Origin of the sequence: Streptomyces flaveolus, from assembly GCF_044765825.1 — a bacterium.
GTDB classification, from domain to species: Bacteria; Actinomycetota; Actinomycetes; order Streptomycetales; family Streptomycetaceae; genus Streptomyces; species Streptomyces flaveolus.
This window is the reverse complement of record NZ_JBIWKU010000012.1, coordinates 57,672-115,342: the sequence shown is the minus strand read 5'-3', so window position 1 is coordinate 115,342 and position 57,671 is coordinate 57,672. Positions and strand designations below refer to the sequence as shown.

Genomic DNA, 57,671 nt, shown 5'->3' with positions numbered 1-57,671 from the left:
GCTCGGCCAGGAGTCCGGCTACTGCGACGTGCAGCCCATCGGCGCCGTCACCGTCGGCCTGGAGGGCGCGAAGCTCGCCGAGCTGGGGGCCATGCACGAGTCCGCGGCCGGCGTCACCGTCTTCTCCGACGACGGCAAGTGCGTCCACGACGCCGTGATCATGCGCCGCGCCCTGGAGTACGTGAAGGCCTTCAACGGCGTCGTCGCCCAGCACGCCCAGGAGCCCCGGCTCACCGAGGGCGCCCAGATGAACGAGGGCGTCGTCTCCGCCGAGCTGGGCCTCGGCGGCTGGCCCGCCGTCGCCGAGGAGTCGATCATCGCCCGGGACGTGCTGCTCGCCGAGCACGTCGGCTCCCGCGTCCACATCTGCCACCTGTCGACCGCGGGCAGCGTCGAGATCGTCCGCTGGGCCAAGTCCCGCGGCATCGACGTCACCGCCGAGGTCACCCCGCACCACCTGCTCCTCACCGACGAGCTGGTGCGGTCGTACAACCCCGTCTACAAGGTCAACCCGCCGCTGCGCACCGAGCGGGACGTGCACGCCCTGCGCGAGGCCCTGGCGGACGGCACGATCGACATCGTCGCCACCGACCACGCCCCGCACCCGCACGAGGACAAGGACTGCGAGTGGGCCGCCGCCGCCATGGGCATGGTCGGCCTGGAGACCGCGCTGTCGGTGGTCCAGGAGACCATGGTGGACACGGGCCTGCTCGACTGGGCCGGCGTCGCCGACCGGATGTCCGTCAAGCCCGCGCAGATCGGACAGGCCGCCGGACACGGACGACCCGTCTCGGCTGGTGAGCCCGCCAACCTCACCCTCGTCGACACGGCATACCGTGGCCGGGTGGACCCCGCGGGCTTCGCCTCGCGCAGCCGCAACACTCCGTACGAGGGACGTGAGCTGCCGGGCCGTGTGACGCACACCTGGCTGCGGGGCAAGGCCACGCTCGTCGACGGGAAGCTCACGTGACACCTGTAATCCTGCTGGCCGCCGGGAAGGAATCGGCGGAAGTGACCGACTGGGCCGCCCGCGTCGGCTGGGTCGTCGGCCTCGGCCTGTTCGTCGCGCTCGTGTACTGGCTGATGCGCGAGGGCTGGAAGTGGCGCAGCACCCTCCAGGGCGACCTGCCCGAGCTGCCCACCGTGCCGGACGAGCCGGGTCCGGCGAAACTGACGATGAGCGGCCGCTACCACGGCTCCACCACCGCCGGTCAGTGGCTCGACCGCATCGTGGCGCACGGCCTGGGCACCCGGAGCCGGGCCGAGCTCACGCTGACGGACGCGGGACTGGACGTCGTACGCCCCGGCGCCACCGACTTCTTCGTCCCCGTCGCCGCACTGCGCGAGGCCCGGCTGGACAAGGGCATCGCCGGCAAGGTGCTCACGGAGGGCGGTCTGCTGATCGTCACCTGGGCACACGGCGACAAACTGATCGACTCCGGTTTCCGCTCCGACCACGCGGCCGAGCACAACGAGTGGGTCGAAACCCTGAACGACATGATCAACAAGACGGAAACGGAAGGCGCACGATGACGACCTCCACCAGGGGAGTTGACAGGACTCCCGCCGTACTCGTCCTGGAGGACGGCCGGATGTTCCGCGGCCGCGCCTACGGGGCCGTGGGGGCGACCTTCGGCGAAGCCGTGTTCTCCACCGGAATGACCGGCTACCAGGAGACCCTCACCGACCCGTCGTACCACCGCCAGGTCGTCGTGATGACTGCCCCGCACGTCGGGAACACGGGCGTCAACGACGAGGACATGGAGTCCAAGAGGATCTGGGTCTCCGGGTACGTCGTCCGTGACCCCGCCCGCGTGCCCTCCAGCTGGCGCTCGACGCGCACGCTGGACGAGGAGCTCGCCGCCCAGGGCATCGTCGGCATCTCCGGCATCGACACCCGCGCCCTCACCCGCCACCTGCGCGAGCGCGGCGCCATGCGCGTCGGCATCTTCTCCGGCAACGCGCTGCCCGACGAGGGCACCATGCTCGCCGAGGTCCGCCAGGCCCCCGAGATGAGCGGCGCGGACCTCTCCGCCGAGGTCGCCACCACCGAGGCGTACGTCGTCCCGGCGATCGGTGACAAGAAGTTCACCGTCGCCGCCGTCGACCTCGGCATCAAGGGCATGACCCCGCACCGCATGGCCGAGCGCGGCATCGAGGTGCACGTCCTGCCCGCCACGGCCACCGTCGAGGACGTCTACGCCGTCAACCCGGACGGCGTGTTCTTCTCCAACGGCCCCGGCGACCCGTCCACCGCCGACCACCCGGTCTCGGTCATGCAGGGCGTCCTGGAGCGCGGCACCCCGCTGTTCGGCATCTGCTTCGGCAACCAGATCCTGGGCCGCGCCCTCGGCTTCGGCACCTTCAAGCTGAAGTACGGACACCGCGGCATCAACCAGCCGGTGCAGGACCGTACGACCGGCAAGGTCGAGGTCACCGCGCACAACCACGGCTTCGCCGTCGACGCCCCGCTCGACAAGGTCTCCGACACCCCCTACGGCCGCGCCGAGGTCTCCCACGTCTGCCTCAACGACAACGTGGTGGAGGGCCTCCAGCTTCTCGACAAGCCGGCCTTCAGCGTCCAGTACCACCCCGAAGCGGCAGCCGGCCCGCACGACGCCGCGTACCTGTTCGACCGCTTCGTTTCCCTGATGGAGGGCCAGCGTGCCTAAGCGCACCGATATCCAGTCCGTCCTGGTCATCGGCTCCGGCCCGATCGTCATCGGCCAGGCCGCCGAGTTCGACTACTCCGGCACCCAGGCATGCCGCGTGCTCAAGGCCGAGGGCCTGCGCGTCATCCTGGTGAACTCCAACCCGGCGACGATCATGACCGACCCGGAGATCGCCGACGCCACCTACGTCGAGCCGATCACCCCCGAGTTCGTCGAGAAGATCATCGCCAAGGAGCGGCCCGACGCGCTGCTGCCCACCCTGGGCGGCCAGACGGCCCTCAACACCGCGATCTCCATGCACGAGCAGGGTGTGCTGGAGAAGTACGGCGTCGAGCTGATCGGCGCCAACGTCGAGGCCATCAACAAGGGCGAGGACCGCGACCTGTTCAAGGACGTCGTCGAGGAGGTCCGCAAGAAGATCGGCCACGGCGAGTCCGCCCGGTCCGTGATCTGCCACTCCATGGACGACGTCCTCGCGGGCGTCGACACGCTCGGCGGCTACCCCGTCGTCGTCCGCCCCTCCTTCACCATGGGCGGCGCCGGCTCCGGCTTCGCGCACGACGAGGAGGAGCTGCGCCGCATCGCCGGCCAGGGCCTCACCCTCTCGCCGACCACCGAGGTGCTCCTGGAGGAGTCCATCCTCGGCTGGAAGGAGTACGAGCTGGAGCTGATGCGCGACAAGAACGACAACGTCGTGGTCGTCTGCTCCATCGAGAACTTCGACCCGATGGGCGTGCACACCGGCGACTCGATCACCGTGGCGCCCGCGATGACGCTGACCGACCGCGAGTACCAGATCCTGCGCGACGTCGGCATCGCGATCATCCGCGAGGTCGGCGTCGACACCGGCGGCTGCAACATCCAGTTCGCGGTGAACCCGGCCGACGGCCGCGTCATCGTCATCGAGATGAACCCGCGCGTGTCCCGCTCCTCGGCGCTCGCCTCCAAGGCGACCGGCTTCCCGATCGCCAAGATCGCGGCCAAGCTGGCCGTGGGCTACACCCTCGACGAGATCCCGAACGACATCACGCAGGAGACCCCGGCCTCCTTCGAGCCGACGCTCGACTACGTGGTCGTGAAGGCCCCGCGGTTCGCCTTCGAGAAGTTCCCGAGCGCCGACTCCACCCTCACGACCACCATGAAGTCGGTCGGCGAGGCCATGGCCATCGGCCGCAACTTCACCGAGGCCTTCCAGAAGGCGCTGCGCTCCCTGGAGAAGAAGGGCAGCCAGTTCACCTTCGTCGGCGAGCCCGGCGACAAGAAGGCGCTCCTCGAAGAGGCCGTCCGGCCCACCGACGGCCGGATCAACGCCGTCATGCAGGCCATCCGCGCCGGCGCCACGCCCGAGGAGGTCTTCGAGTACACGAAGATCGACCCCTGGTTCGTCGACCAGCTCTTCCTCATCAAGGAGATCGCCGACGAGCTCGCCGAGGCGCCCGAGCTGACCCCCGGCCTGCTCGGCGAGGCCAAGCGGCACGGCTTCTCCGACCAGCAGATCGGCGAGATCCGCGGTCTGCGCGAGGACGTCGTCCGCGAGGTCCGGCACGCCCTCGGCATCCGCCCGGTCTACAAGACGGTCGACACCTGCGCCGCCGAGTTCGCCGCGAAGACGCCGTACTTCTACTCCTCCTACGACGAGGAGACCGAGGTCGCGCCGCGCGAGAAGCCCGCGGTGATCATCCTGGGCTCCGGCCCGAACCGCATCGGCCAGGGCATCGAGTTCGACTACTCCTGCGTCCACGCCTCCTTCGCGCTGAGCGACGCCGGGTACGAGACCGTGATGGTCAACTGCAACCCGGAGACCGTCTCCACCGACTACGACACCTCCGACCGGCTCTACTTCGAGCCGCTCACCCTGGAGGACGTCCTGGAGATCGTCCACGCGGAGGCGCAGGCCGGCCCGATCGCGGGCGTCATCGTCCAGCTCGGCGGCCAGACCCCGCTCGGCCTCTCCCAGGCGCTCAAGGACAACGGCGTGCCGGTCGTCGGCACCTCGCCGGAGGCCATCCACGCCGCCGAGGACCGCGGCGCCTTCGGCCAGGTCCTGGCGCAGGCCGGGCTGCCCGCCCCGAAGCACGGCACCGCCACCACCTTCGCCGGGGCCAAGGCCATCGCCGACGAGATCGGCTACCCGGTCCTCGTCCGCCCGTCCTACGTGCTCGGCGGACGCGGCATGGAGATCGTCTACGACGAGACCCGCCTCGAGGCGTACATCGCCGAGTCGACCGAGATCAGCCCGTCCCGCCCGGTCCTGGTCGACCGCTTCCTGGACGACGCGATCGAGATCGACGTGGACGCCCTGTACGACGGCGAGGAGCTGTACCTCGGCGGCGTCATGGAGCACATCGAGGAGGCCGGCATCCACTCCGGCGACTCGGCGTGCGCCCTGCCCCCGATCACGCTCGGCGGCTTCGACATCAAGCGGCTGCGCGCCTCCACCGAGGGCATCGCCAAGGGCGTCGGCGTGCGCGGCCTGATCAACATCCAGTTCGCGCTGGCCGGGGACATCCTCTACGTCCTGGAGGCCAACCCGCGCGCCTCGCGCACCGTCCCCTTCACCTCGAAGGCGACCGCGGTGCCGCTGGCCAAGGCCGCCGCCCGCATCTCGCTGGGCGCCACCATCGCCGAGCTGCGCGCCGAGGGCCTGCTGCCGGCCAACGGCGACGGCGGCGAGCTGCCGCTGGACGCGCCGATCTCCGTCAAGGAGGCCGTGATGCCGTGGTCCCGCTTCCGGGACATCCACGGCCGCGGCGTCGACACGGTCCTCGGCCCGGAGATGCGCTCCACCGGCGAGGTCATGGGCATCGACTCCGTCTTCGGCACGGCGTACGCCAAGTCGCAGGCCGGCGCGTACGGGCCGCTGCCGACCAAGGGACGGGCGTTCATCTCGGTCGCCAACCGCGACAAGCGCTCGATGATCTTCCCGGCGCGTGAGCTGGTCGCCCACGGCTTCGAGCTGATGGCCACCTCCGGCACCGCCGAGGTCCTGCGCCGCAACGGCATCAACGCCACGGTGGTCCGCAAGCAGTCCGAGGGCACCGGCCCGAACGGCGAGAAGACCATCGTCCAGCTCATCCACGACGGCGAGGTCGACCTCATCGTCAACACCCCGTACGGCACCGGCGGCCGCCTCGACGGCTACGACATCCGTACGGCGGCCGTGGCGCGGTCCGTGCCGTGCCTGACGACGGTCCAGGCGCTCGCCGCGGCGGTGCAGGGCATCGACGCCCTCAACCGCGGCGACGTGGGAGTGCGCTCACTGCAGGAACACGCGGAGTTCCTGACCGCGGCCCGCGACTAGCAGCCCGAGGGGGGACACCGGAGACGGTGTCCCCCTCTTCATGAGCCCCCTCATGAAGCCCTGACGAGGACACATGTACAAGATCTTCTTCAAGCTCTTCTTCGCCCGCCTGGACCCGGAGCAGGCCCATCACCTGGCCTTCCGCTGGATCCGTCTCGCCGCCCGCGTCCCCGTGCTGCGCACCTTCGTCGCCGCCGCGCTCGCGCCCCGCCACAAGGAGCTGCGCACCGAGGCGCTGGGCCTGCGGATGCACGGCCCCTTCGGGCTCGCCGCCGGCTTCGACAAGAACGCGGTCGCCATCGACGGCATGGCGATGCTCGGCTTCGACCACGTCGAGATCGGCACCGTCACGGGGGAGCCGCAGCCCGGCAACCCCAAGAAGCGGCTGTTCCGCCTGGTGGAGGACCGGGCGCTGATCAACCGCATGGGCTTCAACAACGACGGTTCGCGGGCCGTGGCGGCCCGTCTGGCCTCCCGCAACCCCGTCTTCCGGACCGTCGTCGGCGTCAACATCGGCAAGACCAAGGTCGTCCCGGAGGAGGAGGCCGTCGCCGACTACGTGAAGTCGGCCGAGCGGCTGGCGCCGTACGCCGACTACCTGGTGGTGAACGTCTCCTCCCCGAACACGCCCGGCCTGCGCAACCTCCAGGCGACCGAGGCGCTGCGTCCCCTGCTGAGCGCCGTCCGCGAGGCCGCCGACCGCGCGGTGCCCAGCCGGCGCGTGCCCCTGCTGGTCAAGATCGCTCCGGACCTCGCGGACGAGGACGTCGACGCGGTCGCCGACCTGGCCGTCGAACTCGGGCTGGACGGCATCATCGCCACGAACACCACCATCGCGCGCGAGGGACTCGGCCTGCGGTCGACGCCCTCCCTGGTCAAGGAGACCGGCGGCCTCTCGGGCGCCCCCCTCAAGGCCCGCTCCCTGGAGGTGCTGCGCCGCCTGTACGCGCGCGTGGGCGACCGGATCACCCTGGTGGGTGTCGGCGGCATCGAGACCGCGGAGGACGCCTGGCAGCGCATCCTGGCCGGGGCCACGCTGGTCCAGGGCTACAGCGCGTTCATCTACGAGGGGCCCTTCTGGGGCCGCGCGATCCACAAGGGGCTCGCCGCCCGTCTGCGGCAGAGCCCGTACGCCACGCTCGCCGACGCGGTCGGTGCTGATGTGAGGAAATCCCAATGACCGGCATGACCGTAATCGAGCCCTTCGGCGCCCGGCTGCGCCGCGCGATGGACGAACGCGGCCCGCTGTGCGTCGGCATCGACCCGCACGCCTCCCTGCTCGCCGAGTGGGGCCTGAACGACGACGTGGCGGGCCTGGAGCGCTTCAGCCGAACCGTCGTCGAGGCGGTGGCCGAGCGGGCAGCCGTTCTCAAGCCGCAGAGCGCGTTCTTCGAGCGCTTCGGCTCGCGCGGCGTCGCCGTCCTGGAGAAGTCGGTCCAGGAGGCCCGGGCGGCCGGCGCGCTGGTCGTCATGGACGCCAAGCGCGGCGACATCGGCTCGACCATGACCGCGTACGCGGAGTCCTTCCTGCACAAGGACGCCCCGCTGTTCTCGGACGCGCTGACGGTCTCCCCGTACCTCGGCTACGGCTCGCTGAAGCCCGCGGTCGACCTGGCGCGGGAGAACGGCGTGGGTCTGTTCGTGCTGGCGCTGACCTCCAACCCGGAGGGCGGCGAGGTCCAGCACGCGATGCGCGCCGACGGACGGAACGTCGGAGCCACCGTGCTGGCGCACCTGGCGGCCGAGAACGCGGGGGAGCAGCCCCTCGGCTCCTTCGGTGCGGTGGTGGGCGCCACCCTGGGCGACCTCTCCTCGTACGACCTGGGCATCAACGGTCCGCTGCTGGCACCCGGGATCGGGGCGCAGGGAGCCACCCCGGCGGATCTGCCGCGGGTCTTCGGTGCCGCGGTGCGCAACGTCGTTCCCAACGTCAGCCGGGGTGTTCTGCGTCACGGTCCCGATGTGGCCGCGTTGCGGACGGCCACCGACCGCTTCGCGGAGGAGATCAGCGACGCGGTCACCGCGGCCTGACCCTGGATACATCCTCAAATCCGAGGCAATATGTCCTAAATGTCTGGCCTGACGGAGGCTGACCAGGACTTTTCCGCTGTTCTCGCTGACTCTGGCGGACTTGACCGCTAGTCTCCGTCGAGAGTCAACGGGCGAGCGTGTTGCTCGTGGCTCACCAGGTGTGGGGCGACTAGGTTCCTCACCGGTCCGTATCCGACAGTTCGACATCCGAGGTGACGTAGGCGTGGCTCTTCCGCCCCTTACCCCTGAACAGCGCGCAGCCGCGCTCGAAAAGGCCGCCGCGGCTCGCCGGGAGCGGGCCGAGGTCAAGAATCGACTCAAGCACTCCGGCGCCTCCCTCCACGAGGTCATCAAGCAGGGCCAGGAGAACGACGTCATCGGCAAGATGAAGGTCTCCGCCCTCCTCGAGTCCCTCCCGGGCGTGGGCAAGGTCCGCGCCAAGCAGATCATGGAGCGGCTCGGCATCTCCGAGAGCCGCCGCGTGCGGGGCCTCGGCTCCAACCAGATCGCATCCCTGGAGCGTGAGTTCGGCAGCACGGGCTCCTGAGTCCCGGGCACTGCGCGATTGCTGGAATAATCGCTGCATGGCAGCAACACCCCGGGGGACGTCCCCCGTACCCCCGGACGCACGTCCGCGGCTGACCGTGCTCTCCGGCCCCTCGGGGGTCGGCAAGAGCACGGTCGTCGCCCATATGCGCAACGAGCACCCCGAGGTCTGGCTCTCGGTGTCGGCGACGACCCGCAGGCCCCGGCCCGGCGAGCAGCACGGAGTCCATTACTTCTTCGTCACCGACGAGGAGATGGACAAGCTGATCGCCAACGGCGAGCTGCTGGAGTGGGCCGAGTTCGCGGGCAACCGCTACGGCACGCCCCGCACCGCCGTGCTGGAGCGCCTGGAGGCCGGTGAGCCGGTGCTGCTCGAGATCGACCTCCAGGGCGCGCGGCAGGTCCGCGAGTCCATGCCGGAGGCCCAGCTGGTGTTCCTGGCCCCGCCCTCCTGGGAGGAGCTGGTGCGCAGGCTCACCGGCCGGGGCACCGAACCGCCGGAGGTGATCGAGCGCCGCCTCGCCGCGGCCAAGGTCGAGCTGGCGGCCGAGCCGGAGTTCGACGAGACCCTGGTGAACACCTCCGTCGAGGACGTGGCGCGCGAGCTGCTAGCCTTGACGAACGTCGTGTGATCGCGACAGGTCCCACCGACCCCGGCCGATCAGCCGACTGAATCTTTCCCATCCATCGGAAGGTAGAGCGTGTCCTCTTCCATCTCCGCGCCCGAGGGCATCATCAACCCGCCGATCGACGAGCTTCTCGAGGCCACGGACTCGAAGTACAGCCTCGTGATCTACGCGGCCAAGCGGGCCCGCCAGATCAACGCGTACTACTCGCAGCTCGGCGAGGGTCTCCTCGAGTACGTCGGTCCTCTCGTCGACACCCACGTCCACGAGAAGCCGCTCTCGATCGCCCTGCGCGAGATCAACGCGGGTCTGCTGACGTCCGAGGCCATCGAGGGCCCGGCGCAGTAGTGCCAGCAGTAGTATTTTCAGCCTGAAGCTGACTTTTCCACAGGCCCGGCAGTCGGACTGCCGGGCCTGTGGTGTGTGATGGGGGCACACGCATTCCGAGGTCCGGGAGAGATGGTGGACAAGCCCAAGGTCGTTCTGGGGGTCAGCGGCGGCATCGCCGCCTACAAGGCCTGTGAGCTGCTGCGCAGGTTCACGGAGTCGGGACACGACGTGCGCGTCGTCCCCACCGCCTCCGCGCTGCACTTCGTCGGCGCCGCCACCTGGTCCGCCCTGTCCGGCCACCCCGTCTCCACCGAGGTGTGGGACGACGTCCACCAGGTCCCGCACGTGCGCATCGGCCAGCACGCCGACCTCGTCGTCGTCGCCCCGGCCACCGCCGACATGCTCGCCAAGGCCGCCCACGGCCTCGCCGACGACCTCCTCACCAACACCCTGCTCACGGCCCGCTGCCCGGTCGTCTTCGCCCCCGCCATGCACACGGAGATGTGGGAGCACCCGGCCACCCAGGAGAACGTGGCGACGCTGCGCCGCCGCGGCGCCCTCGTGATCGAACCGGCCGTCGGCCGCCTCACCGGCGTCGACACCGGCAAGGGCCGGCTGCCCGACCCGGGCGAGATCTTCGAGGTCTGCCGCCGGGTGCTCGCCCGCGGCGTGCGGGAGCCGGACCTCGCCGGACGGCACGTCGTCGTCAGCGCCGGCGGCACCCGCGAGCCCCTCGACCCCGTCCGCTTCCTCGGCAACCGCTCCTCCGGCAAGCAGGGCTACGCCCTCGCCCGCACCGCCGCCGCCCGGGGCGCCCGCGTCACGCTGATCGCGGCGAACGCGGCGCTGCCGGACCCGGCCGGCGTGGACGTCGTCCCGGTGGGCACCGCCGTGGAGCTGCGCGAGGCCGTGCTCCGCGCGGCGGCGGACGCCGACGCCGTCGTCATGGCCGCCGCGGTCGCGGACTTCCGGCCGGCGGTCTACGCCGCCGGAAAGATCAAGAAGAAGGACGGCCAGGAGCCGGAACCGGTCGCGCTGGTGCGTAATCCGGACATCCTCGCGGAGATCTCCGCCGGCCGGGCCCGCTCCGGGCAGGTGGTCGTGGGCTTCGCCGCCGAGACGGACGACGTCCTCGCCAACGGCCGGGCCAAGCTGAAGCGCAAGGGCTGCGACCTCCTCGTGGTGAACGAGGTGGGGGAGCGCAAGACCTTCGGGTCCGAGGAGAACGAGGCCGTGGTCCTCGGCGCCGACGGCAGCGAGACCCCGGTGGCGCACGGCCCCAAGGAGGCCCTGGCCGAAACGGTGTGGGACCTCGTGGCCGAAAGGCTCGGCTGAATGCCCCATTCGTTCCCCAGTGCTCGCGTACCCCGCGCATTCGGGCGTGGCGAGCCTGGCCAATGGCCCGTCGCATTGTGCAGAATGCCCGTGCCGCAGGTCACAGCCCTTCCGAGAGCTGAGACGGGTGAGTCCGCGGCCGAGTGCGACCGATAAACTGTTCTCGGACGTCGCCGGGTGCAGCTCCCCGTGCCGTCCACCAATGATCAGCCAGCAGCCGCTGCAACCCCAGGGAGCGTTGTGTCCCGTCGCCTGTTCACCTCGGAGTCCGTCACCGAGGGCCACCCCGACAAGATCGCTGACCAGATCAGCGACACCATTCTCGACGCGCTTCTGCGCGAGGACCCGACCTCCCGGGTCGCCGTCGAAACGCTGATCACCACCGGCCTGGTGCACGTGGCCGGCGAGGTCACGACCAAGGCCTACGCGGACATCGCCACGCTGGTCCGCGGCAAGATCCTGGAGATCGGCTACGACTCCTCCAAGAAGGGCTTCGACGGCGCCTCCTGCGGCGTGTCCGTGTCGATCGGCGCGCAGTCCCCGGACATCGCGCAGGGCGTCGACACGGCGTACGAGTCCCGGGTCGAGGGCGACGAGGACGAGCTGGACCGGCAGGGCGCGGGCGACCAGGGCCTGATGTTCGGCTACGCCTCGGACGAGACGCCGACCCTCATGCCGCTGCCGGTCTTCCTGGCGCACCGCCTGTCCAAGCGCCTGTCCGAGGTCCGCAAGAACGGCACGATCCCCTACCTGCGCCCCGACGGCAAGACGCAGGTCACCATCGAGTACGACGGTGACAAGGCCGTCCGCCTGGACACGGTGGTCGTCTCCTCGCAGCACGCGAGCGACATCGACCTGGAGTCGCTGCTCGCTCCCGACATCAAGGAGTTCGTCGTCGAGCCGGAGCTCAAGGCGCTCCTCGACGACGGCATCAAGCTCGACACGGAGAACTACCGGCTCCTGGTGAACCCGACCGGCCGTTTCGAGATCGGCGGCCCGATGGGCGACGCCGGCCTGACCGGCCGCAAGATCATCATCGACACCTACGGCGGCATGGCCCGCCACGGCGGCGGCGCCTTCTCCGGCAAGGACCCGTCCAAGGTGGACCGCTCCGCCGCGTACGCGATGCGCTGGGTCGCCAAGAACGTCGTCGCGGCGGGCCTCGCCTCCCGCTGCGAGGTCCAGGTGGCCTACGCGATCGGCAAGGCCGAGCCCGTCGGCCTGTTCGTGGAGACCTTCGGCACCGCCAAGGTCGACACGGAGAAGATCGAGAAGGCGATCGACGAGGTCTTCGACCTCCGCCCGGCCGCGATCATCCGCGACCTCGACCTGCTCCGCCCGATCTACGCCCAGACCGCGGCGTACGGCCACTTCGGCCGCGAGCTCCCCGACTTCACCTGGGAGCGCACCGACCGCGTCGACGCCCTGCGCAAGGCGGCGGGCCTGTAACAGCGGCCCGTACCGACGGCACGTCACGAGGCCCGGTGTCCCCCTGGGGGCGCCGGGCCTCGGCGCGTCCGGAGCCGACGCGGGACGGTGGGAACCGGGCGCCGTCGGTTGTCAGTGGTCTTTGGTAAGAATGCAGGCGTGAGCAGCGAGAACGAACCGGCGGGCGGTGGCGCGGACGACGCGCCACCCGAGCAGCTCGCGCTCATCCGGGAGAGCGTGCGCAAGGCCAAGGCGCCGCGGGCCAAGCCGCGGACCTGGCGCGGGGCCGCGCTCGCCAAGGAGCTGCCCGTCGCCCGGGTGCTGGTCGACAAGGGCGTGCTCCACCTCGACCGGTACTTCGACTACGCCGTCCCGGAGGAACTCGACGCCGAGGCCCAGCCGGGCGTGCGGGTGCGGGTGCGGTTCGGGGCCGGACGGCACCGGGTGCGGGACGGGCGGCGCGAGGGCGGCGGCCTCATCGACGGTTTCCTGGTGGAGCGGCTCGCGGAGTCCGACTACTCGGGGCCGCTGGCCGCGCTGGCCCAGGTCGTCTCGCCCGAGCGCGTGCTGGACGAGGAGCTGCTCGGTCTCGCGCGGGCCGTCGCCGACCGCTACGCCGGCAGCCTCGCCGATGTGCTGCAGCTCGCCGTACCGCCGCGCAACGCACGCGCCGAGAAGCGGCCCTCGCCCGAGCCGCTGCCCCCGCCACCGGTGCCCGAGCCGGGGTCCTGGGCGCGGTACGAGCAGGGGGCCGCGTTCGTCGCGTCCCTCGCCTCGGGAGGCTCGCCGCGCGCCGTGTGGAACGCGTTGCCCGGCCCCGGGTGGGGCGAGGAGCTGGCGCGGGCCGTGGCGGCGACGCTGGCCTCCGGGCGCGGCGCGCTGGTCGTCCTCCCGGACGGGCGGGCGGTCGCCCGGGCCGACGCCGCGCTGACCGCCCTGCTCGGCGAGGGCCGGCACGCGGTGCTCACCGCCGACGCCGGGCCCGAGAAGCGGTACGCCCAGTGGCTCGCGGTGCGCCGGGGGGCCGTACGGGCCGTCATCGGGACCCGGGCCGCGATGTTCGCGCCGGTGCGGGACCTCGGGCTGGTCGCCCTGTGGGACGACGGCGACGACAGCCACAGCGAGCCGCACGCCCCGCAGCCGCACGCGCGCGAGGTGCTGCTGCTGCGCGCGGCCCAGGACAGGTGCGCCTTCCTGCTGGGCGGCTGGAACTGCACCGTGGAGGCCGCCCAGCTCGTCGAGACCGGCTGGGCCCGGCCGCTGGTCGCCGCACGGGAGCAGGTGCGGGCCTGCGCCCCGCTGGTACGCACCGTGGGGGACGGGGACCTGGCCCGCGACGAGGCCGCCCGGGCCGCGCGGCTGCCCACCCTCGCCTGGCAGGTCGTCAGGGACGGGCTGCGGCAGGGACCGGTGCTCGTGCAGGTGCCCCGGCGTGGGTACGTGCCGCGGATGGCGTGTGCCGCCTGCCGGACGCCCGCGCGGTGCCGGCACTGCTCCGGGCCGTTGGAGGGGCAGGAATCCGGGGCCGCGCTGCGGTGCGGGTGGTGCGGGCGCGAGGAGGGCGCCTGGCACTGCCCGGAGTGCGGGGCGTTCCGGCTGCGCGCGCAGATCGTGGGGGCGCGCCGCACCGCGGAGGAACTGGGGCGCGCCTTCCCCGCGGTGCCGGTGCGCACCTCGGGGCGCGAGCATGTGCTGGACACGGTGCCGCAGACGCCGGCCCTGGTCGTGAGCACCCCCGGCGCCGAACCCGTCGCCGAGGGCGGCTACGCGGCGGCGCTGCTGCTCGACGGCTGGGCCATGCTCGGGCGGCCCGACCTGCGCGCCGGTGAGGACGCGCTGCGGCGCTGGCTCGCGGCCGCCGCGCTGGTGCGTCCGCAGCCGGCCGGGGGGACCGTGGTGGTGGTCGCGGAGCCGACCCTGCGGCCGGTGCAGGCGCTGGTGCGCTGGGACCCCGTCGGGCATGCGGTGCGTGAGCTGGCCGAGCGTGCCGAGCTGGGCTTTCCGCCGGTGTCGCGAATGGCGTCCGTGGCGGGGCCGGCGGAGGCGGTGGCCGGCTTCCTCGGCGCGGTGGAGCTGCCGCGCGAGGCGGAGATCCTGGGGCCCGTGCCGCTCCCCGTCACGGCGCCGGGGCGCCCGCGCCGGGTGGGCGGGCCGCCGCCGGGGGAGCAGTGGGAGCGGGCGTTGGTCCGGGTGCCGCCGGGGAGCGGGGCGGCGCTCGCCGGGGCGCTGAAGGCCGCACAGGCGGCACGGATGGCACGCGGGAGCGACGCGGCGGTGTGGGTACGGATCGATCCGCCCGACATCGGGTGAGGGTGAGGGCGAGGTCCGCCCGAGGCCGGTGAGGAGCGGCGGCTCGGGGACGGGCCGCCCTCCCGGAGTGTGACGGGAGGGCGGGGGCGGGGTCAGCCGTTGCGTGGGCCCGGGAAGGCCGTCGGCCTGACCTCGTCGCGCAGGGACGGGCTGCCCGCCGTCGGCTGCGTCGGCATGGAGCGGGCCGCGGGGACCGTGGGCACGGCCGGGATGCCGGTGCCCACGGTGACCGGCCGGGTGCCCGTCGGCTCCGGTGCGTGCTCGGGGGCCTCGGCGGCCGCGGCCTGGGCCGCGGCGCGGCGGGAGCCGTAACGCCGGTGCACCGCCTGCTTGGTGACGCCGAGCGCGGAGCCGACCGCGTCCCACGAGAAGCCGAGCGAGCGGTCGAAGTCCACGGCGGCCGTGACCAGGGTCTCGACACTGTCCCGCAGTTCCTGGGCGAGACGGACCGTCGGGGCGGGAGCGCGTCCGTAGACGACGAAGCCCGTGGACGGGCCGGAACGGCGCGGTCGGTAGACATTGCCCAACTGGGCGGTGAGGGTGCGCAGTGCGTCCACCTGCCGGCGGACCCGCTCGATGTCCCGCACCAGCAAGTGCAGGCTGGCCCGAGCCTGGGCGTCGTGGGTTGCGTGGTCGGCCATGAACAAGCCTCTCGAACCGGCGTTGAAAGGAATCGGGCCGCACGGGCGGCCCTGTGTGGTCAACTCTTCCTTGACCAACGCGTGGGCGCTCCGCTGGTCACGGGGTGGGGGCGTGGGGGCATATGCGTGCGCCCCTCTCGGTGGGCTGTGCGCCTCGGCGTTCGGCCTTCGGTTTTCTTCTCCCACCCGCGCACCGTGCGTTTCCGGACGGGAGGTGGGCGTCGGCCGTCGCGGTGCCGCACCGTCGGCGGCTCTCCGTCGAGTCCTGGCTCGTAGACTGGTGCGTCGCCCGCATCCGCCCCCGCCCGAGAGGCCCGTCCCACCCATGAAGCTGGTCTTCGCCGGTACCCCCGAGGTCGCCGTTCCCGCCCTGGACGCCCTGATCGCCTCCGGGCGTCACGAGGTGGCCGCCGTCGTCACGCGGCCCGACGCACCGGCCGGGCGCGGGCGCCGGCTGGTGGCCTCGCCCGTGGCCGAGCGTGCGGAGGAGGCCGGGATCGAGGTGCTCAAGCCCGCGAAGCCCCGCGACCCGGAGTTCCTGGAGCGGCTGCGCGAGATCGCGCCCGACTGCTGCCCCGTCGTCGCCTACGGCGCCCTGCTGCCCCGCGTGGCCCTGGACGTCCCCGCCCAGGGCTGGGTCAACCTGCACTTCTCGCTGCTGCCCGCCTGGCGGGGGGCCGCGCCCGTGCAGCACGCGCTGATGGCGGGGGACGAGATCACCGGGGCGTCCACCTTCCTCATCGAGGAGGGCCTCGACTCCGGCCCCGTCTACGGGACGGTCACCGAGACCATCCGCCCCACCGACACCAGCGGCGACCTGCTGACCCGGCTCGCCTTCGCCGGCGCCGGCCTGCTCGCCGCCACCATGGACGGCATCGAGGACGGCAGCCTGAAGGCCGTACCGCAGCCCGCCGAGGGCGTCACCCTCGCACCGAAGATCACCGTCGAGGACGCCCGGATCGACTGGGCGGCACCGGCGCTGCGCGTCGACCGGGTGGTGCGCGGCTGCACCCCGGCGCCCGGCGCCTGGACCACGTTCCGCGGCGAGCGGCTCAAGCTGGTGCAGGCCCTGCCCGTGCCCGACCGGACCGATCTCGCCCCCGGGCAGCTCGCGGCCGGCAAGAACAACGTGTACGTCGGCACCGGCTCGTACGCCGTCGAGCTGCTGTGGGTGCAGGCGCAGGGCAAGAAGCCGATGCGGGCCGCGGACTGGGCGCGCGGGGTGCGGATCGCCGAGGGCGAACTGCTCGGCGGCTGACCTCGTCACCACCGTTCACCGGCCCGACGTACGCTGGTGAGCGCACTTCACCCCACACCCGGAGCACCTTTTTCGTGAGCGAGCAGCCTCGTCGTCCCCGCAAGTCCGGCAAGCCGTACCGCAGGCCCCAGAAGGACCCCGTCCGCATCCTCGCCTTCGAGGCGCTCAGGGCCGTGGACGAGCGGGACGCGTACGCCAACCTCGTCCTGCCGCCACTGCTGCGCAGGGCGCGGGAGGACAACGAGAAATTCGACGCCCGGGACGCCGCGCTCGCGACCGAGCTGGTGTACGGGACGCTGCGCCGGCAGGGGACGTACGACGCGGTCATCGCCTCCTGTGTCGACCGGCCGCTGCGGGAGGTCGACCCGCCGGTGCTGGACGTGCTCAGCCTGGGCGCGCACCAGCTGCTCGGGACGCGGATCCCGACCCACGCGGCCGTGTCCGCCTCCGTCGAACTGGCGCGTGTGGTGCTGGGCGACGGGCGCGCCAAGTTCGTCAATGCCGTGCTCCGCAAGGTCGCGCAGGACGATCTCGACGGCTGGCTGGAACGCGTCGCGCCGCCCTACGACGAGGACCCCGAGGACCATCTCGCCGTCGTGCACTCGCACCCGCGCTGGGTCGTCTCCGCGCTGTGGGACTCGCTGGGCGGGGGCCGGGCCGGCATCGAGGAGCTGCTGGCCGCCGACAACGAGCGGCCCGAGGTCACGCTGGTCGCCCGGCCCGGACGGGCGACGACCGGGGAACTGCTCGAGGAGGAGGCGGCCGTACCGGGGCGCTGGTCGCCGTACGCGGTGCGGCTGAGCGAGGGCGGCGAGCCCGGGGCCGTCGACGCCGTACGGGAGAACCGGGCGGGCGTGCAGGACGAGGGCAGCCAGCTCGTCGCGCTCGCCCTGGCCAACGCGCCCCTGGACGGACCCGACCGGCGCTGGCTGGACGGCTGCGCGGGACCCGGCGGCAAGGCGGCGCTGCTGGGCGCCCTGGCGGCGGAGCGGGGCGCTTTCCTGCTCGCCTCCGAGAAGCAGCCGCACCGCGCGGGGCTCGTGGCGAAGGCGCTGGACGGCAACCCGGGCCCGTACCAGGTGATCGCCGCCGACGGGACCCGCCCGCCGTGGCGGCCCGGGAGCTTCGACCGTGTCCTGGTCGACGTGCCGTGCACCGGCCTCGGCGCCCTGCGCCGCCGACCCGAGGCGCGCTGGCGGCGCCGTCCCGAGGACCTGGACGGGTTCGCCCCGCTCCAGCGCGGGCTGCTGCGCAGCGCCCTGGAGGCGGTACGGGTCGGCGGCGTCGTCGGCTACGCGACCTGCTCGCCGCACCTCGCCGAGACCCGCGCGGTCGTCGCCGACGTGCTCAAGCACCACCCCGAGACCGAGCTCCTCGACGCCCGGCCCCTCCTCCCCGGCGTCCCGCACCTGGGCGACGGCCCCGACATCCAGCTGTGGCCCCACCTCCACGGCACGGACGCGATGTACCTGTCCTTGATCCGCCGCACCGCATAGCGCGCTCCGAAGGGGCACGGGGAACGCCGCGACCGGCCCCGCCCCGCAACCGCGACCACGTCGGTACGCCGGCCACCGCGTACCGACGTCCAGGACGCCCCACCCGAAGGGGCGCGGGAAACGGCGCGACCAGCCCCCACGGCCCCGCGGCCGACGCACAACCGTGACCACGGGGGCAGCGCCGGCCACCGCATACCGACGCCAGGACGCCCCACCCGAAGGGGCGCGGGGAACTGCGCGACCAGCCCCCACCGCCCCGCGCCCGAACAACAACCGCATCCCCCCGGTACCGATGCCCCCCACCCCCGGAGGGCATGGCAGGCTTGGGGGCATGGCCGCGCAGATCAACCCCAGCATCCTGTCCGCCGACTTCGCCCGCCTCGCGGACGAGGCCAAGGCGGTCGAGGGAGCCGACTGGCTCCACGTCGACGTCATGGACAACCATTTCGTCCCCAACCTCACGCTCGGCGTGCCGGTCGTGGAGTCCCTGGCCCGCGCGACGGACACCCCGCTGGACTGCCACCTCATGATCGACGCCCCCGACCGCTGGGCGCCCCAGTACGTGGAGGCCGGCGCCGGTTCCGTCACCTTCCACGTGGAGGCGGCCTCCGCACCGGTCCGGCTCGCCCGCGAGATCCGGGCCAAGGGCGCCCGCGCCTCCATGGCCCTGCGGCCCGCGACGCCGATCGAGCCGTACGAGGACCTGCTCCCCGAGCTCGACATGCTGCTGATCATGACGGTTGAGCCCGGCTTCGGCGGGCAGGCGTTCCTCGACATCATGCTTCCGAAGATCCGCCGCACCCGTGAGCTGATCAAGAAGCACGGTCTGGAGCTGTGGCTGCAGGTCGACGGCGGTGTCTCGGCGTCCACGATCGAGCAGTGCGCCGACGCCGGCGCCGACGTCTTCGTCGCGGGTTCCGCCGTGTACGGGGCGTCCGACCCGGCCGAGGCGGTACGTGCACTGCGCAACCAGGCCGAGGCGGCGACCGCCAAGGCGTCCTGGGCGTGCGACCACTGAGGAACAGAACGTGAACGGCTCCCATCAGGGCTGATCAAGTGCGCCGAATCTGCGAGGATGAACGGCGAATCCAGAGTGTGAACAGCAGTGAGGAGATCGCCGTGTCGGGTATGTCGGCGGGCCGTTCAGCCATGCGGATGGGACCCGCTGAGCTGGTCCAGGCGGCGGCCATGGCCCGCCGCTTCTACCTCGAGGGCAAATCCAAGATCCAGATCGCGGAGGAGTTCGGCGTCAGCCGCTTCAAGGTGGCCCGGGTCCTCGAGACCGCCCTCGAGCGGGACCTAGTACGAATTGAGATCCGGGTGCCCGCCGAGCTGGACGCGGAGCGCTCGGACGCCCTGCGGGCCCGCTACGGCCTCAGGCACGCCGTCGTGGTGGAGTCCCCGGCCGAGGCCGAGGAGACACCCGACCCGGAGAACCTGGGCGAGGTGGCCGCCGACCTGCTCGGCGAGCTGGTCAACGAGGGGGACGTGCTCGGCCTCGCCTGGGGCCGCTCCACGATCCACATGGCGGCCGCGCTCGACCGGCTGCCGCCGTGCACGGTGGTGCAGCTGACGGGCGTGTACGACGCGGGGACCGCCGAGCGCGGCTCGGTCGAGGCCGTCCGCCGCGCCGCCCAGGTGTCCGGCGGCGACGCCCACCCCATCTACGCGCCGATGCTGCTGCCGGACGCGGCCACCGCGACGGCGCTGCGCCACCAGACCGGCATCGCCCGGGCCTTCGAGTACTTCGACAAGGTCACGGTCGCCTGCGTCTCCATCGGCTCCTGGGAGCCGGGCATCTCGACGGTGCACGACATGCTCAGCGACGAGGAGCGCGCGCACTACGCCTCCCTCGGTGTCGCCGCCGAGATGTCCGCGCACCTCTTCGACGCCGAGGGGCGCCGGGTCGGGCGGGACCTGGGGGAGCGGTGCATCACGGTCAAGGCCGACCAGCTCCGCCGTATCCCCGAGGTCGTCGCGATCGCGGGCGGGCAGCGCAAGGCGGCGGCCATCGACGCGGTACTGCGGTCCGGACTGGTCACCAGCCTGGTGACGGACACCTCGGCCGCGGACTACCTGATGACGGCGGGCACGACGCCGAAGCCGACGCTCAACCGCTCGGACCCCGACGGGGTCTGACGACACGTCAGAGAGAGGGCGAGGCATGACGGAGGACCCCGCGGGCCGGCTCGTGGTCACGCTGGACCTCGACGGGGTCACGGACAAGGCGGGCCTGATGGACCGCTGCGCCCGTGCCCTGGACCTGCCCGACTGGTTCGGCCGCAACTGGGACGCGCTCGCCGACTCACTGGCCGATCCGTCCGTCTGGCCGAGGGAGGCGGCGGAGCGGGGCGTGCTGCTCCTCGTGCGGGGCTGGCGCGCGTACGCCGAGACGCGGCCGGACGAGTGGGCCGTCGCCGAGGAGGTCTTCGCCGAGGCCACCGACCGCGGCCCGGGGCTCTTCGTGACCCTGGGTCCTGGAGAATCCTCCAAGGGGGCCGCTGACCAGCCTGGATGATCTGCCCGGGGATAATCCGACACCGGTCATGGGACAATGAAGTACGTGCTCTTTCCCCCTGGCTGACCTGTCCGGGGGCCACCTCTGATCGACTGGGATGTGCAGCACGTGCGTTTCCTCAATGACATCCAGCCCTCGTACGACCTGACGTACGACGACGTCTTCATGGTGCCGAGCCGGTCCGCCGTCGGCTCCCGGCAGGGCGTGGACCTCGGCTCCCCGGACGGCACGGGCACCACCATCCCGCTGGTCGTCGCCAACATGACCGCCATCGCCGGGCGCCGCATGGCCGAGACGGTGGCCCGTCGCGGCGGCCTCGTGGTCATCCCGCAGGACATCCCGATCGAGGTCGTCACCGACGTCGTCACCTGGGTGAAGAGCCGCCACCTCGTCCTGGACACCCCGATCGTGCTGGCCCCGCACCAGACCGTCGCCGACGCGCTCTCCCTGCTGCCCAAGCGCGCGCACAACGCCGGCGTGGTCGTCGACGAGGACAACAGGCCCGTCGGCGTGGTCACCGACACCGACCTGACCGGCGTGGACCGCTTCACCCAGCTCGAAGAGGTCATGTCCAAGGACCTGATCCTGATCGACGCGGACATGGACCCGCGCGAGGCCTTCAACACCCTCGACGCCGCCAACCGCCGCTACGCGCCCGCCGTCGACAAGGACGGCCGCCTGGCCGGCATCCTCACCCGCAAGGGCGCCCTGCGCGCCACGCTGTACACCCCGGCCACCGACGCACAGGGCCGGCTCCGCATCGCCGCCGCCGTCGGCATCAACGGCGACGTGGCGGGCAAGGCCGAGCAGCTCCTCGACGCGGGCGTGGACACCCTCGTCATCGACACCGCGCACGGCCACCAGGAGTCGATGATCGGCGCCGTCAAGCTGGTGCGCGACCTCGACCCGCAGGTGCCGATCGTGGCCGGCAACATCGTCTCCGCCGAGGGCGTGCGCGACCTGATCGAGGCGGGCGCGGACATCATCAAGGTCGGTGTCGGCCCCGGCGCCATGTGCACCACCCGCATGATGACCGGCGTGGGCCGGCCGCAGTTCTCCGCCGTCCTGGAGTGCGCCGCCGAGGCGAAGAAGTACGGCAAGCACGTGTGGGCCGACGGCGGCATCCGCCACCCGCGCGACGTGGCCATGGCCCTCGCGGCCGGCGCGTCCAACGTGATGGTCGGCTCCTGGTTCGCCGGGACCTACGAGTCCCCGGGCGACCTCCAGCACGACGCCAACGGGCGCCCCTACAAGGAGTCGTTCGGCATGGCCTCCGCGCGCGCGGTGCGCAACCGCACCTCGGAGGAGTCGGCGTACGACCGGGCCCGCAAGGCGCTGTTCGAGGAGGGCATCTCCACCTCCCGCATGTTCCTCGACCCGACCCGGCCGGGCGTCGAGGACCTGATCGACTCGATCATCGCGGGCGTCCGCTCCTCCTGCACCTACGCCGGTGCCGCCTCCCTGGAGGAGTTCGCCGAGAAGGCCATCGTCGGCATCCAGAGCGCCGCCGGTTACGCCGAGGGCAAGCCGCTGCACGCCAGCTGGAGCTGATCCGCGCAGGGTTTCGTACGGCCTCCGCTCCGCCCGTCCCGCGGGAGGAGCGGAGGCCGTTCGTCGTTCCCGGCTACGCGCACGTCAGGATGGCTTGACGTCAAGCCATCCTGACGAGACGCTGGGCGCATGACGACACCGCAGAGCATCGAGCCGCAGTACACCCTGCTGACCGCCGTGGCCCGACTCGACGAGCTGCGCACCCGGGAGTCCCTGGCCGGGGACGGCAGCGACGAGGAGGCCCTGGACCGCGCCCAGCTCCTGGAACTGCTCGCCCTGAGCGAGGTGGTGGCCCGCAAGGCCGCCTACGGCCGTCAGCTCACCGTCCGCGCCGCCCGCGAGGCCGGCGCCTCCTGGTCGCAGATCGGGGCCGCGCTGGGCACCAGCAAGCAGGCCGCGTGGGAGGCGCACCTGCGCTGGATCGACGCCCAGGAGGCCGCTCGCGGCCGGCCCGGCGAGATCGGTTTCGACGCCGCGGACGCCGCCGAGGCGCGGGCCGTCGCGGGCGATCCGGACGGGCGCTGACCAGGCTCGATCCACCACCGCTCCACCTGCGGTCCGCCCCCGGAAACCGGCCCTGTGCAACGCTCGACAGTCCCCGCGCAACGAACACACGCCTCGCCCCGACGAACGCAACGATCGTGCGGAGACGCGCAAGGTTGCTGCATTACCCGGGGAACGCGGCGCTCATAGGGTTCTTCGCTGTACGTGGCGTGGCGGGGACCCCGCTCGGTGGGTTCCCGCTTCCGCGAGGGACGCCGCCGGTCCCCGCCGCTCCAGAAGCCCGCCGCGAGAGAGCGCCCGAAACCGGGCGGCGCGACCGGCAGCGACAAAGGAGTCAACGCGTGCTCGACCAAGGCGCACCCCCGCACCACGACACATCGGTCACCCCCACGTCCCCGGGGCTGGCCGCGCGCCTCATGCGCCGCAAGCCCGTGGAGCGGCTGGTCGCCGAGGGCGGCCAGGGCGAGGGCGGCAGCCTGCGCCGCTCCCTCGGCCTGTGGCAGCTCACGATGATCAGCATCGGCGCCACCCTCGGCACCGGCATCTTCGTCGTCCTCGGCGAGGCCGTCCCCAAGGCCGGACCGGCGGTCACCCTCTCCTTCGTCATCGCCGGTCTGACGGCGCTCTTCTCGGCCCTGTCCTACGCCGAGCTGGCCGGCACCATCCCGGTCGCCGGCTCCTCGTACTCGTACGCCTACGCGACCATGGGTGAACTGGTCGCCTGGATCTGCGGCTGGTGTCTGGTCCTGGAGTACGGCGTCTCCGTCGCCGCCGTCGCCGTCGGCTGGGGCGAGTACCTGAACGAACTCCTCGACGGCACCATCGGCGTCACCATCCCGGACGCCCTCTCGGCGCCGCCCGGCGACGGCGGGATCTTCAACCTGCCCGCGCTGATCGTGGTGCTCCTCGCCATGACGTTCCTGCTGGGCGGCGCCCGCGAGTCCGCCCGCGCCAACACGGTCATGGTCGTCGTCAAGATCGCCGCGCTGGTGCTGTTCTGCGCCATCGGCGTCCAGGGCTTCCGCTCCGGCAACTACGAGAACTTCATGCCGCTCGGCATGGCCGGCGTCAGCGCGGCCGGCGCGACGCTCTTCTTCTCGTACATCGGCTTCGACGCCGCCTCCACCGCCGGTGAGGAGGCGAAGAACGCCCAGCGCGACCTGCCCCGCGCGATCATGCTCTCCCTCGTCATCGTCACCCTGCTGTACGTCCTCGTCGCCGCCGTCGCCGTCGGCGCCAAGCCGTGGAAGGGCTTCACCGACTCCGAAGCCGCCCTCGCCCAGATCATGACCGACGTCACCGGGCAGAGCTTCTGGGGCACCCTCCTGGCGTTCTGCGCGGTCGTCGCCATCGCCAGCGTCGTGCTGACCGTCCTCTACGGCCAGACCCGCGTCCTGTTCGCCATGTCCCGCGACGGACTGGTGCCCAAGGTGTTCTCCAAGGTCCACCCGAAGACCGGCGCGCCCCGCGCCAACACGCTGATCGTCTCCCTGTTCTGCGGAGTCCTGGCCGCCGCCATCCCGCTGGGACAGCTCGCCGACGCCACCAGCATCGGCACCCTGTTCGCCTTCGCCCTGGTCAACGTGGCCGTCGTGGTGCTGCGCCGGTCCCGCCCGGACATGCCCCGCACCTTCCGGGTGCCGCTGTCCCCGGTCCTGCCGGCGCTGGGCTTCGCCTTCTGCGTCTGGATGATGGGCAGCCTGTCCACCATCACCTGGGTGGTCTTCGGTGTCTGGATGGCCGCCGGGCTCGTGTTCTACTTCGTGTACGGCCATCGCCGTTCCCGACTCGCCACGCCGGACACGTCCGAGGTCCGGGCGCACCAGAAGTGAAGTGAACGACCCGCAGTGCTGAACGATCTCGACGAACGCATCGTGCACGCCCTCGCCGAGGACGCCCGCCGCTCCTACGCGGACATCGGGCAGTCGGTCGGCCTGTCCGCGCCCGCCGTGAAACGGCGCGTGGACAGGCTGCGCGCCACCGGAGCCATCACCGGCTTCACCGTGCGGGTCGACCCCGCCGCGCTCGGCTGGGAGACCGAGGGGTTCGTCGAGATCTACTGCCGCCGCAACACCTCGCCGGAGACCATCCAGCGGGGACTGGAGCGCTACCAGGAGGTCGTGGCCGCGTCCACCGTCACCGGGGACGCGGACGCGATCGCCCAGGTCTTCGCCGCCGACATGCGGCACTTCGAACGCGTCCTGGAGCGGATCGCCGGGGAGCCGTTCGTCGAACGCACCAAGTCCGTGCTGGTGCTCTCGCCGCTGCTGCGGCGCTTCTCGTCGGGCTCGCCCGCATAAGCGCTGCGCCCGGGGTGCCGTCCCGTCTACCATCGGTGCCATGACCTGGCGACATTGATCCACCAGCCGTGCCCGCCCCCGAGGGCCGCCTCGGACGCCGTACCTCCGGTGTCCGATCCGCTCCCTCGGGAAGGCCTCATGACCCACGCACCCACCCGTGTGCCGCCCGCCGGTCACCGGCGGCTGACGGCCACGCTCTACGGCTACGCGTTCCTCGACGACTTCGTCCTGCTCTACCCGGTGTACGCGCTGCTCTTCAGCGACGCCGGTCTGTCCGTCTGGCAGATCTCCTCACTCTTCGCCCTGTGGTCGGTCACCGGCGTCCTGCTGGAGGTGCCCTCCGGCGCCTGGGCCGACGCCGTGTCCCGGCGGCTGCTGCTCTGGCTCGGCCCGCTGCTCACCGCCGCCGGCTTCGCCCTGTGGGTGCTCGTCCCGTCCTACGGCGCGTTCGCGCTCGGCTTCGTCCTGTGGGGCGCCGGGGGAGCGCTCGGGTCCGGCGCGCTGGAGGCGCTGGTCCACGACGAACTCGACCGGCTCGGCGCCGCCGACCGGTACGCCCGTGTCATGGGCCGGGCCCGCTCGGCCGGGCTGGTGGCCGTGATGGCCGCGATGGGCCTGGCCGGGCCGGTGTTCGCCCACGGCGGCTACCCGGCCGTGGGGGCGGCGAGCATCCTGGTCTGCCTGCTGGCGGCGGCCCTGGCGACCCGGTTCCCCGAGCACCGTACGCCGGTGACGGGCGGCGACGGATGGGCCTCGACCCTGCGGTCCGGGCTCGCCGAGGCCCGCGCCGACCGGTCCGTGCGCGGCGCGCTGCTGCTCGTGCCGGCGGTGGGGGCCGTGTGGGGCGCCCTCGACGAGTACACGCCCCTGCTGGTGCGCGACACCGGCGTGGCCGAGGCGACCGTGCCGTGGCTGCTCCTGCTGATCTGGGCCGGTGCCACGGCCGGAGGCCTGCTGGCCGGACCCGCCGAACGGCTCGGCAACGCGGGGTTCGGCGGGCTGCTCGCCGGTGCCGCGCTCGCCCTGGCCGTGGGTGCCGGCGCGGGTACGCCGCCGGGGCTGGCGCTGGTCGCCGTCGCCTTCGGCGGCTTCCAGCTGGCGAGCGTGCTCGCCGACGCACGCCTCCAGCGACGCATCGGTGCCTCCGGCCGGGCGACCCTCACCTCCGTGGCCGGGCTCGGCACCGAGCTGGCCACGGTCGCGGTGTACGGGGCGTACGCGGTGGTCGGGACGGAGACGGGGCACGGCACCGCGTTCGCCGTCTTCGCGGTGCCGTACCTGTTGACGGCGGTGGTGCTGGTGGCCGCCCGGACCCGGACCACGGCTTCGGCCGCCAGGGCACGACCGTGAAGTCACCCCTGCCGACCGGTACGGCTTCGCGGTGCCGGTGAGCGCGGCGGTCGTCGTACGGCGTCTCACGGCGGTCCTCTCCGCAGGCGGAACCCGGTGAACTGAACGGTCACCGTTGTTCCGGCGCGGCCCTCCCGCCACAGCGCACCGAGGCGGCGCCGCTCTCCCTCGCGCGGCGGGGAGGGCGGGCGGGGGCTGCGCCGCGGGGAGGAGGGACGGGCGCGGGAACGGGGCCGTGCGGGCGCAGCGGATCGCCGGGGTGTTGTCGGCAGTCCGGCGATCGGCTGACGGGATCGGGTCCGCGCGCCCGGGGCCCGACGGCGCCGGGCCGCACCCGACCGGGACGGACGGACGAGGCGCGCAACGAATCGCCGCCAGGTGCCCGGCGGACGCAACGATCCGCTCACCGGCGCGCAACGGCTCCTTCTTGTCCGGCCGAGTCCGCCGACCGTACCGTCTATCTGGCCCCCCGACCCCCTCCCCCCGGTGAGGAACACGCATGCGCACCGCCCTGCTCCAGAGCTCCGGCCGACCCGGCTCCACCGTCGAGAACCTCAAGGTCCTCGACGAGGCCGCGGGCCGCGCCGCCGCCGCGGGTGCCGGGCTGCTCGTCACCTCCGAGCTGTTCCTGACCGGATACGCGATCGGCGACGACATCGGCCGCCTCGCCGAGGCCGCCGACGGCGAAGCCGCCGACGCGATCGCGGAGACCGCCACGCGTCACGGCCTCGCCGTCGCGTACGGCTACCCCGAGCGGGCCGGTGAGAGCGTCTTCAACTCCGTCCAGCTGATCTCCGCCGACGGCACCCGTCTCGCCAACTACCGCAAGACCCACCTCTTCGGCTGCTTCGAGCACGACCACTTCGTCCCCGGCGAGCAGCCGGTCGTGCAGGCCGAGCTGGACGGCATGACCGTCGGCCTGATGATCTGCTACGACGTCGAGTTCCCGGAGAACGTGCGCGCCCACGCCCTGGCCGGCACCGACCTGCTGCTCGTGCCGACCGCGCAGATGCACCCGTTCCAGTTCGTCGCCGAGTCGGTCGTGCCCGTGCGGGCCTTCGAGAACCAGATGTACGTGGCGTACGTCAACCGGGTCGGCGCGGAGGGCGAGTTCGAGTTCGTCGGGCTGTCCGTACTCGCCGGCCCCGACGGCACCGCCCGCGCCCGGGCCGGGCGCACCGGGGAACTGCTCCTCGCCGACGCCGACCCGGCCTTCCTCGCCGCCTCACGCGAGGCCAACCCGTATCTGAAGGACCGCCGCCCCGGCCTCTACGGGTCCCTCGTCTGAACCCCCACCGCCACCCCCGTTCCATCCTGTGCAAGGAGTCCGTACCCCATGACGTCCACGGTGCCCAACGCGATCGAGCACGCAGACGAGCAGCAGCCGCCGATCACCATGTTCGGGCCGGACTTCCCGTACGCGTACGACGACTTCCTCGCCCACCCGGCCGGCCTCGGCCAGATACCCGCGACCGAGCACGGCAGCGAGGTCGCCGTCATCGGCGGTGGCCTGTCCGGCATCGTCGCCGCCTACGAGCTGATGAAGATGGGCCTCAAGCCCGTCGTCTACGAGGCGGACCGGATCGGCGGCCGGCTGCGGACCGTCGGCTTCGACGGCTGCGACCCCTCGCTGACCGCCGAGATGGGCGCGATGCGCTTCCCGCCGTCCTCCACCGCCCTCCAGCACTACATCGACCTGGTGGGGCTCGAGACCCGCTCCTTCCCCAACCCCCTCGCCGAGGCGACGCCCTCGACCGTCGTCGACCTCAAGGGCGAGTCGCACTACGCCGAGACGCTCGACGACCTGCCGCAGGTCTACCGGGACGTCGCCGACGCCTGGGCCCGGTGCCTGGAGGAGGGCGCCGACTTCTCCGACATGAACCGCGCCCTGCGCGAGCGCGACGTGCCGCGCATCCGCGAGATCTGGGCCAAGCTGGTCGAGAAGCTCGACAACCAGACCTTCTACGGCTTCCTCTGCGACTCCGAGGCCTTCAAGTCCTTCCGGCACCGCGAGATCTTCGGCCAGGTCGGCTTCGGCACCGGTGGCTGGGACACCGACTTCCCGAACTCCATCCTGGAGATCCTCCGCGTCGTCTACACCGAGGCCGACGACCACCACCGCGGCATCGTCGGCGGCTCCCAGCAGCTGCCGCTGCGCCTGTGGGAGCGCGAGCCGGAGAAGATCGTCCACTGGCCCTACGGGACCTCGCTGAAGTCCCTGCACGTGGACGGCGAGCCGCGCCCGGCCGTGACCCGGCTGACCCGCACCGCCGGAAACCGGATCACCGTGACCGACGCCGACGGCGACATCCGCACCTACCGGGCGGCGATCTTCACCGCCCAGTCCTGGATGCTGCTCTCCAAGATCGCCTGCGACGACTCGCTCTTCCCGATCGACCACTGGACCGCGATCGAGCGCACCCACTACATGGAGAGCTCCAAGCTCTTCGTGCCCGTGGACCGGCCCTTCTGGCTGGACAAGGACGAGGAGACCGGCCGGGACGTCATGTCGATGACGCTCACCGACCGCATGACCCGCGGCACCTACCTGCTCGACGACGGCCCGGACAAGCCCGCCGTCATCTGCCTCTCCTACACCTGGTGCGACGACAGCCTGAAGTGGCTGCCGCTGTCCGCGAACGAGCGGATGGAGGTCATGCTGAAGTCGCTCGGCGAGATCTACCCGAAGGTCGACATCCGGAAGCACATCATCGGCAACCCGGTGACGGTCTCCTGGGAGAACGAGCCCTACTTCATGGGCGCCTTCAAGGCGAACCTGCCGGGCCACTACCGCTACCAGCGGCGCCTGTTCACGCACTTCATGCAGGAGGAGCTGCCCGAGGACAAGCGGGGCATCTTCCTGGCCGGCGACGACATCTCCTGGACGGCCGGCTGGGCCGAGGGCGCCGTCCAGACCGCGCTGAACGCGGTCTGGGGCGTCATGCACCACTTCGGCGGGGAGACCGACGCGACCAACCCCGGCCCGGGCGACGTCTACGACGAGATCGCCCCGGTCGAGCTCCCCGAGGACTAGACCCCGGCCGCCCTGGCCTTCTCGTACACCTCGGCGGCGACGTCCTTGAGCTCCTCGGCGTCCCGCAGGGGGGCCTGGAGGTCGAGGAGGATCTCGTCGAGGCCGATCTCCGCGTGGGCGGCCAGGTCCTCGACGATCTGGTCGACGCTGCCGTGGAAGGGGCTGCGGTCGGCGCCGTCCTGGCCGGCCGCCCGGTAGCGGGCGTTGACCCGCAGCACCGTCCGGATCGGCTCCGTACGCCCGCGTTCCTCGGCGAGGTCGCGCAGCAGGCGCCACTGCTCGGCCACGGCCTCGGCGCCCATGCCGGTCGGCAGCCAGCCGTCGGCGTGGTCGACCAGCCGGCGCCGGGCCCGGCCGCTGCCCGCCGCCAGCATGATCGGGATCGGCCGGGCCGGCTTGGGGCCGACCACGGCGGACGCGATCTTCGTGACGTGCCCGTCGTACACCACCGGGTCCGGGCCCCACACCGCCCGGCACACCTCGATCAGCTCGTCCAGGGCGGCGCCGCGCTCGGCGAACGGCCGTACGGCCGCCGCCGCGTACTCGTCGTGGGACCAGCCGGTACCGAAGCCCGCGACCACCCGGCCGCCGCTCGCCGCGTCCAGCGTGGCCAGCGACTTCGCCAGCTGGAACGGCACGTGCAGCGGGGCGACCAGCACGCTGGTGCCCAGCCGGGCCCGCTCGGTGACCGCGGCGGCGAGCGTCAGGGTGACCAGCGGCTCGGCCACGTTCCGGTACGTGTCGGGCCAGGGCAGGCCCTCGATGCCGTACAGCCCCTGGGTGGCGGGCTCGGGGAACAGGGCCCGTTCGAAGACCCACAGGCTCTCGTAGCCCATCCGTTCCGCCGCGCGTGCCACGTCCGGGACGTCCTTGCCGATGTCGTACTGGCGCATCTGGGGGAGGCCGAGTCCGAGCCGGGTCGTCATGCCTGGGTGCTCCTTCGCAGTCGGGGTGCGATGTTGCCCGAGGGGCCAACGTACCGCGCATGCACGGGAGTTCCGGGGTTACGCACCGGGAGCACCGGCCGGGTCAGTCCGGCAGCGGGGTGAGCAGCATGCGGCCCGCGAAGCCCACCGCCGCGTCCAGCCGCTCGGTGAACTCCCCGGCCACGTCGGGCATCCGGCGCAGCGCCCACAGCGCCCGGGCCGCGGCCCAGGTGGCGTCGCGGGCGCGCTCCAGGCTCCAGGAGCCGAGCAGATGGGTCAGCGGGTCGGCGATCTGGAGGAGGTCGGGACCCGGCATCAGCTCGTCGCGGATGCGCTCCTCCAGCGACACGAGGAGATCACCCACCCGGTCGAACTCGTCCTCCAGGTCGACGGGTTCGCAGCCGAGCGTACGACAGGTGTCCACCACGGCCAGCGCGAGGTCGTGCCCGATGTGCGCGTTGATGCCCGCCAGCGCGAACTGCAGCGGTCGTACGCCGGGATGGCGGCGGAACTGGAACAGGGGCCGCCAGCACGCGGGCGGCCGGCGCCCGCTCTCCAGGGCGTCGACGGCGGCCAGATAGCGCTCCGCGAACCGCACGTCCAGCGCGATCGCGGCCCGGACGTCCGGGAACAGACCGTGGTCGATGTGCCGGTCGAGGGCCTCCGTGACGGCCAGGTAGACGCCGTTGAAGACGGCCACCCCGTCCCGCGCGGGCAGCGTGGCGTCGAGGGCGCGCATCCGGGTGAGGACCGTGTCCACCGTCCGGGCGGCCGTCGGGACTTGCTCGCAGTGCGCCATGGCGGCAGGGTCGCAGCTTTAGGGTGACGGGAGTGCCGGCGGGCCCGACGCTTCCCCAGAACGGGGGAACGCGCCCGCCGTGCGGGGGAGGGGGAACCGTACGTGTCAGGCCTTCGTGCCCGGCGCCTGGCCGCTCGCAGGACCGAGCGCAGGCGTGCCGCCCGCCGCAGCGCGATGGTCGCGGCGGCGTCCGTCGTCGTCGCGGTCGGTACCGCGACCGGCATGCTGACCGCGCTCGGCGACGACGACCGCGGCGCTGACGAGGCACGGCCGCAGATGACGCGGTCGCCGCGGCTGGACTCCCTGCCCGTCGCGCCGACCCCGTCCGCCTCGGCGTCGCCCTCGCCCTCGGTCTCCGCCTCGCCGTCCGCTTCGAGGAAGGCGAGCCCCAGCCCCTCGCCGAAGAAGACCGAACGGAAGAAGCCCCGCACCACCGCGGTCTCCGCCGGGCTCTACCGGCACCCCGACTCCCAGGTCCTCGAATGGGTCCGGGCCCATCCCGACGACCCACGCCAGGACGTCATCGAGTCCCGCATAGCCGACCACCCGGCCGCGGTGTGGTTCGCCGACTTCTCGCCGGAGAACATCACCTCCCGGGTCCGCGCGGTCACCTCGGGCGGAGCCGCCCAGGGCCGGGTGCCGGTGGTCGTGCCGTACGTGATACCCGACCGCGACTGCGGCGGGTACTCGGAGGGCGGGGCGCCGGACCTCGACGCCTACGACGACTGGATCGACCGGTTCGCCGCGGGGCTGGGCTCCGGCGAGGTCATCGTCGTCCTGGAGCCCGACTCGGTGGCCCAGGCCGAGTGCCTGTCCGCCGGTGAGCGGGCCGACCGCTTCGCCTCCCTGGCCCGGGCCGGCCGTGTCATGAAGGAAGCCGATCCGAAGGCGCGCGTCTACTTCGACGCGGGCCACTCCGGCTGGCACACGCCCGCCAAGCAGGCGGGGTGGCTGAAGCAGGCCGGTGCCGCCTCGGCCGAGTCCTCGGACGGCGTCTTCAGCAACGTCTCCAACTTCCACACCACCGCCGACGAGGTCGCCCACGACCGCGCGGTCCTCGACGCCCTCGGCGGCCCGGCGAGCCTGGGCGCCGTCATCGACACCAGCCGCAACGGCAACGGCGCCCCGCCCGACGGCGAGTGGTGCGACCCCGACGGCCGCAAGCTGGGCCGCGCGCCGACCCTGAGCACCGGCATGGGGCGCATCGACGCCTACCTGTGGGTGAAGCTGCCGGGGGAGTCGGACGGCTGCAAGGGGTCGCCGGGGACCTTCACCCCGTCGTACGCCTACGACTTGGCGCGCTGAGAACCGGCGTCGCCGGGCTTCCGGTCCGCCTTCTCGTCCGTCTCCTCGTCCGTCTCCGCGTCGTAGGACGACGTCCCCTCGTCCAGCAGCGGCTGCTGCGTCTTGAGGTGGGCCGGGGCGAAGGCGCGCAGGGCGTGGTAGCCGGTGATGACGACCAGGGTGCCCAGCGCGATGCCGCTGAGGGAGAAGGTGTCGGTGAACTTCATGCTGACGTTGCCGACGCCGATGATGATGCCCGCGGCGGCCGGCACCAGGTTGAGCGGGTTGCGCAGGTCCACCTTGGCGTTGATCCAGATCTGCGCGCCGAGCAGGCCGATCATGCCGTACAGGATGACCGTGATGCCGCCGAGCACGCCGCCGGGGATCGCGGCGACGACCGCGCCGAACTTGGGGCAGATGCCGAACAGCAGGGCGAAACCGGCGGCGGCCCAGTAGGCGGCCGTCGAGTAGACCCGGGTGGCGGCCATCACGCCGATGTTTTCGGAGTACGTGGTGTTGGGCGGGCCGCCGACCGCGGTGGACAGCATCGAGCCGACGCCGTCCGCGGAGATCGCCGTGCCCAGCTTGTCGTCGAGGGAGTCGCCGGTCATCTCGCCGACCGCCTTGACGTGCCCGGCGTTCTCCGCGATCAGCGCGATGACGACGGGCAGGGCGACCAGGATCGCCGACCACTCGAAGCTCGGCCCGTGGAAGGACGGCAGCCCGATCCAGTCGGCGTGCCCCACGGCGGAGAAGTCCAGCCGCCAGTGGTCGGTGACCTTGCCGCTGCCGTCCACCGAGTGGATCTTCCCGAAGATCTGGTCCAGGGCCCAGGACAGCGCGTAGCCGAAGACCAGCCCCAGGAAGATCGCGATCCGGGACCAGAAACCGCGCAGGCAGACCACGGCCAGACCGGTGAACAGCATCACCAGCAGGGCCGTCCACTGGTCCTGCGGCCAGTAGGTGGAGGCGGTGACCGGCGCCAGGTTGAAGCCGATCAGCATGACCACCGCGCCGGTGACGATCGGCGGCATCGCGGCGTGGATGATCCGCGCCCCGAACCGCTGCACCGCGAGACCCACCAGGAACAGCGCGGCGCCGACCACGAGCACCGCGCCGGTGACCGTGGCACTGGTGCCGCCCTGCGCCCGGATCACGGCGGCGACGCCGACGAAGGAGAGTGAGCAGCCGAGGTAGCTCGGCACCCGGCCGCGGGTGGCGAGCAGGAAGATGACGGTCGCCACGCCCGACATCATGATCGCGAGGTTGGGGTCCAGGCCCATCAGGACCGGAGCCACGAAGGACGCCCCGAACATGGCCACCACGTGCTGGGCGCCGAGCCCGGCCGTGCGGGGCCACGAGAGCCGTTCGTCGGGGCGGACCACCGCTCCGGGGGCGGGAACCTTCCCGTCCCCGTGCAGCTTCCAGCGCACGCCGAGGTCCATGGTGAGGTTTCGCTTTCTTCTGTACGTGAGGACTGTCCGCACCATTGTCAGGGGTAGCCGGCCGTCCTCTGCGCCACGCCCCCTGCTGACCAGGGCTTCCCCACCGCCGACGCCGCTGAGCGTCCGCTTAGGATGGAGGGGATCCGCCGTACGTGAGCACAGCCGAGCAAGACCAGGAGTCCCGCCCGTGACCGCCGAAGCCCCCGCCGCCCCCGCCCTGTCCTACGGCAGGCTCGTCCCCGTCACCGTCCACTTCGACGACCTGGACGCGCTCGGGCTGCTGCACAACGCCCGCTACCCCGTGATGGTCGAGCGGGCCTGGGCCGAGCTGTGGACCGAGCACGGCTTCCGCTTCGAGGGCGACTGGGCGGCGGCCGGCGACGCCTGCAACGCGGTCAAGGAGCTGACGGTCAGCTACGAGGCGCCGGTCACGAAGCCGGGCGCGTACGCCGTCCACCTCTGGCTGGAGCGGCTCGGCACGACCGGACTGACCTACGGCTTCCGGTTCTGCTCGGCGGACGGCGCCACCACGTACGCCCGCGGCACCCGGGTGCTGGTCCGGCTGGACTCCGCAACGCTGCGCCCGGCGCCGTGGAGCGAGGCCTTCAGGGCTGCCGGTCGGGCACTGCTGCGCTCGGCGGACTGATCTTCGGCCGGTTGCGGTCGCCGGCGCGCAGGACCTTCGCGAACACCACCAGACAGCAGGCCAGCACGGTCACCAGGCCGAACGACACCACCAGGCTGGTCGCCTGCGCCAGGCCGCCGATCGCACTCGGCGCCACCAGTCCGGACGTGTACGTGATGGTCGCGACGCCCGCGATGGCGAGGCTCGGGTTGGAGCCGGCCCGGCCCGCCGCCGCGAAGCACAGCGGGACGACCACGGCGATGCCGAGGCCCATCAGCGCGAAGCCGGTCATCGCCACCGCCGGATGGCCGCCGAGGACCACGAGCAGGCCGCCGAGCGTGGCCAGCACGCCGCTCACCCGGACCGTGCGCACGGCGCCGAAGCGGTCCACGACCTTGTCCCCGGCGAGCCGGGCCACGGCCATGGTGAGCGTGAAGCCCGTGGTGCAGGCCGCCGCGAGACCGGCGGAGGTCTCCAGCTGGTCCCGCAGGTAGACCGCCGACCAGTCCAGGCTCGCGCCCTCCGCGAACACCGCGCAGAACCCGACCGCGCCGATCAGCAGCGCCGACCTGGGCGGCAGCGCGAACCGCGGCGGCGGGTCCTCGTCCTCGGCGGGCTGGAGGTCCAGCACCCAGGTGCAGGCCACCAGTCCCAGCACCGTCAGCACCCCCGCGGCGAGGACGTGGTGCAGCCGCGCGTCCGCGCCCAGATGGGCGGCGAGCGTACCGGCCGCCGAGCCGATCAGGGCTCCCGCGCTCCACATGCCGTGCAGCCCGGACATGATCGACTTGTTCAGCCGGTTCTCCACCTCGACACCGAGCGCGTTCATCGCCACGTCCGACATGCCCGCCGAGGCGCCGTAGACGAACAGCGCGAGGCACAGGGTGAGCAGGTTCGGGGCGAGGGAGGGCAGGACCAGCGCCAGCGTCCACAGGGCGAGCAAGCCGCGCAGGGCGGTGCGGGCGCCGAAGCGGTGACTGACGCTGCCGGCCAGCGGCATGGCGACGGAGGCACCGAGCGCGGGGAACGCCAGTGCCAGCCCCAGCTGGCCCGCGCTCACCCCGGCGTGGTCCTGGATCCACGGCACCCGGGTCGCGAACGAGCCGGTGACCGCGCCGTGCACGGCGAACACGGCGGCCACGGCGTACCGGGCGCGCCTCACCTCACTGTGCGCGTAGACCACTGCGCTCATTCTGGGCTCCTCCGTCGAAATCGGCTCGGGTCAGGTCCCCTGCTCCGTCGCGCCGCGTAAACTATCAGGAACCCTGCCTGATAGATAGTGAGTTCTCGGCGCGACCCTCCGCCCGTCGATCTGGAAGGATCCCGGCATGCCCGCATCCCCGAGCACCGCCCGGGCCATCAACGACCGGCTCGCCCTGCGTCTGCTCCAGCAGGAGGGCCCGTTGACGGCCACCCAGCTGAAGCAGCTGACCGGCCTCTCCCGGCCCACCGTGGCCGACCTCGTCGAACGCCTCACCGCCTCCGGTCTGATCGAGGTGACCGGGGAGTCGGGAGAGCAGCGCCGCGGGCCGAACGCCAGGCTGTACGGCATCGTCGCCGGCCGGGCCCACCTGGCCGCCCTCGACGTGCGCACCGAGAGCGTCTCCGTCCTCGTGTCGGACCTGCTCGGCCGGGTCCTCACCGAGGCGTCCGTGCCGATCGGCGACGGCACCGGTACGGGCCCCGCGGTGGAACAGGCGGTCAGCCTGGTCGAGCGCGCGGCGAAGGAGGCGGGCGCCGACCGGCTGCACACCGTCTGCGTCGGCGCCCCCGGCCTGATCGACCCGGCCAGCGGTGAACTCCACGACTCCACCGGCCTGCCCGAGTGGCACCGCCGCCTGGTGGCCGCGCTGCGGGAGCGGCTGCCCGGGGCGCGGGTCGGCGTCGAGAACGAGACCAACCTTGCCGCCCTGGCCGAGCAGCGCGACGGGGCGGCCCGCGACCGGGACACGTTCGTCCTGCTGTGGCTCGGTCTGGGCGTCGGAGGCGCGGTCGTCCTCGACGGCGTCCTGCGGCGCGGCGTCTCCGGCGGCGCGGGCGAGCTGGGCTTCCTGCCGGTGCCCGGCACGTCGGGCGTGCCGTCGGCCACCGACTGCGAGGGCGGTTTCCACTCCGTGACCGGGGCGGCGGCGGTGGCCGCCCTCGCGGCGCGGCACGGCGTGACGGCGGACCCCGTGGCGGGGGAGCCGCACGCGGCCGCGCTGGTGCGGGCGGCGGTACGCGGGGCCGGCACCGACCCGTCGGCCGGGCGGTTCCTCGACGTCCTCGCCGACCGGATCGCGCTCGGGGCCGCCGCCGTCGTCTCCGTCCTGGACCCCGGCTGTGTCGTGCTCGCCGGCGAGACCGGGCGGGCGGGCGGCGGCACACTCGCCGCCCGCGTGCAGGACCGCCTCGCCCGGATGTCACCGCTCGCCACCGAGGTGCGCGCCGGCACCCTGGGCGGCGGCGCCGTACTGCGCGGGGCGCTGCTGACGGCCCGGGACCGCGCCCAGGACGACCTGTTCGGACCACCGGAGCGCTAGGGGCCTCTGTGGACCGTGCCGGGGTCGCGGGGTCTGGCACGCGCATCCGCGGCGTTGTCGTCGGTTGCCGGGGCTCCGCCCTGGCACCCTCCTCCGCCTTGCGGCTGCACGCACCAGTCCCCGCTCGGGCCGGTTGCGAGGCACCGTTGCCTGGAGTCGGCCTGATCCGAACGACACCCCCAGCCCCGGCCGCCCGGGGACGCCGTGCTCCCACCAGCGGCGTCGCCCGCGCCCCGTCGGCCCCGTGCAGCGGCCTGCTCCGCTCAGTCGCGCCGCGCACCCCCGGCCCCGCGCCCGAACCGTGCGGTCAGGTACTCCTCGAAGGTGCCCTTGCCCAGCGCCCTCTCCGGTGCCAGGTGGCCGCCCGAGCGGAACGCACGGTAGGTCTTCCCGGCGAGCGGCACGTTCACTACGGTCCGGCGGCGTCCCGTGGCCGCCAGGTAGGCGCGGGCGAGCGACTCGAAGCTCCGCACCTGCGGACCGCCCAGGTCCGGGAGCCGCCCGGCGGGTTCGCCGGCCGCCGGCTCGGCGAGCCGGTCCGCGACCTCCCGCACCTCGACCGGCTGGTCGGCGACCTTCGCCGGCACCAGCATGACCGGCGGCTTGGCCAGGCCCTGCAGCAGCCGCACCACCAGGTCGTGGAACTGCGTCGTCCGCAGCACCGTCCAGCCGAGCCCGGATTCCTCGACGAGCCGCTCGACGGCCAGCTTGGCGCGGTAGTAGCCGAGCGGCACCCGGTCGACGCCGACGATCGAGATGTACACCAGGTGCCGTACCCCGGCCCGTCGGGCCGCCGCCAGCAGGTTCGTGGCCGCCCGCTCGTCCCCGCCGGTCTGCGTGGTCGCGCAGTGCACGACCGTGTCGACGCCGTCGAGCGCCGTGTCCAGGCCGGCGCCGCCCTTGCGCAGGTCGACGGCGTACGGCTGGGCGTGCCGGCTGAGCACCCGCACCTCGTGCCCGTCCCCGCGCAGCCGCTCGGTGACGAGCCGGCCGAGGGTGCCGGTGCCGCCGGTCACCAGGATCGTGGTCATGCTGTTCAGCCCCTTCGAACGGGTGGTGTCCCCGAGTGGAACACCCTGTCGTCGGCTTGGACGGAACAGCACGCCGAAAACGTGACACCGGGCCGGACCGGCCCGTTGCCGCGTTTGGGTGGCCCGACGGCGGGCAAGGGCCGTCGTCACCGCCGCCGGGCCGGTCCTGCGGGGGGTTCAGCAGGCGCCGAGGTCCTGCCAGACGCCCCACTCCCCGGTGGTGCCGGGTTCCTCGCCCTTCGTCCACCACTTGGACTTCCAGGAGTGCCCCCCGTGGGACACCGTGATGCCCCCGCCGTACGAGTCGGCCGCGCTCCAGGCCGGTGCGGCGCACTGACCGGTGCCGCCCGTCGGGCCGGGGGTCGGGCCCGGGGACCCGGTGCCCGTCGGCGTGGGCGTCGGGGTCGGCGTACCGGGCTTCACCACGGTGGTGCCCCGGGCCAGGTCACCGGCCAGGGCGTACGACTTCCCGCCGAACGTCACCGTCCAGTTCGACGGCGTCGACACCGGCAGGTAGTACACGAAGTCCACCGTGGCGGAGGCGCCCGGCGCCAGCGACTGCCAGGCCGGCAGCTTCAGCGAGACACGGTGGTGGTCGCCCTTCAGCCCGCCGACGTTGGAGCCCGTGTGGTCGCTGCGGATGACCGTGGTGCCCCAGCCGGACTGGTCCTTGGCGTTGCCGGGCGCGGAGGTGCCGTAGTCGAACTGGAACTCCGTGCCGCCGGGCAGCGTCGTGCCCGAGTTGTTGGTGATCTTCAGCTTCGGGCCGATCGGGTAGTTGGAGTCGCCGAGCGGGAACTGCCCGAACTCCACGCCGATGTCCAGCGCCTCGGCCGGCAGACCGGCCGCGGACCGCTTCGCCCCGTACGGGGAGGCCGACTTGAAGGTGTCGTACATCGTGCTGGTCAGCGTCGAGCCCGGTTCGTACTGCCCCGTGCCCGCGTTCCAGGCGTAGTCGCCCGCGAGCTCCCACACCATCGTGCCGCCGATGCCGCGGTCCACGACGTAGTCCGCCTTGGCCTTGACGGACTGCTCGTCCTCGGTGGACAGGAAGACCTTCTTCTCCGCGTTCCACAGCCACGGCGCGACCAGCGTGGCGTCGTACTTGCGGGCGTAGGTCCCGGTCAGCCTGGTTCCGGCCGGGAAGCCGTAGTCGGTCAGGTAGTCGCCGACGACGCCCTTCTCCAGGTTCTTGGCGTGCCACATCGGGTTGGACCCGGCGGGCGACTCCTTGCCGTTGCCGTCCAGGTCGTGCCACAGGTTGTCGATGCCGACCGCGCCGTCACCGCACTTGGTCAGACCGGACCCCGCCGGGCAGTTCGTGGCGGGGGCCCTGCCCCACAGCCCGTCGGTGCCGCCGGTGACGTTCTTGAAGCCCCGCGTGTAGTACGGCAGCCCGATGTTGATGCGCCCGCCCGGCATCGAGCCGCGGAAGTAGTGGTAGGCCCAGTCGGTGTTGAGGTAGCCGATGCCGCCGTACTGGGACGTGGAGTAGACGCCCGCGGCGGCGAGTTCGGCGTCCTTGCCGTCGTCGAAGAGCGAGGCGTTGGGGCCGACGTACTCGTTCCAGGCGCCGTGCAGGTCGTACGACATGATGTTGACGTAGTCCAGGTACTTCTGGACCTGGAAGGTCTCCATGCCGCGCAGCAGGTATCCGGAGGACGGCGCGGCGACGGAGAGGAGGTAGTGCCTGCCGTCCGCGGCCCCCGCGCGGTCGAGCCTCTCGCGGAGCGTTTTCATCAGCGCCGCGTAGCCCTTGACCAGCCCGGCCCGGCGGCCGTTGGCGAAGGACCAGTCGAGCGGGTTGCCCGCGTCCTTCATCGTCGTCGGGTACTCGTAGTCGATGTCGACGCCGTTGAAGCCGTACCTGCGGACGAAGTCGACGGCCGAGTCCGCGAAGGTGTCGATGCCGGCCTGGTTGACCGAGCCGTCGGCGTTGGTGGCCATCGAGTAGAAGCCGCCCGAGTCCGCGCGCGTGCCGTCGTCCTTGAAGTAGCCGCCCGTCTCGGCCCAGCCGCCCACCGAGATCATCGTCTTGACGTTCGGGTGCTGCTTCTTGAACTTGTTCAGCAGGTTGAAATGGCCCTTGTAGGGGAGGCCCGGGTCCATCTCGGCGCCGCCGACGCCCGGCCACGTCATCCCCGTCGCGGGGTTCGTCGCGCCGTCCGAGCCGACGGAGAGCTTGTTGGCCCCGTCGATGTGCGCGAACGCGTAGTTGATGTGCGTGACCTTGTCCCAGGGGATGTCGGAGGCCAGGTAGGCGGGCTTGCCGTCCTTGCCGGTGCGCCAGCCCGTGAAGTAGCCGATCACCCGCCGCGGGTGGTCGGCGCCCATCTTCTCCCGGCCCTCGGCGTCGTAGACCGAGCAGTAGGGGACGTCGACTCCGGGTGTCCGGTAGAGCCCGTCGGGGCGACAGGTCTCCTGGTCGGCGGCGTGCGAGACGGTCGCCGGGAGTCCGGCGAGCACCAGGCCGGCGACGGCGGCGGCGCCGGCGAACAGGGCCGGTCTCGCCCGGTGGCGGGTTCTGGAGCGTGAGGGGGAAGGCACAGTCGGTTCCTCTCCACGGAAGTTGCGCAGACCCTAGAGAGGACTAGACCAGTGAGTCAATAGGTATGGACCAATCTCAAGAGGGTGGGACGGTTGGGGAGTTGGGTACGCGCGGCGGTGGGTGTACCGCGACCGGACGACCCGTCGAAGCGCTCTGTGAGCCACCCCACACCCTCCGTCGGCTTGAGTGTGTGCCGGTCGTGGCACACTGGCCCTGTACCAGAAGCAGCGCACTCCGGGGTCGGTGAAAGTCCGAACCGGCGGTTACAGTCCGCGACCCGGTCGCTTCCAGCGGCCGGTTGACCAGGTGAAATTCCTGGACCGACGGTTAAAGTCCGGATGGGAGGCAGTGCGCGGCGGGCGAGCATACGTGCGCGCCGCCGATCTCTGGGCTCGTCCGTCACGGGCGGGCCCCGTCCGGCGTCGCTCCCGGTGTCCTCGTTCGTCCTTTCTGTCGTTCGTCGGCAGCCCCGGAGTCCGTGCCCGAAGAGGCAGGAGGACCCGGGAAGTGTTCACCGGAATCGTCGAAGAGCTGGGCGAGATCACCGCTGTCGAGACCCTCGACGACGCCTGTCGCTTCCGTCTGCGCGGCCCCGTGGTCACCGAGGGGGCACGGCACGGCGACTCCATCGCCGTCAACGGCGTCTGCCTCACCGTCGTCGACCACGACGGCGACGAGTTCACGGCCGACGTGATGGCCGAGACCCTGAACCGCTCCAGCCTCGGAGTCCTCGCCGTCGGCTCCCGCGTCAACCTGGAGCGCCCCACCGCCGTGGGCGCCCGGCTCGGCGGCCACATCGTGCAGGGCCACGTCGACGGCACCGGCGAGATCATCGAGCGCAAGCCCTCCGAGCACTGGGAGATCGTGAAGATCTCCCTGCCCGCCGGCCTGGCGCGCTACGTCGTCGAGAAGGGCTCCATCACCGTCGACGGCATCAGTCTCACCGTCGTCGACGCCGGCCCCGACTTCTTCACCGTCAGCCTCATCCCCACCACCCTCGCCCTGACCACGCTCGGCCACAAGCAGCCCGGCGACCCGGTCAACCTCGAGGTGGACGTCATCGCCAAGTACGTCGAGCGGCTGCTCGGCGCCCAGGGGGGCACCAAGTGAACTGGCTCAACTCTGAGGCCTTCACGCTCTTCGACCAGCACATCAAGTGGTCGGACATGATCGGCAACGTGATCGGCCTGCTCGGCCTCGCCCTCGGCTGGCGGCGCTCGATATGGACCTGGCCCGTGCAGTTCGTCTCCGGGCTGATCCTCTTCACGGCCTTCGCCACCGCCCACCTCTCCGGCAGCGCCGGCAAGCAGATCGTCGTCATGGTCGTCGCCGCCTGGGGCTTCTGGCAGTGGAACCGCGGCCGGCAGCAGAGCCAGGACGGATCGATCGCCGTCCGCTTCGCCACCTGGCGCGAACGCGGCGCCCTGGCAGGTGCCGCCGCCGTCGGCACCCTCGCGGTCGGCGGCCTGTTCACCGCCTTCCCGACCCTGTCCTGGGACCCGTGGCCGGACGCGTACATCTTCGTCGGCACCGTCGTCGCCATGTACGCCCAGGCCCGCGGCATGGTCGAGTTCTGGTTCGCCTGGCTGCTCGTCGACCTGGTCGGCGTCCCGCTGAACTTCGCCAACGGCTTCGCCTTCTCCGGCTTCGTCTACGTCCTCTACGGCGCGCTCGTCCTGTGGGGCCTGCGCGACTGGTGGCTGCGTTCCCGCAACACGACGCGGCCCGTCCCGGAAGGAGCGCCCGCATGAGTACGGCACCCATCCTCTACACCCCCGACGGCCCCGAGGACCTCGCCCTCGACCCCGTCGAACAGGCCATCGCCGACATCGCGGCCGGCCGCCCGGTCGTCGTGGTCGACGACGAGAACCGCGAGAACGAGGGCGACCTCGTCATCGCCGCCGAGAAGGCGACCGAGGAGATCGTCGCCTTCATGATGAGCGAGTGCCGCGGTCTGATCTGCGCCCCCATGGAGGGCGACGAACTGGACCGGCTCCGGCTCCCGCAGATGGTCGACGACAACACCGAGTCGATGAAGACCGCGTTCACGGTCTCCGTGGACGCCACCGCCGCCCACGGGGTGAGCACCGGCATCTCGGCCTCCGACCGCGCCACCACCCTCCAACTCCTGGCGAGCGGCACCGCCGGGCCGGACGACCTGGTCCGGCCCGGCCACATCTTCCCGCTGCGCGCCCGCTCCGGCGGCGTGCTGGTCCGCAACGGCCACACCGAGGCCGCCGTCGACCTCGCCCGCCTCGCGGGCCTGCGCCCGGCCGGCGCCATCGTGGAGATCGCCGGCGAGGACGGGCGCATGCTGCGGCTGCCCGAGCTGATCCCGTTCGCCCGCAAGCACGGCCTGACGATCATCTCCATCGAGGACCTGATCGCCTACCGCCGCAGCGCCGAGCCCACCGTCCGCCGCGAGGCCGAGGTCCACCTGCCGACCCGGCACGGCGAGTTCACGGCGTACGGCTACCGCTCCACGGTCGACGGCGTCGAGCACGTCGCCCTCGTCCACGGCGAGATCGGCGACGGCGAGGACGTCCTGGTTCGTATCCACTCCGAGTGCCTCACCGGCGACGTCTTCGGCTCCCAGCGCTGCGACTGCGGCCCCCAGCTGGACGCCTCCCTCGACCGCATCCAGGCCGAGGGCAGGGGAGTGGTGGTCTACCTCCGCGGCCACGAGGGACGCGGCATCGGCCTGATGTCCAAGCTGCGCGCCTACGAACTCCAGGAGCGCGGCCGGGACACCCTCGACGCCAACCTGGAACTCGGCCTGCCCGCCGACGCCCGCGACTACGGCGCCGGCGCCCAGATCCTCGCCGACCTCGGCGTGCGCGCCGTGCGGCTGATGACCAACAACCCCGACAAGTCCGCCGCCCTCGAACGGCACGGCATCGACGTCACCGGCCGGGAGCCGATGCCCGTCCAGGCCGGCGAGCACAACCTCCGCTACCTGCGCACCAAGCGGGACCGGATGGGACACGACCTGCCCTGGCTGGACACGACGCCCGTGTCCACCTGCGGCAACCAGTAAGCGCAGCGAGCAAGGATTCAAGGAGACACGTGAGCGGCAAGGGTGCACCGGAGCTGTCCGTACGCAACGTGGGTGACCTGCGGGTCGCCGTCATCGCGGCACAGTGGCACGACAAGGTGATGGACGGACTGGTGGACGGCGCCCTGCGCGCCCTGCACGAGCTGGGGATCGACGAGCCGACCCTGCTCAGGGTCCCCGGCAGCTTCGAGCTCCCGGTGGTCGCCAAGGTCCTCGCGGGCCGCGGCTACGACGCGATCGTCGCTCTCGGCGTCGTCATCCGCGGCGGCACCCCCCACTTCGACTACGTGTGCCAGGGCGTGACCCAGGGCCTGGTCCAGGTCTCCGTCGACACCGGCGTGCCCGTCGGGTTCGGCGTGCTGACCTGCGACACCGAGGAGCAGGCCCTGGACCGGGCCGGCATCGAGGGCTCCACCGAGGACAAGGGTCACGAGGCGGTGACCGCGGCCGTCGCCACGGCGGCCACGCTCCGCTCAGTATCCGAACCGTGGCGTTAGGCCGGTCGGTACTACGCGTAAAGTGGGCGCCACCATGTCCAAGAAGACTTTCGAGGAGCTCTTCACCGAGCTCCAGCACAAGGCCGCGAACGGCGACCCCGCCACCTCCCGCACCGCCGAACTGGTGGACAAGGGGGTCCATGCCATCGGCAAGAAGGTCGTCGAGGAGGCCGCCGAGGTCTGGATGGCCGCCGAGTACGAGGGCAAGGAGGCGGCGGCCGAGGAGATCTCCCAGCTGCTGTACCACGTCCAGGTGATGATGGTCGCCCGCGGGATCTCCCTGGACGACGTCTACGCCCACCTCTGAAGCCCACAGCTTTCCCCTGCACCCCTTCACACAAAGGAAGCCGACCTCATGCTGCGCATCGCCGTCCCCAACAAGGGTTCCCTGTCAGGCCCCGCGGGGGAGATGCTGCATGAGGCCGGCTACCAGCAGCGCCGCGAGTCCAAGGAACTGCGCATCGTCGACCCGGTGAACGAGGTGGAGTTCTTCTACCTCCGCCCCCGCGACATCGCGATCTACGTCTCCTCCGGCCGCCTCGACATCGGCATCACCGGCCGCGACCTGCTGGTCGACTCCGGCGCCCGCGCGGAGGAGATCCTCCCGCTCGGCTTCGCCCGCTCCACCTTCCGCTTCGCCGCCAAGCCGGGTACCGCGAGCGGCATCGAGGACCTCAAGGGCAGGACCGTCGCCACCTCCTACGAGGGCATCGTCGCGGGCCACCTCGCCGAGAACGGCGTCGACGCCTCCGTCGTCCACCTCGACGGCGCCGTCGAGACCGCGATCGAGCTGGGCGTCGCCGAGGTCATCGCCGACGTCGTCGAGACCGGCACCTCGCTGCGCAACGCCGGCCTGGAGGTCTTCGGCGAGCCCATCATGAAGTCCGAGGCGGTCGTGATCCGCCGTACCGGAGCCGACGCGGAGGAGCCCAAGGTCCAGCAGTTCCTGCGCCGCCTCCAGGGCGTCCTGGTGGCCCGGACGTACGTGATGATGGACTACGACTGCCGCGTCGAGCAGCTGGAGAAGGCCGTCGCGCTCACCCCCGGCCTGGAGTCCCCGACCGTCTCCCCGCTGCACAACGAGGGCTGGGTCGCCGTCCGCGCCATGGTCCCCTCCAAGGAGGCCCAGCGGATCATGGACGACCTGTACGACATCGGCGCCCGGGCCATCCTGACCACGGCCATCCACGCCTGCCGTCTCTGACCCGCAGTCCCTGACCCGCCGCCCTCCAGCGTGACCCGGAGCACACACACCATGTCGGACGCACCGTCGGGCGCCGGACCGGACCTGCCCGCCCTGCCCGTCACCTTCCGGCCGGGCCGCACCCGCGCCGTCCTCGTCGGCCTTGCCGTCGCCACGGTCGTGACCGTGTCGGCGGTCGGCATGCTGCTCAACGGCCTCGGCCCGGGGGAGCGCCTCAGCTTCGTGCTGACGGCCCTCTTCCTGGCCGGCGTCCTGCTGCTGCTGTCCCGGCCCAAGGTCGTCGCCGACGAGTCGGGCGTCACCGTCGTCAACCTGACGGCCAAGCGGCGCCTGGAGTGGCCGGAGATCCTCCGGGTCAACCTCCGCGCCGGCGACCCGTGGGTGTTCCTCGACCTCAGCGACGGCACCAGCCTGCCCGTGCTCGGCATCCAGCCGGGCATCGCCAAGCAGCGTGCCATCGCCGACGCACGTGCCCTGCGCGCCCTGGTGGAGGCCCGCTCCGCCGCCGGGCCCGAGGCACCGCGCGGCTGACCGCGTACGCCCCCGGGACTCCCTCCGGAGCAACCGGGGACCGGCTCGGCGGCGTCCACCCTGCCGCACACCCCCTTTTCGTGATTAATCTGGGAACGGAGACGCGGTCGTCGCGGCTCCGCCCCTGTCGCTCCGCCCGGTGCGCGGGGGTTCCTGCTACCCGAGGAGTGACTCCCTCCGGCGATGGACGGATCGTCCTGTAGTACCTGCGCCGCCCCCTGCCGACATAGCGCGGACCGCACCCCCGAGGTGCGCGTCCCTGCGGAGGCGGCGGCATCATGACCACCCCCTTGCTGCTGCTGGCAGCCGCGTTCCTGCTGATCCTGGCCAACGGCTTCTTCGTCGCGGCCGAGTTCGGCCTCGTCACGGTCGAACGGCCGGACGCCGAACAGGCCGCCGCCGACGGCGACCGACGTGCCCGCCGGGTCGTCGAGTCCCTCAAGGAGCTGTCCTTCCAGCTCTCCGGCACCCAGCTCGGCATCACCATCACCTCCCTCGTCGTCGGCATGCTCGCCGAACCGGCCCTCGCCCGGCTGCTGGACGGCCCGTTCACCGCGATCGGCGTCCCCGACGGCGCCGTGTCCGGCGTGTCGGTGGTCGTCGGCATGCTGCTGGCCTCGGCCGTGCAGATGGTGATCGGCGAGCTCGTGCCCAAGAACTGGGCGGTGTCCAAGCCGCTGCACGTCGCGCGCTTCGTCGCCGGCCCGCAGCACGTCTTCGCGCGGCTGTTCCGCCCCGTGATCTCCGCGCTGAACACCGTCGCCAACCGGCTCGTGCGCATGCTCGGCATCGAGCCGGCCGAGGAGCTGGCCTCCGCCCGCACCCCCGGCGAACTGGTCTCCCTCGCCCGGCACTCCGCCCGGGCCGGCGCCCTGGAACAGGACACGGCGGAACTCTTCGTCCGCACCCTGTCCCTGGGCGAACTGACCGCACAGCACGTCATGACCCCCCGCGTGAAGGTCAGCGCCCTGCAGTCCTCGGCGACCGCCGAGGACGTGGTCAACCTGACCCGCGCCACCGGTCTGTCCCGCTTCCCCGTCTACCGGGAGAAGATCGACGAGATCGTCGGCATGGTCCACCTCAAGGACGCCCTCGCGGTCCCCGTGCACGACCGGCTGCGCACCCCCGCCGGCCGTATCGCCCGCCCGGCCCTGCTCGTCCCCGAGACCCTGCCGGTACGGCCGCTGCTCACCCGGCTGCGCAGCGAGCAGCCCATCGCGGTCGTCGTCGACGAGTACGGCGGCACCGCCGGTGTCGTCACCTTGGAGGACATCGTCGAGGAGATCGTCGGCGAGGTCCGCGACGAGCACGACGGCCTGGACGTGCCCGAACTCGCCCCCGCCCCGCCCGAGGACGGCCGGCCCGCCTGGGACGTCGACGGCAGCTGCCGGGTCGACGCCCTGCGCCGCATCGGCCTGGAGACGCCCGAGGGACCGTACGAGACGGTCGCCGGCCTGGTCGCCGACCTGCTCGGCCGCATTCCGGCCGTCGGGGACCGCGCGGAACTGCCCGGCTGGCGGTTGTCGGTCCGGCAGGTCGGCCACTACCGCGCCGAGCGGATACGGCTGGTGCGGACGGCACCGGCGTCGCTGCTGGAGGCCGCCCGATGAGCGTCCTGCAACTCCTGTTCGCCGCGCTGCTCGTGCTCGCCAACGGTTTCTTCGTCGGCGCCGAGTTCGCGCTCGTCTCCGTGCGCCGCAGCCAGATCGAGCCGCTCGGCACCGCCCGGTCCCGGCAGGTGCTGTACGGGCTGGAGCGGCTGCCGCAGATGATGGCCGCCGCCCAGTTCGGCATCACCGTCTGCTCGCTGACGCTCGGCGCGGTCGCCGAGCCCACGGTCGCCCACCTGCTGGAGCCGGTCTTCGAGTGGATGCACCTGCCGCACGGCATGATCCACCCGCTCGGCTACGTCATCGCGCTGGCCGCCGTCGTCTTCTGCCACCTCGTCATCGGCGAGATGGTCCCGAAGAACCTCGCGATGGCCGCCCCCGAGAAGGCCGCGCTGTGGCTGAGCCCCGGCCTGGTCGCCTTCGCCCGCCTCTGCAAGCCGATCACCTTCGCGCTCGGCGCCTGCGCCCAGGGCATCCTGCGGCTGTTCCGCGTCGAGCCGAAGGACGAGGTCGAGGCCGTCTTCACCAGCGAGCAGCTCAACCGGCTGGTCGAGGACGCCGGGCAGGCCGGCCTGCTCGACCCGGAGGAGCAGGAGCGCCTGGAGGACGCCCTGGAACTGGGCTCCCGCCCGGTGACCGACGTGCTCCTCGGGCGCGAGTCCCTGGTGACGGTCAGCCCCTCGGTCACGCCGGGCGAGATCGTCGCGCTCACCGCCCGCACCGGGTACTCCCGCTTCCCGGTCGCCGCGGACACCGGCGCCTTCATGGGATACCTGCACGTCAAGGACGTCCTCGACGTGGAGGACTCCGAGCGCGCGGTGCCCCAGCAGTTGTGGCGCCCGATGACGACCCTCCGCCCGGAACTGCCGCTCGACGACGCCCTCACCGTCATGCGCCGCGCCGCGACCCACCTGGCCCAGGTGGCCGACGCGTCCGGCAGGGTCCTGGGCCTGGTCGCACTGGAGGACGTACTCGAACTCCTGGTCGGCGAGGTCCGTGACCCGGCCCACCGGCAGGCGCCGGTGGTGGCGGAACAGCGGGCGAGCGGAGCCCCGGAGGAGGCACTGGCCCAGCCGCAGCCGTCGTAGCTGCGGGCAGCAGTGCCTCCCCCAGTGCCTGACCGCGGTGGGGGTCTCCCCGCTCATGGGGGTCCCCCCGCGCGAGCGCGGCCGAGCGTGGGGGAGAAGCCGAGAGCGGGGGAGGCACCCCTCGGCGGGGCGAGCGAAACCCACCCGGAGCCGCCCATCCGGCACCTGGCAACGCCCCGGGCGAGCACGCCCGCACCCCCGCCGGGCCCCCGCGGCTACACCCCCGGAGGGTCCTGCGGACCCCGCCCCGACAGCACCTCCCCGTACGCCTGCATCAGATCCGGCAACCGCAACGTCGCCAGATCGTCCCGCGTCAATGCCCCGCTGTACCCGGACAACCGCAGATCCCGATACGCACAGCTCTTCTCGTACAGCGTCCGCAGAAACCGCCCGTTCCCCAGCTCGTCGATCCACCCCTGATCGACCACGTGCCCGGCGATCGACCGCAGCTCGTCGAGCGCCTCCTCGTCCCATCCGTCCCCGTTCTCGGCGGCGAGCACCTCCCCGATGGAGGTCAGCTCCAGCGGCCGGTACGACGGGAAGTCCACGCGGGTGGTGAAGCGGGACGACAGCCCGGGGTTGGCGGCCAGCAGCCGGTCCATGCCCTCCGGGTAACCGGCGAGGATCACCACCAGGTGATCGCGGTTGTCCTCGGCCCGCTTCAGCAGCACCTGCAACGCCTCGTCCCCGTAGGCGTCTCCCTTGCCGTACCCCGAGTTGGACAGCGAGTACGCCTCGTCGACGAACAGCACACCGCCGAGGGCGGAGTCGATCAGCTCGTTGGCCTTCACGGCCGTCTGGCCCAGGTACTCGCCGACCAGGTCGGCCCGCTGCGCCTCGACGAGGTGATCGCCGCCCAGCAGGCCGAGGGCGTAGAAGACGCGGCCCAGGATGCGGGCCACGGTGGTCTTGCCGGTGCCCGAGGGGCCGGAGAAGACGAAGTGGCGTTTGGGCGGCTGGACCGGCAGGCCCTGCCCGGCCCGCAGCCGCGCCATGTTCAGCTGCGCGGACAGGGCCTTCACCTGCCGTTTCACCGGCTCGAGACCCACCATGCGCTCCAGCTCGGCGAGCGCTTCCTCCAGTAACGCCGGGTCCGTGGGCCCGGCGGGCAGTGACGGGTCCGGTGCGCCGTCCCGCTTGCGCACCGGCGGACCGGTCAGCGAGGGAAGCGCGCCGGACGGCGGCGGCTCGGGGTCGGAGAGCTTCAGATCGCGTTCCTCGGTGCCGAAGAGCGGATCGAGCCCGTCGGGCCCGTCCGTGCCGTCCGGTCCGGCACCGGCCGGGGCGAGTCCCGCGAGGTCGGCGGGCTCGTCGTAGCCGTCGCTCTCGGCGATGGCCGCGAGCCGCGCCGAGGTGTCCATGAAGGCAGGGTCGACGCGGTGCACGGCACGGTACAGGGGGAGGGCCGCGGCGCTGCGGCCCGTGCCCTCGTGGGCCCGCGCCAGCCAGTAGCGCAGCTCCTTGCGCTGCGGCTGCTCGCTGCGGCACCGCATGAGCGCGGCCGACAGCAGCGGTTCGGCCTGTCCGTACATCTCCAGCCGCACCCGGGCCATTCCGCTGAACAGGCCGGCCTCGATGCCGAGCAGGGGGTCGCCGAGCAGGGGATCGGTGTGCCGGACGAGCTGTTCCCAGTCCTTGACGAGGTAGGCGCGGCAGGCGTGCAGGAAGCGGACCTGGGCGTCGGTGTCCACCGGTGGCAGCCCGGCGAGTGCCCGGTCCAGTTCCGGGACGTGGCGGCCGTCCAGCCAGTGCGAGGCGTGCGCGAGCAGCAGGTCGCGCGGGCTCTCCAGCACGGGCTGGACCCACCAGCCCAGCCAGTACCAGGAGTTGAGCGTACGACGGTGCCGGGTGCGCTGTTCGCCGAAGCGGTCCCGGTGCCGGAACATCCGGAGCAGCGCGTTGGTGGTGTCGACGCGCAGCGCGTGCAGCCCCAGCCAGCCGTCGGCCATCGAGGGATCGATGCGCACCGCGGTCCGGAACTCCTCCTCGGCCTGCGGATAGGCCCCCATGGTGTAGGCGTCCACGCCGCGCAGCCAGGCGAGGTCGGCCGGGGCCTGCGGCCCCTGCGTGCCGAAGTCCATCACGTCCCCCACGAACCGTGCCCCCGTCGGTATGCCACCGGGCCGTCGCCCGCCGGCCCTCCACTCCAACCGCTGTACGGGCGACCGGAGTTGCAAGGTGCGCGCAGCGGCCGTCCGTAGGTCGCACACCGAGGGCATCGTACCCGCGGCGGTCTTCCCTCCGAAGGGTGCCGGGGCAGGCCGTTTCCCGAGGTGGGAGCGGACGGGGCGCATACCGTGCGGTGACCGAGTGTGACCGGAGAGCGCCGCGGAGCAGTCGAAATCAGAGTTTTGGGCAGAACGAAGCCCCCGGTCACGGGGGAACAACCGGGGGCTTCGTGTCTGCGGGCGATCCCGAAAGACCGCACATTCAGAACGTAAGACCTGTACGGCCCCTGGGTCAAGCGGAGTTGGGGTACTCCAGCGAGCCGCCCGAGCGCGGCCTTCACAACTTCAACACATTGCGGGGGAGCTGTCACTCAGTGTGACAAAGAGTGCCGGGATTCACGGGTCCGGCAGGCCCCGGACGCACCTCGTACCCCTCATCCCTCTGGCGTACCAGGAGGCGCGCGAAGGGGCGTGAGGGGTCATCGGCGAAGTGCCGGCGCTCCGCCGGGATCCATCCGTCCCAGAACGTCCGCTGTTCCGTCCCGTCGCGCGCCCGGCCGCGGCTCCACGCCTCCTCGGGCGGCAGGTCCATCCACAGCAGCAGGGCCAGGTGCGGGCGCAGGTCCCGGCGGCCGGCGCCCACCCCCTCGACCAGGACGACCGGGGCGGGCGGCAGGGCGCGGGGCGCGGTGAAGCGCCGGGTCCGCCAGTCGTAGGGCGCGTAGTGCGCCGTGTCGCCGCGCCGCAGAGGTTCGATCACCTGACCCAGCAGCCGCCCGGTCCAGCCGAACAGCTCGTCGTGGCTGGCGATGTCGTCCAGGTGCAGCACCGGCGCGCCGCCCAGCGAGTCGGCCAGCCGCCCGGCGAACGTGGACTTCCCCGACCCGGCGTGCCCGTCCACGCCGACGAGGCGCACGGGCCCACAGGAGGGGGGCAGCCGGCGGATGCGGTCGGCGAGGTCGTGGATGGCGGTGTCCCGGGCGGAGGGGGGCGGCGGACGGACGGGCGTTCGCCCAGCACTCTAGCCGCGCCTGTGCGCCCTCCCCTCCTCCCGCGCCACCTCCGTGTCACTGGTCGACACCAATGTTCATGGCGTGGCGTGCGCAGAAGTGCTGGCAGGAGTGGCAGCCTGCGGCCATAGTTGGCGCACATCCGTGCAACGGAACCGCCCCGACTCGCACACCTGGGGGTCTTTCGCCCATGAGCAGAGCCGAACAGCCGTCCCGCAGAACGGTCCTGACCGCCGCCGTCGCCGCCGCGGTGGCCGGCAGCGCGGTCCCGGCCACCGCCGAGGCCGCGCCGTACGCCCCCGTCGCGACCGCGGACCCCGACCGCACCTCCCGTCCGGTCGACTACCGGGCCTGGACCACGTTCCACGACTGGCGGAGCGGGACCGCGCAGGGCGCCCGGCCCGTCGCCGGCGCCCGGCCCGGTGTCGTCATCGGCGCCGCGGCCGGCACCGCCGACTACACCGACCCGCACACCGGCAGGACCGCCACGTGGGAGTACGCCACCTGGACGTCGCCCGTCCACCGGCTCGCCGTGCCCTCGACGGAGGTCATCGCCTCCTGGAACGCCCACACCCCGGACGGCACCTGGCTCCAGGTCGAGCTCGGGGGCACCTACTCGGACGGCACGGACACGCCCTGGTACGTGATGGGCCGCTGGGCCGCCGGCGACCAGGACATCCGGCGGACCTCGGTCGACGACCAGAGCGACGGCAGAAGCAGCATCTGGACGGACACCTTCTCGATCGACGACGCCTCCACCGGCCTGCGCCTGGCCTCCTACCGGCTCAGGCTCACCCTCTACCGCCGCCCCGGTACGCGGGCCACCCCCACCGTCTGGCGGCTCGGCGCCATGGGCTCCGACATCCCCGACCGCTTCACCGTCGCCGCCTCCGCTCCCGGCCTCGCCGGGGAACTGCGCGTCCCGCGCTACTCCCAGGAGATCCACAAGGGCCAGTACCCGGAGTACGACAACGGCGGAGAGGCCTGGTGCAGCCCCACCTCCTCGCAGATGATCATCGAGTACTGGGGCGGCCGGCTCACCGCGGAGCAGCTCGCCTGGGTCGACCCCGCGTACGCCGACCCGCAGGTCTGCCACGCGGCCCGGTACACGTACGACTTCCAGTACGCCGGCTGCGGCAACTGGCCCTTCAACGCCGCCTACGCGGCCACCTTCCAGGGCCTCCAGGGCGTGGTCACCCGCCTTGCCTCCCTGACCGACCTGGAGACGCTGATCGCGGCCGGTATCCCGGCCATAACGTCCCAGTCATTCCTGGAGAAGGAACTGACCGGGGCCGGGTACGGCACCTCCGGCCACCTGATGACCGTGATCGGCTTCACCGCCGACGGCGACGTGATCGCCAACGACCCCGCCTCGGACGACAACGAGGCCGTGCGCCGTGTCTACAAGCGGCGCGAGTGGGAGAACATCTGGCTCAGGACCAAGCGGTACAACGCCAGTGGCAAGGTCGTCTCCGGCACCGGCGGCGTCTGCTACCTGTACTTCCCGGCCCAGCCGAGCCCCCGCCAGCGCAAGGCGCTCGAGGCGGTGGGCGTGCGCTGACGCCCGCACCGTCAGGACGGCCCCCCGGCACGCACGACCGCCGGGGGCCGTCCCCTGTGACCAAGGTCTCCGCCGCGAAGGCCGCTGCCGGTGGCAAGGTGGACAGGGTCAGTGGGGGACTCCCGCAATCGTCCGAGTCAGCGAGAAGCCATGAGCGCACACACCGCCACCGCCGCCCGTGTCCGAACCGGCGGCCCCAAGGACGACGGTCCGAAGGTCTTCGAGCACGTCATGGGCTGGACCCTCGTCGTGGTGATCGCGATGCTCGTGGTCCAGCTGGGCCTGCTCTGACACGACCCGCGTGTGACCTGCCCCACGACCCGACCTGCCATACTGCGGACGTCCCGCCGCCCGTAGGAGACCAGGGTCGACATTGCATATCAGTCAACAGCGTGACGGCGCCCGTCCCCGGGTGCGCGGCACGGAGCGCTCACTGGCCCGCCGCGCCGAACTCATCGCCATCGGGCGCAGGTTGTTCGCCGACACCTCGTACGACGCGCTGTCGATGGACGACATCGCCCGCCAGGCGAATGTCGCCAAGGGGCTGATCTACTACTACTTCCGGTCCAAGCGGGGCTACTACCTGGCGATCATCCAGGACTCCGTCGCCGGCCTGGTCACCACCGCGGCAGGCGGCACGGAACTTCCGCAGGTGGACCGCGTCCACCGCACCATCGACGGCTATCTGCGCTACGCCGAGCACAACCAGGCCGCGTACCGCGCGATCGTCAGCGGCGGCGTCGGCTTCGACGCCGAGGTGCACGCCATCCGCGACGGGGTGCGCGAGGCGATCGTCGAGACCATCGCCGAAGGCGCGTACGGCCGTCGCGACATCGGCCCGCTGGCCCGCATGGGCCTGCTCTCCTGGGTGTGCAGCGTCGAGGGCGCCACCCTGAGCTGGATCGAGCGTCCCGGACTGCCCCGTGAGACCATGCGCGACCTCTTGGTGAAGACGCTCGGCGGCGCCCTGCGCGCCGTCGAGGAACTTGACCCGGCCTGCCCGGCCCCGACCCCCGCCCGCCGGGACGCCTGACGCGGGGGCGGAGGCCCGAGCCGGCCCCCGCCCCCGCGCCCCCCGTCGGCCGGTCAGCCGATCGCCTTGATCAGCTCACCGTTCGTGGTGTCCCCGCTCAGCTCCCAGAAGAACGTGCCGCCCAGACCCTGCTGGTTCTTGTACGTCATCTTGGTCGCGATGGTCGCCGGGGTGTCGTAACTCCACCAGTTGCTCCCGCACTTGGCGTACGCGGTGCCGGCCACGGTGCCGTTCGCCGGGCAAGTGGTCTTGAGCACCTTGTAGTCCTCGATGCCGTTCTCGTACGTCCCCTTGGCCGGTCCGGTCGCGGTGCCGCCGGGCGCCGACTGGGTGACTCCGGTCCAGCCGCGGCCGTAGAAGCCGATGCCGAGCAGCAGCTTCGAGGAGGGGATCCCGAGGCCCTTGAGCTTCGCGATGGTCGCGGAGGTGTGGTAACCGGCCTTCGGAATGCCGGAGTACGACGTCAGCGGCGAGTGCGGGGCCGTCGGACCGGCGGCGTCCCAGGCGCCGAAGAAGTCGTACGTCATCGGGTTGTACCAGTCGACGTACTGCGCCGCGCCCGCGTAGTCGGCCGCGTCGATCTTGCCGCCGGACGTCGCGTCGGCCGTGATGGCCGCGGTGACCAGGTTGCCGGAGCCGAACCTGGCGCGCAGGGCGCTCATCAGCTTCGGGAACGCCGCCCGGCCGCTGGTGTCGCAGCTCAGGCCGCAGGCGTTCGGGTACTCCCAGTCGATGTCGATGCCGTCGAAGACATCGGCCCACTTCGAGTTCTCGACCAGGTCGTAGCAGGACTGGGCGAACGCGGCCGGGTTCTTCGCCGCCTCGGCGAAGCCGCCGGACCAGGTCCAGCCGCCGAAGGACCACAGGATCTTGAGGTCCGGGTGCTTCTTCTTGAGCTTGCGCAGCTGGTTGAAGTTGCCGCGCAGCGACTGGTCCCAGGTGTCGGCGACGCCGTCGACGGACTCGGCCGCGGTGTACGCCCGGTCGGTGGCCGCGTAGGCGTCGCCCATGGCGCACTTGCCGCCGGTGACGTTGCCGAAGGCGTAGTTGATGTGGGTGAGCTTCGCGCCGGAACCGGACGTCTCGATGTTCTTGACGTAGTACTTGCGGTCGTAGGTGCCCCATTCGGTGAAGTAGCCGACGACCTTCGAGCCGGCGGCCGCCTGGGCGGTGGGTGCGGCCGGCGCGGCCGTGGCGGTGTCCGTGGCCGTCGCGGCGCCCGCGCCGGCGAGCAGCCCGGCGCCGAGAGCGGCGGAGCACAGGGCGGACAGCAGCGCCCGGAAGGGGGCGCGGGAGAGGTGCGGGACGTGCATCGGGTGTCTCCTCGTGGGGGAAGAGGGAACGCTCGCCGATTGGCATGAACGCGGTAAGTGCGTTCGGTCCGCCACCGTAGGAGGACTAGACCAGTGCGGTCAATGGTTCGGACCAAAAGGCCGGGAGGACGAGGGAATCCGGGACCCCGGGACCGGGCCCGAGATTTCTTGAAGTAAGCGGTCGTTAACTGGTGACTCCATACGTCCGATCGGGCATACTCACAGCGCACAGCCGCTGGTCAGCCGCTTCCGCGACCCGGGAGTGCGAGCATCGGCCAGGCCCGAACGACCAGGCGGAGCCGCCTCCACCCAAGGCGCACGTCCGCCGATGTGCCCGACAGGGAGGAGAGCGTCGCCATGCCCGACCGCGCCCCGCAGCCGGTGGACCGGCAACTGCCCACGGACGAGGCACGGGATCTGATCTCGCTCGTCCGCGACATCGCGCAGCGTGAGATCGCCCCGAGCGCGGCCGAGGAGGAGGACGCCGGACGCTTCCCGCGCGAGGTCTTCACCCTGCTCTCCGACTCCGGCCTGCTCGGCCTGCCCTACGACGCCGAGTACGGCGGCGGCGAGCAGCCCTACGAGGTCTACCTCCAGGTCCTGGAGGAGCTCGCCGCGGCCCGGCTCACCGTCGGCCTGGGCGTCAGCGTGCACACCCTCGCCTCCTACGCGCTCGCCGCCTACGGCACCAAGGAGCAGCAGGTCGAGCACCTGCCCGCGATGCTCGGCGGCGGACTGCTCGGCGCCTACTGCCTCTCCGAACCCGCCTCCGGCTCGGACGCCGCCTCCCTGCGCACCAAGGCCGTGCGGGACGGGGACGACTGGGTGATCACCGGGACCAAGGCGTGGATCACGCACGGCGGGATCGCCGACTTCTACACCGTCATGGCACGCACGGGAGTGGAGGGCCCGCGCGGCATCACCGCCTTCCTGGTCCCCGGCGACGCCGACGGACTGAGCGCCGCGGCGCCGGAGAAGAAGATGGGCCTCAAGGGCTCGCCCACCGCACAGGTCCACCTCGACGGCGTGCGGGTCCCGGACGCGCGGCGCCTCGGGGAGGAGGGACAGGGCTTCGCGATCGCCCTCTCCGCGCTCGACTCCGGACGCCTCGGCATCGCCGCCTGCGCGATCGGCGTGGCCCAGGCGGCACTGGACGAGGCGGTGTCCTACGCGGCCGAGCGACGGCAGTTCGGCAAGCCGATCTCCGACTTCCAGGGGCTGCGCTTCCTGCTCGCCGACATGGCCACCCAGATCGAGGCGGGCCGGGCGCTGTATCTGACGGCGGCGCGGCTGCGCGACGCGGGACTGCCGTTCGGCAAGCAGGCCGCCATGGCCAAGCTGTACTGCACCGACACGGCGATGCGGGTCACCACCGACGCCGTGCAGGTCCTCGGCGGCTACGGCTACACCGCGGACTTCCCGGCCGAGCGCTACATGCGCGAGGCGAAGGTCCTGCAGATCGTCGAGGGCACCAACCAGATCCAGCGGATGGTCATCGCCCGTCACCTCGCGGGTCCCGAGGGACGGTGAAGGTGCCGGTGACGCTGAAGTCACCGGTCACGACGACATCGCCGAGCCCGCGCGGGGGCGCGGCGAGCCTGATCCACTCCGGGTCGTGGCGCCCCGGCAGGGTGCGGCCGCGATCGGCCCAGGTCCGCATCAACTCGCGGTAGATCGGCGGGTCCGGGGGCTGCGGAGCCGGCGGAACCGGTCCCGTCGGTACCGGCACGAACACGCGGCGCCGGCTCCCGGTCGCCGAGTACGTGGGAGTCATACGAGGGCAACGCGGCGAAGCGCGGACAGGTCACCGGCCCGCGGAATCGGGCGTGCGTTCACGGGGTCCGCCGCGCCTCGTCCGGGACGTGGGTGACACACCTGTCCGCGCCACGGCGGCCTGCGAGCCGTGGCGCGGAAGGGCTGTGCGAGGAGCGGTGCCCCCGGGTGTGTCCGGGGGCGCGGTCGCTCAGGCGGCCTCGTGCCGCATCGTCGGCACGCGCATCGGGCGCGAGCCCGGGCCGCCGACGTGGGAGAAGGGCTGGGTCCGCCAGTCGAGGCCGTGCGGCAGCGTCAACAGCAGGGCGGTGTCCTGCTCGTGGGGCTGGAACGACTCGTCCGCGGGACGCGCGTCGGTGGCCCTGCGGCCGGTGCCCGCGCAGACGGTCAGACCGAACGGGTTCCACGGCGAGGCGC

Annotated in this window: 51 protein-coding genes, 1 pseudogene and 1 riboswitch (2 of these 53 cut by a window edge); of the genes and pseudogenes, 40 read left to right on the top strand and 12 right to left on the bottom strand. The window is 72.3% G+C overall.

What is annotated here, in order from left to right; translation table 11 throughout:
* From ACIRG6_RS30460 to ACIRG6_RS30405, 12 genes are all read left to right on the top strand, one after another.
* Positions 1–970, top strand: the 3' portion of a protein-coding gene (locus tag ACIRG6_RS30460) for a dihydroorotase (RefSeq protein WP_318217744.1). 317 nt of this gene lie to the left of the window's left edge; the window shows 970 of its 1,287 coding nt (coding positions 318–1,287); its start codon lies beyond the left edge, outside the window; it ends in the stop codon at positions 968–970.
* Entirely contained in the window at positions 967–1,533 is a 567-nt protein-coding gene (locus tag ACIRG6_RS30455) for a PH-like domain-containing protein (protein ID WP_364680885.1), read from the top strand. Before ACIRG6_RS30460 ends, ACIRG6_RS30455 begins: the two co-directional genes overlap by 4 nt.
* The gene (carA, locus tag ACIRG6_RS30450; RefSeq protein ID WP_403325077.1) at positions 1,530–2,672 is read left to right on the top strand and encodes a glutamine-hydrolyzing carbamoyl-phosphate synthase small subunit; all 1,143 of its coding nucleotides are present in this window, start codon (positions 1,530–1,532) and stop codon (positions 2,670–2,672) included. The genes ACIRG6_RS30455 and carA overlap by 4 nt, the downstream gene beginning before the upstream one ends.
* Entirely contained in the window at positions 2,665–5,973 is a 3,309-nt protein-coding gene (gene carB / locus ACIRG6_RS30445) for a carbamoyl-phosphate synthase large subunit (protein WP_350723210.1), read from the top strand. Before carA ends, carB begins: the two co-directional genes overlap by 8 nt.
* Positions 5,974–6,046: 73 nt before the next feature.
* A complete protein-coding gene (locus tag ACIRG6_RS30440; RefSeq protein ID WP_381691542.1) occupies positions 6,047–7,153 on the top strand; it encodes a quinone-dependent dihydroorotate dehydrogenase in 1,107 nt (368 codons plus the stop codon).
* Between the two features lie 5 nt (positions 7,154–7,158).
* Positions 7,159–8,004 carry an orotidine-5'-phosphate decarboxylase gene (pyrF, locus tag ACIRG6_RS30435; protein WP_403325076.1) on the top strand — a complete coding sequence of 282 codons (846 nt, stop codon included), beginning with the start codon at positions 7,159–7,161 and terminating at the stop codon, positions 8,002–8,004.
* A 223-nt stretch (positions 8,005–8,227) separates the two neighbouring features.
* Complete coding sequence (locus ACIRG6_RS30430; RefSeq protein WP_003977346.1) at positions 8,228–8,551, top strand: integration host factor; 324 nt, start codon at positions 8,228–8,230, stop codon at positions 8,549–8,551.
* Positions 8,552–8,588: 37 nt separating this feature from the next.
* Positions 8,589–9,182: a guanylate kinase gene (gene gmk / locus ACIRG6_RS30425; RefSeq protein ID WP_318217739.1), complete on the top strand. Its 594-nt coding sequence runs from the start codon at positions 8,589–8,591 to the stop codon at positions 9,180–9,182.
* A gap of 69 nt (positions 9,183–9,251) precedes the next feature.
* Positions 9,252–9,524, top strand: a complete 273-nt coding sequence (rpoZ, locus tag ACIRG6_RS30420; protein WP_003977348.1) for a DNA-directed RNA polymerase subunit omega — start codon at positions 9,252–9,254, stop codon at positions 9,522–9,524.
* 114 nt (positions 9,525–9,638) lie between these two features.
* The gene (gene coaBC, locus ACIRG6_RS30415; protein WP_364680932.1) at positions 9,639–10,841 is read left to right on the top strand and encodes a bifunctional phosphopantothenoylcysteine decarboxylase/phosphopantothenate--cysteine ligase CoaBC; all 1,203 of its coding nucleotides are present in this window, start codon (positions 9,639–9,641) and stop codon (positions 10,839–10,841) included.
* A gap of 240 nt (positions 10,842–11,081) precedes the next feature.
* A complete protein-coding gene (gene metK, locus ACIRG6_RS30410) occupies positions 11,082–12,290 on the top strand; it encodes a methionine adenosyltransferase (protein WP_189230651.1) in 1,209 nt (402 codons plus the stop codon).
* 138 nt (positions 12,291–12,428) lie between these two features.
* Positions 12,429–14,579 carry a primosomal protein N' gene (locus ACIRG6_RS30405; protein ID WP_403325075.1) on the top strand — a complete coding sequence of 717 codons (2,151 nt, stop codon included), beginning with the start codon at positions 12,429–12,431 and terminating at the stop codon, positions 14,577–14,579.
* Positions 14,580–14,671: 92 nt separating this feature from the next.
* Here ACIRG6_RS30405 and ACIRG6_RS30400 read toward each other — a convergent pair whose 3' ends face one another.
* Positions 14,672–15,220 (bottom strand): hypothetical protein, encoded by a 549-nt coding sequence (locus ACIRG6_RS30400; protein WP_318217737.1) that lies wholly within the window; start codon positions 15,218–15,220, stop codon positions 14,672–14,674.
* Positions 15,221–15,545: 325 nt separating this feature from the next.
* On the opposite strand from ACIRG6_RS30400, the gene fmt reads away from it, so the two are divergent.
* The 12 genes from fmt (at position 15,546) to ACIRG6_RS30340 (ending at position 29,231) form a co-directional block, all read left to right on the top strand.
* A complete protein-coding gene (gene fmt / locus ACIRG6_RS30395; RefSeq protein ID WP_239770110.1) occupies positions 15,546–16,478 on the top strand; it encodes a methionyl-tRNA formyltransferase in 933 nt (310 codons plus the stop codon).
* A gap of 74 nt (positions 16,479–16,552) precedes the next feature.
* Positions 16,553–17,974 (top strand): RsmB/NOP family class I SAM-dependent RNA methyltransferase, encoded by a 1,422-nt coding sequence (locus ACIRG6_RS30390; RefSeq protein WP_365021648.1) that lies wholly within the window; start codon positions 16,553–16,555, stop codon positions 17,972–17,974.
* A gap of 331 nt (positions 17,975–18,305) precedes the next feature.
* The gene (rpe, locus tag ACIRG6_RS30385; RefSeq protein WP_189230656.1) at positions 18,306–18,992 is read left to right on the top strand and encodes a ribulose-phosphate 3-epimerase; all 687 of its coding nucleotides are present in this window, start codon (positions 18,306–18,308) and stop codon (positions 18,990–18,992) included.
* Positions 18,993–19,069: 77 nt separating this feature from the next.
* Positions 19,070–20,113, top strand: coding sequence for a sugar-binding transcriptional regulator (locus ACIRG6_RS30380; RefSeq protein WP_189230657.1), 1,044 nt, complete (start codon positions 19,070–19,072; stop codon positions 20,111–20,113).
* A 25-nt stretch (positions 20,114–20,138) separates the two neighbouring features.
* Entirely contained in the window at positions 20,139–20,492 is a 354-nt protein-coding gene (locus ACIRG6_RS30375; protein WP_403325074.1) for a barstar family protein, read from the top strand.
* A gap of 108 nt (positions 20,493–20,600) precedes the next feature.
* A complete protein-coding gene (locus ACIRG6_RS30370) occupies positions 20,601–22,043 on the top strand; it encodes a GuaB1 family IMP dehydrogenase-related protein (RefSeq protein WP_318217732.1) in 1,443 nt (480 codons plus the stop codon).
* A 129-nt stretch (positions 22,044–22,172) separates the two neighbouring features.
* On the top strand, positions 22,173–22,568 hold the full coding sequence (locus tag ACIRG6_RS30365) for a hypothetical protein (RefSeq protein ID WP_318217731.1): 396 nt from the start codon (positions 22,173–22,175) through the stop codon (positions 22,566–22,568).
* 320 nt (positions 22,569–22,888) lie between these two features.
* A complete protein-coding gene (locus ACIRG6_RS30360) occupies positions 22,889–24,379 on the top strand; it encodes an amino acid permease (RefSeq protein ID WP_318217730.1) in 1,491 nt (496 codons plus the stop codon).
* Positions 24,380–24,394: 15 nt separating this feature from the next.
* Positions 24,395–24,847: an Lrp/AsnC family transcriptional regulator gene (locus ACIRG6_RS30355; protein ID WP_189230661.1), complete on the top strand. Its 453-nt coding sequence runs from the start codon at positions 24,395–24,397 to the stop codon at positions 24,845–24,847.
* A gap of 138 nt (positions 24,848–24,985) precedes the next feature.
* On the top strand, positions 24,986–26,197 hold the full coding sequence (locus ACIRG6_RS30350; protein ID WP_364821466.1) for an MFS transporter: 1,212 nt from the start codon (positions 24,986–24,988) through the stop codon (positions 26,195–26,197).
* Between the two features lie 499 nt (positions 26,198–26,696).
* Positions 26,697–27,485 (top strand): carbon-nitrogen hydrolase family protein, encoded by a 789-nt coding sequence (locus ACIRG6_RS30345; protein WP_403325073.1) that lies wholly within the window; start codon positions 26,697–26,699, stop codon positions 27,483–27,485.
* A gap of 48 nt (positions 27,486–27,533) precedes the next feature.
* Positions 27,534–29,231: a flavin monoamine oxidase family protein gene (locus ACIRG6_RS30340; protein ID WP_225635313.1), complete on the top strand. Its 1,698-nt coding sequence runs from the start codon at positions 27,534–27,536 to the stop codon at positions 29,229–29,231.
* Here ACIRG6_RS30340 and ACIRG6_RS30335 read toward each other — a convergent pair.
* Positions 29,228–30,157: an LLM class F420-dependent oxidoreductase gene (locus ACIRG6_RS30335; protein WP_364680857.1), complete on the bottom strand. Its 930-nt coding sequence runs from the start codon at positions 30,155–30,157 to the stop codon at positions 29,228–29,230. The genes ACIRG6_RS30340 and ACIRG6_RS30335 overlap by 4 nt on opposite strands.
* Before the next feature lie 103 nt (positions 30,158–30,260).
* The gene (locus ACIRG6_RS30330; protein WP_239770121.1) at positions 30,261–30,956 is read right to left on the bottom strand and encodes a DUF5995 family protein; all 696 of its coding nucleotides are present in this window, start codon (positions 30,954–30,956) and stop codon (positions 30,261–30,263) included.
* A 174-nt stretch (positions 30,957–31,130) separates the two neighbouring features.
* Between ACIRG6_RS30330 and ACIRG6_RS30325 the strand changes: the two genes are divergently transcribed.
* Positions 31,131–32,261, top strand: a complete 1,131-nt coding sequence (locus ACIRG6_RS30325; protein ID WP_403325105.1) for a glycoside hydrolase family 6 protein — start codon at positions 31,131–31,133, stop codon at positions 32,259–32,261.
* Here ACIRG6_RS30325 and ACIRG6_RS30320 read toward each other — a convergent pair.
* A complete protein-coding gene (locus tag ACIRG6_RS30320; protein WP_350723244.1) occupies positions 32,243–33,685 on the bottom strand; it encodes a uracil-xanthine permease family protein in 1,443 nt (480 codons plus the stop codon). The two genes, ACIRG6_RS30325 and ACIRG6_RS30320, sit on opposite strands and share 19 nt — an antisense overlap.
* Positions 33,686–33,872: 187 nt before the next feature.
* Between ACIRG6_RS30320 and ACIRG6_RS30315 the strand changes: the two genes are divergently transcribed.
* A complete protein-coding gene (locus ACIRG6_RS30315; protein ID WP_318217723.1) occupies positions 33,873–34,331 on the top strand; it encodes an acyl-CoA thioesterase in 459 nt (152 codons plus the stop codon).
* On the opposite strand, the gene ACIRG6_RS30310 is transcribed toward ACIRG6_RS30315, so the two are convergent.
* On the bottom strand, positions 34,291–35,502 hold the full coding sequence (locus tag ACIRG6_RS30310; RefSeq protein WP_318217722.1) for an MFS transporter: 1,212 nt from the start codon (positions 35,500–35,502) through the stop codon (positions 34,291–34,293). The two genes, ACIRG6_RS30315 and ACIRG6_RS30310, sit on opposite strands and share 41 nt — an antisense overlap.
* A 136-nt stretch (positions 35,503–35,638) precedes the next feature.
* On the opposite strand from ACIRG6_RS30310, the gene ACIRG6_RS30305 reads away from it, so the two are divergent.
* Positions 35,639–36,832: an ROK family transcriptional regulator gene (locus ACIRG6_RS30305; protein WP_364680853.1), complete on the top strand. Its 1,194-nt coding sequence runs from the start codon at positions 35,639–35,641 to the stop codon at positions 36,830–36,832.
* A 263-nt stretch (positions 36,833–37,095) separates the two neighbouring features.
* Here the strand turns inward: ACIRG6_RS30305 and ACIRG6_RS30300 are convergent, their stop codons facing one another.
* On the bottom strand, positions 37,096–37,863 hold the full coding sequence (locus ACIRG6_RS30300) for an SDR family oxidoreductase (protein WP_403325072.1): 768 nt from the start codon (positions 37,861–37,863) through the stop codon (positions 37,096–37,098).
* 177 nt (positions 37,864–38,040) lie between these two features.
* Entirely contained in the window at positions 38,041–40,410 is a 2,370-nt protein-coding gene (locus ACIRG6_RS30295) for a chitinase C-terminal domain-containing protein (protein ID WP_403325071.1), read from the bottom strand.
* Between the two features lie 226 nt (positions 40,411–40,636).
* A riboswitch (FMN riboswitch) is annotated at positions 40,637–40,767 on the top strand.
* A 151-nt stretch (positions 40,768–40,918) separates the two neighbouring features.
* Between ACIRG6_RS30295 and ACIRG6_RS30290 the strand changes: the two genes are divergently transcribed.
* From ACIRG6_RS30290 to ACIRG6_RS30250, 9 genes are all read left to right on the top strand, one after another.
* On the top strand, positions 40,919–41,521 hold the full coding sequence (locus tag ACIRG6_RS30290) for a riboflavin synthase (protein WP_350723253.1): 603 nt from the start codon (positions 40,919–40,921) through the stop codon (positions 41,519–41,521).
* Complete coding sequence (locus ACIRG6_RS30285; RefSeq protein WP_359405536.1) at positions 41,518–42,162, top strand: nicotinamide mononucleotide transporter family protein; 645 nt, start codon at positions 41,518–41,520, stop codon at positions 42,160–42,162. The genes ACIRG6_RS30290 and ACIRG6_RS30285 overlap by 4 nt, the downstream gene beginning before the upstream one ends.
* Positions 42,159–43,448: a bifunctional 3,4-dihydroxy-2-butanone-4-phosphate synthase/GTP cyclohydrolase II gene (locus tag ACIRG6_RS30280; protein ID WP_403325070.1), complete on the top strand. Its 1,290-nt coding sequence runs from the start codon at positions 42,159–42,161 to the stop codon at positions 43,446–43,448. Before ACIRG6_RS30285 ends, ACIRG6_RS30280 begins: the two co-directional genes overlap by 4 nt.
* Before the next feature lie 29 nt (positions 43,449–43,477).
* Entirely contained in the window at positions 43,478–43,963 is a 486-nt protein-coding gene (gene ribH / locus ACIRG6_RS30275) for a 6,7-dimethyl-8-ribityllumazine synthase (RefSeq protein WP_239770131.1), read from the top strand.
* Between the two features lie 34 nt (positions 43,964–43,997).
* Complete coding sequence (locus tag ACIRG6_RS30270; protein ID WP_030951748.1) at positions 43,998–44,270, top strand: phosphoribosyl-ATP diphosphatase; 273 nt, start codon at positions 43,998–44,000, stop codon at positions 44,268–44,270.
* A 48-nt stretch (positions 44,271–44,318) separates the two neighbouring features.
* Entirely contained in the window at positions 44,319–45,167 is an 849-nt protein-coding gene (hisG, locus tag ACIRG6_RS30265; RefSeq protein WP_189230676.1) for an ATP phosphoribosyltransferase, read from the top strand.
* Between the two features lie 51 nt (positions 45,168–45,218).
* The gene (locus ACIRG6_RS30260; RefSeq protein WP_239770132.1) at positions 45,219–45,698 is read left to right on the top strand and encodes a PH domain-containing protein; all 480 of its coding nucleotides are present in this window, start codon (positions 45,219–45,221) and stop codon (positions 45,696–45,698) included.
* 278 nt (positions 45,699–45,976) lie between these two features.
* A complete protein-coding gene (locus ACIRG6_RS30255) occupies positions 45,977–47,308 on the top strand; it encodes a hemolysin family protein (RefSeq protein WP_318217717.1) in 1,332 nt (443 codons plus the stop codon).
* Positions 47,305–48,396 carry a hemolysin family protein gene (locus ACIRG6_RS30250; RefSeq protein WP_403325069.1) on the top strand — a complete coding sequence of 364 codons (1,092 nt, stop codon included), beginning with the start codon at positions 47,305–47,307 and terminating at the stop codon, positions 48,394–48,396. Before ACIRG6_RS30255 ends, ACIRG6_RS30250 begins: the two co-directional genes overlap by 4 nt.
* A 215-nt stretch (positions 48,397–48,611) precedes the next feature.
* On the opposite strand, the gene ACIRG6_RS30245 is transcribed toward ACIRG6_RS30250, so the two are convergent.
* Together ACIRG6_RS30245 and ACIRG6_RS30240 are read right to left on the bottom strand one after the other, a co-directional pair.
* Positions 48,612–50,477 carry an AAA family ATPase gene (locus ACIRG6_RS30245; RefSeq protein WP_350723297.1) on the bottom strand — a complete coding sequence of 622 codons (1,866 nt, stop codon included), beginning with the start codon at positions 50,475–50,477 and terminating at the stop codon, positions 48,612–48,614.
* Positions 50,478–50,909: 432 nt separating this feature from the next.
* Positions 50,910–51,531 (bottom strand): annotated as a pseudogene (locus ACIRG6_RS30240) (uridine kinase family protein).
* 233 nt (positions 51,532–51,764) lie between these two features.
* Between ACIRG6_RS30240 and ACIRG6_RS30235 the strand changes: the two are divergent.
* From ACIRG6_RS30235 to ACIRG6_RS30225, 3 genes are all read left to right on the top strand, one after another.
* Positions 51,765–53,135, top strand: coding sequence for a peptidase C39 family protein (locus ACIRG6_RS30235; RefSeq protein WP_403325068.1), 1,371 nt, complete (start codon positions 51,765–51,767; stop codon positions 53,133–53,135).
* Positions 53,136–53,285: 150 nt separating this feature from the next.
* On the top strand, positions 53,286–53,426 hold the full coding sequence (locus ACIRG6_RS30230) for an SCO1431 family membrane protein (protein WP_189230682.1): 141 nt from the start codon (positions 53,286–53,288) through the stop codon (positions 53,424–53,426).
* Between the two features lie 82 nt (positions 53,427–53,508).
* Positions 53,509–54,168: a TetR/AcrR family transcriptional regulator gene (locus ACIRG6_RS30225; RefSeq protein ID WP_364821448.1), complete on the top strand. Its 660-nt coding sequence runs from the start codon at positions 53,509–53,511 to the stop codon at positions 54,166–54,168.
* Between the two features lie 53 nt (positions 54,169–54,221).
* Here the strand turns inward: ACIRG6_RS30225 and ACIRG6_RS30220 are convergent, their stop codons facing one another.
* Positions 54,222–55,481, bottom strand: a complete 1,260-nt coding sequence (locus ACIRG6_RS30220; RefSeq protein ID WP_364680827.1) for a glycoside hydrolase family 18 protein — start codon at positions 55,479–55,481, stop codon at positions 54,222–54,224.
* A 357-nt stretch (positions 55,482–55,838) separates the two neighbouring features.
* Between ACIRG6_RS30220 and ACIRG6_RS30215 the strand changes: the two genes are divergently transcribed.
* Entirely contained in the window at positions 55,839–57,011 is a 1,173-nt protein-coding gene (locus tag ACIRG6_RS30215) for an acyl-CoA dehydrogenase (protein WP_403325067.1), read from the top strand.
* On the opposite strand, the gene ACIRG6_RS30210 is transcribed toward ACIRG6_RS30215, so the two are convergent.
* Entirely contained in the window at positions 56,974–57,255 is a 282-nt protein-coding gene (locus ACIRG6_RS30210) for a hypothetical protein (RefSeq protein WP_392146205.1), read from the bottom strand. The two genes, ACIRG6_RS30215 and ACIRG6_RS30210, sit on opposite strands and share 38 nt — an antisense overlap.
* 189 nt (positions 57,256–57,444) lie before the next feature.
* A protein-coding gene (locus tag ACIRG6_RS30205; RefSeq protein ID WP_403325066.1) for a hypothetical protein crosses the window boundary here: on the bottom strand, positions 57,445–57,671 show its 3' portion. The gene runs 211 nt beyond the window's last position; only the last 227 of its 438 coding nucleotides appear in the window; the start codon falls outside the window, past its right edge; its stop codon occupies positions 57,445–57,447.

Coding starts and splice junctions, on each gene's coding strand:
- carA (WP_403325077.1), top strand. CDS start 1,530: ATGACGACCTCCACCAGGGGAGTTGACAGGACTCCCGCCGTACTCGTC.
- ACIRG6_RS30440 (WP_381691542.1), top strand. CDS start 6,047: ATGTACAAGATCTTCTTCAAGCTCTTCTTCGCCCGCCTGGACCCGGAG.
- pyrF (WP_403325076.1), top strand. CDS start 7,159: ATGACCGTAATCGAGCCCTTCGGCGCCCGGCTGCGCCGCGCGATGGAC.
- gmk (WP_318217739.1), top strand. CDS start 8,589: ATGGCAGCAACACCCCGGGGGACGTCCCCCGTACCCCCGGACGCACGT.
- ACIRG6_RS30400 (WP_318217737.1), bottom strand. CDS start 15,220: ATGGCCGACCACGCAACCCACGACGCCCAGGCTCGGGCCAGCCTGCAC.
- fmt (WP_239770110.1), top strand. CDS start 15,546: ATGAAGCTGGTCTTCGCCGGTACCCCCGAGGTCGCCGTTCCCGCCCTG.
- rpe (WP_189230656.1), top strand. CDS start 18,306: ATGGCCGCGCAGATCAACCCCAGCATCCTGTCCGCCGACTTCGCCCGC.
- ACIRG6_RS30375 (WP_403325074.1), top strand. CDS start 20,139: ATGACGGAGGACCCCGCGGGCCGGCTCGTGGTCACGCTGGACCTCGAC.
- ACIRG6_RS30365 (WP_318217731.1), top strand. CDS start 22,173: ATGACGACACCGCAGAGCATCGAGCCGCAGTACACCCTGCTGACCGCC.
- ACIRG6_RS30350 (WP_364821466.1), top strand. CDS start 24,986: ATGACCCACGCACCCACCCGTGTGCCGCCCGCCGGTCACCGGCGGCTG.
- ACIRG6_RS30345 (WP_403325073.1), top strand. CDS start 26,697: ATGCGCACCGCCCTGCTCCAGAGCTCCGGCCGACCCGGCTCCACCGTC.
- ACIRG6_RS30340 (WP_225635313.1), top strand. CDS start 27,534: ATGACGTCCACGGTGCCCAACGCGATCGAGCACGCAGACGAGCAGCAG.
- ACIRG6_RS30335 (WP_364680857.1), bottom strand. CDS start 30,157: ATGACGACCCGGCTCGGACTCGGCCTCCCCCAGATGCGCCAGTACGAC.
- ACIRG6_RS30330 (WP_239770121.1), bottom strand. CDS start 30,956: ATGGCGCACTGCGAGCAAGTCCCGACGGCCGCCCGGACGGTGGACACG.
- ACIRG6_RS30325 (WP_403325105.1), top strand. CDS start 31,131: ATGGTCGCGGCGGCGTCCGTCGTCGTCGCGGTCGGTACCGCGACCGGC.
- ACIRG6_RS30320 (WP_350723244.1), bottom strand. CDS start 33,685: ATGGACCTCGGCGTGCGCTGGAAGCTGCACGGGGACGGGAAGGTTCCC.
- ACIRG6_RS30310 (WP_318217722.1), bottom strand. CDS start 35,502: ATGAGCGCAGTGGTCTACGCGCACAGTGAGGTGAGGCGCGCCCGGTAC.
- ACIRG6_RS30305 (WP_364680853.1), top strand. CDS start 35,639: ATGCCCGCATCCCCGAGCACCGCCCGGGCCATCAACGACCGGCTCGCC.
- ACIRG6_RS30300 (WP_403325072.1), bottom strand. CDS start 37,863: ATGACCACGATCCTGGTGACCGGCGGCACCGGCACCCTCGGCCGGCTC.
- ACIRG6_RS30280 (WP_403325070.1), top strand. CDS start 42,159: ATGAGTACGGCACCCATCCTCTACACCCCCGACGGCCCCGAGGACCTC.
- ACIRG6_RS30270 (WP_030951748.1), top strand. CDS start 43,998: ATGTCCAAGAAGACTTTCGAGGAGCTCTTCACCGAGCTCCAGCACAAG.
- hisG (WP_189230676.1), top strand. CDS start 44,319: ATGCTGCGCATCGCCGTCCCCAACAAGGGTTCCCTGTCAGGCCCCGCG.
- ACIRG6_RS30260 (WP_239770132.1), top strand. CDS start 45,219: ATGTCGGACGCACCGTCGGGCGCCGGACCGGACCTGCCCGCCCTGCCC.
- ACIRG6_RS30255 (WP_318217717.1), top strand. CDS start 45,977: ATGACCACCCCCTTGCTGCTGCTGGCAGCCGCGTTCCTGCTGATCCTG.
- ACIRG6_RS30250 (WP_403325069.1), top strand. CDS start 47,305: ATGAGCGTCCTGCAACTCCTGTTCGCCGCGCTGCTCGTGCTCGCCAAC.
- ACIRG6_RS30245 (WP_350723297.1), bottom strand. CDS start 50,477: ATGGACTTCGGCACGCAGGGGCCGCAGGCCCCGGCCGACCTCGCCTGG.
- ACIRG6_RS30235 (WP_403325068.1), top strand. CDS start 51,765: ATGAGCAGAGCCGAACAGCCGTCCCGCAGAACGGTCCTGACCGCCGCC.
- ACIRG6_RS30230 (WP_189230682.1), top strand. CDS start 53,286: ATGAGCGCACACACCGCCACCGCCGCCCGTGTCCGAACCGGCGGCCCC.
- ACIRG6_RS30220 (WP_364680827.1), bottom strand. CDS start 55,481: ATGCACGTCCCGCACCTCTCCCGCGCCCCCTTCCGGGCGCTGCTGTCC.
- ACIRG6_RS30215 (WP_403325067.1), top strand. CDS start 55,839: ATGCCCGACCGCGCCCCGCAGCCGGTGGACCGGCAACTGCCCACGGAC.
- ACIRG6_RS30210 (WP_392146205.1), bottom strand. CDS start 57,255: ATGACTCCCACGTACTCGGCGACCGGGAGCCGGCGCCGCGTGTTCGTG.